Source organism: Pseudomonas sp. SZ40, from assembly GCF_052958135.1.
This window is the reverse complement of record NZ_JBQWIF010000014.1, coordinates 1-57,671: the sequence shown is the minus strand read 5'-3', so window position 1 is coordinate 57,671 and position 57,671 is coordinate 1. Positions and strand designations below refer to the sequence as shown.

General features: G+C 63.1%; 50 protein-coding genes (1 of these 50 running past the window's edge). 22 read left to right on the top strand and 28 right to left on the bottom strand.

All coding sequences use genetic code 11. The features are described 5' to 3' along the window. Positions 1–1,868, bottom strand: the 5' portion of a protein-coding gene (locus ACT9T4_RS13240) for a carbon starvation CstA family protein (protein ID WP_042556573.1). It extends 214 nt beyond the left edge of the window; the window shows 1,868 of its 2,082 coding nt (coding positions 1–1,868); the start codon lies at positions 1,866–1,868; its stop codon lies beyond the left edge, outside the window. Between the two features lie 270 nt (positions 1,869–2,138). On the opposite strand from ACT9T4_RS13240, the gene ACT9T4_RS13235 reads away from it, so the two are divergent. The 4 genes from ACT9T4_RS13235 to ACT9T4_RS13220 all read left to right on the top strand — a co-directional run bounded on the left by ACT9T4_RS13235 (position 2,139) and on the right by ACT9T4_RS13220 (position 4,924). After that, positions 2,139–3,515 (top strand): cache domain-containing protein, encoded by a 1,377-nt coding sequence (locus ACT9T4_RS13235; protein WP_499117383.1) that lies wholly within the window; start codon positions 2,139–2,141, stop codon positions 3,513–3,515. Next, complete coding sequence (locus ACT9T4_RS13230; protein WP_042556571.1) at positions 3,512–4,138, top strand: response regulator; 627 nt, start codon at positions 3,512–3,514, stop codon at positions 4,136–4,138. Before ACT9T4_RS13235 ends, ACT9T4_RS13230 begins: the two co-directional genes overlap by 4 nt. Before the next feature lie 143 nt (positions 4,139–4,281). After that, positions 4,282–4,650: a PilZ domain-containing protein gene (locus tag ACT9T4_RS13225; protein WP_042556570.1), complete on the top strand. Its 369-nt coding sequence runs from the start codon at positions 4,282–4,284 to the stop codon at positions 4,648–4,650. A gap of 127 nt (positions 4,651–4,777) precedes the next feature. After that, positions 4,778–4,924, top strand: coding sequence for a hypothetical protein (locus ACT9T4_RS13220; RefSeq protein WP_156152819.1), 147 nt, complete (start codon positions 4,778–4,780; stop codon positions 4,922–4,924). A gap of 28 nt (positions 4,925–4,952) precedes the next feature. Here ACT9T4_RS13220 and radA read toward each other — a convergent pair whose 3' ends face one another. Further along, entirely contained in the window at positions 4,953–6,317 is a 1,365-nt protein-coding gene (radA, locus tag ACT9T4_RS13215) for a DNA repair protein RadA (protein ID WP_499117380.1), read from the bottom strand. A gap of 135 nt (positions 6,318–6,452) precedes the next feature. Between radA and ACT9T4_RS13210 the strand changes: the two genes are divergently transcribed. Next, a complete protein-coding gene (locus tag ACT9T4_RS13210; RefSeq protein ID WP_499117378.1) occupies positions 6,453–6,938 on the top strand; it encodes a GNAT family N-acetyltransferase in 486 nt (161 codons plus the stop codon). Positions 6,939–7,034: 96 nt separating this feature from the next. Here the strand turns inward: ACT9T4_RS13210 and ACT9T4_RS13205 are convergent, their stop codons facing one another. Further along, complete coding sequence (locus ACT9T4_RS13205; protein WP_499117376.1) at positions 7,035–7,307, bottom strand: DUF465 domain-containing protein; 273 nt, start codon at positions 7,305–7,307, stop codon at positions 7,035–7,037. 280 nt (positions 7,308–7,587) lie between these two features. On the opposite strand from ACT9T4_RS13205, the gene mscL reads away from it, so the two are divergent. Further along, positions 7,588–8,001: a large-conductance mechanosensitive channel protein MscL gene (gene mscL / locus ACT9T4_RS13200; protein ID WP_042556566.1), complete on the top strand. Its 414-nt coding sequence runs from the start codon at positions 7,588–7,590 to the stop codon at positions 7,999–8,001. Between the two features lie 69 nt (positions 8,002–8,070). Here the strand turns inward: mscL and ACT9T4_RS13195 are convergent, their stop codons facing one another. From ACT9T4_RS13195 to araD1, 4 genes are all read right to left on the bottom strand, one after another. Beyond that, on the bottom strand, positions 8,071–9,627 hold the full coding sequence (locus ACT9T4_RS13195; RefSeq protein WP_042556565.1) for a TerC family protein: 1,557 nt from the start codon (positions 9,625–9,627) through the stop codon (positions 8,071–8,073). A gap of 282 nt (positions 9,628–9,909) precedes the next feature. After that, positions 9,910–10,683: a ferredoxin--NADP reductase gene (locus tag ACT9T4_RS13190; RefSeq protein WP_179539787.1), complete on the bottom strand. Its 774-nt coding sequence runs from the start codon at positions 10,681–10,683 to the stop codon at positions 9,910–9,912. A 329-nt stretch (positions 10,684–11,012) separates the two neighbouring features. Then, a complete protein-coding gene (locus ACT9T4_RS13185; protein ID WP_499117375.1) occupies positions 11,013–12,590 on the bottom strand; it encodes an aldehyde dehydrogenase (NADP(+)) in 1,578 nt (525 codons plus the stop codon). Between the two features lie 68 nt (positions 12,591–12,658). Continuing rightward, on the bottom strand, positions 12,659–13,654 hold the full coding sequence (gene araD1 / locus ACT9T4_RS13180; protein WP_499117373.1) for an AraD1 family protein: 996 nt from the start codon (positions 13,652–13,654) through the stop codon (positions 12,659–12,661). Positions 13,655–13,770: 116 nt separating this feature from the next. On the opposite strand from araD1, the gene ACT9T4_RS13175 reads away from it, so the two are divergent. Then, positions 13,771–14,691, top strand: a complete 921-nt coding sequence (locus ACT9T4_RS13175; protein ID WP_179539784.1) for a LysR family transcriptional regulator — start codon at positions 13,771–13,773, stop codon at positions 14,689–14,691. A 166-nt stretch (positions 14,692–14,857) separates the two neighbouring features. Here ACT9T4_RS13175 and ACT9T4_RS13170 read toward each other — a convergent pair whose 3' ends face one another. Further along, positions 14,858–15,847 carry a DctP family TRAP transporter solute-binding subunit gene (locus tag ACT9T4_RS13170; RefSeq protein ID WP_499117371.1) on the bottom strand — a complete coding sequence of 330 codons (990 nt, stop codon included), beginning with the start codon at positions 15,845–15,847 and terminating at the stop codon, positions 14,858–14,860. Between the two features lie 313 nt (positions 15,848–16,160). Between ACT9T4_RS13170 and ACT9T4_RS13165 the strand changes: the two genes are divergently transcribed. The 3 genes from ACT9T4_RS13165 (at position 16,161) to ACT9T4_RS13155 (ending at position 17,896) form a co-directional block, all read left to right on the top strand. Next, positions 16,161–17,264 carry a methyltransferase gene (locus ACT9T4_RS13165; RefSeq protein ID WP_499117369.1) on the top strand — a complete coding sequence of 368 codons (1,104 nt, stop codon included), beginning with the start codon at positions 16,161–16,163 and terminating at the stop codon, positions 17,262–17,264. Positions 17,265–17,354: 90 nt separating this feature from the next. Then, positions 17,355–17,612, top strand: coding sequence for a type II toxin-antitoxin system Phd/YefM family antitoxin (locus tag ACT9T4_RS13160; RefSeq protein WP_179539781.1), 258 nt, complete (start codon positions 17,355–17,357; stop codon positions 17,610–17,612). Continuing rightward, positions 17,600–17,896 carry a type II toxin-antitoxin system RelE/ParE family toxin gene (locus tag ACT9T4_RS13155; RefSeq protein ID WP_042556558.1) on the top strand — a complete coding sequence of 99 codons (297 nt, stop codon included), beginning with the start codon at positions 17,600–17,602 and terminating at the stop codon, positions 17,894–17,896. Before ACT9T4_RS13160 ends, ACT9T4_RS13155 begins: the two co-directional genes overlap by 13 nt. A gap of 144 nt (positions 17,897–18,040) precedes the next feature. Here ACT9T4_RS13155 and ACT9T4_RS13150 read toward each other — a convergent pair whose 3' ends face one another. Both ACT9T4_RS13150 and ACT9T4_RS13145 read right to left on the bottom strand, forming a co-directional pair. Beyond that, on the bottom strand, positions 18,041–19,360 hold the full coding sequence (locus ACT9T4_RS13150; RefSeq protein WP_042556557.1) for a TldD/PmbA family protein: 1,320 nt from the start codon (positions 19,358–19,360) through the stop codon (positions 18,041–18,043). Further along, entirely contained in the window at positions 19,360–20,802 is a 1,443-nt protein-coding gene (locus ACT9T4_RS13145; RefSeq protein ID WP_499117366.1) for a TldD/PmbA family protein, read from the bottom strand. Before ACT9T4_RS13145 ends, ACT9T4_RS13150 begins: the two co-directional genes overlap by 1 nt. Before the next feature lie 381 nt (positions 20,803–21,183). Here ACT9T4_RS13145 and ACT9T4_RS13140 point away from each other — a divergent pair, with 381 nt between their 5' ends. Further along, complete coding sequence (locus tag ACT9T4_RS13140; protein WP_499117364.1) at positions 21,184–21,756, top strand: hypothetical protein; 573 nt, start codon at positions 21,184–21,186, stop codon at positions 21,754–21,756. Positions 21,757–22,129: 373 nt separating this feature from the next. Further along, positions 22,130–22,918, top strand: coding sequence for a transporter substrate-binding domain-containing protein (locus ACT9T4_RS13135; protein WP_499117362.1), 789 nt, complete (start codon positions 22,130–22,132; stop codon positions 22,916–22,918). A 285-nt stretch (positions 22,919–23,203) separates the two neighbouring features. Here the strand turns inward: ACT9T4_RS13135 and ACT9T4_RS13130 are convergent, their stop codons facing one another. From ACT9T4_RS13130 to ACT9T4_RS13105, 6 genes are all read right to left on the bottom strand, one after another. Further along, the gene (locus ACT9T4_RS13130; RefSeq protein WP_042556554.1) at positions 23,204–23,347 is read right to left on the bottom strand and encodes a DUF2474 domain-containing protein; all 144 of its coding nucleotides are present in this window, start codon (positions 23,345–23,347) and stop codon (positions 23,204–23,206) included. After that, complete coding sequence (gene cydB / locus ACT9T4_RS13125) at positions 23,347–24,354, bottom strand: cytochrome d ubiquinol oxidase subunit II (protein ID WP_179539776.1); 1,008 nt, start codon at positions 24,352–24,354, stop codon at positions 23,347–23,349. The genes ACT9T4_RS13130 and cydB overlap by 1 nt, the downstream gene beginning before the upstream one ends. A gap of 2 nt (positions 24,355–24,356) precedes the next feature. After that, positions 24,357–25,802: a cytochrome ubiquinol oxidase subunit I gene (locus tag ACT9T4_RS13120; RefSeq protein WP_042556552.1), complete on the bottom strand. Its 1,446-nt coding sequence runs from the start codon at positions 25,800–25,802 to the stop codon at positions 24,357–24,359. A 369-nt stretch (positions 25,803–26,171) separates the two neighbouring features. After that, complete coding sequence (locus tag ACT9T4_RS13115) at positions 26,172–26,963, bottom strand: ABC transporter ATP-binding protein (protein ID WP_499117359.1); 792 nt, start codon at positions 26,961–26,963, stop codon at positions 26,172–26,174. Beyond that, positions 26,957–27,952 carry an ABC transporter permease gene (locus tag ACT9T4_RS13110; protein ID WP_499117357.1) on the bottom strand — a complete coding sequence of 332 codons (996 nt, stop codon included), beginning with the start codon at positions 27,950–27,952 and terminating at the stop codon, positions 26,957–26,959. Before ACT9T4_RS13110 ends, ACT9T4_RS13115 begins: the two co-directional genes overlap by 7 nt. Further along, positions 27,933–29,021: an ABC transporter substrate-binding protein gene (locus tag ACT9T4_RS13105; RefSeq protein WP_499117355.1), complete on the bottom strand. Its 1,089-nt coding sequence runs from the start codon at positions 29,019–29,021 to the stop codon at positions 27,933–27,935. The genes ACT9T4_RS13110 and ACT9T4_RS13105 overlap by 20 nt, the downstream gene beginning before the upstream one ends. Positions 29,022–29,346: 325 nt before the next feature. On the opposite strand from ACT9T4_RS13105, the gene ACT9T4_RS13100 reads away from it, so the two are divergent. From ACT9T4_RS13100 to ACT9T4_RS13080, 5 genes are all read left to right on the top strand, one after another. Next, a complete protein-coding gene (locus tag ACT9T4_RS13100) occupies positions 29,347–31,521 on the top strand; it encodes a TonB-dependent receptor family protein (protein ID WP_499117353.1) in 2,175 nt (724 codons plus the stop codon). A gap of 80 nt (positions 31,522–31,601) precedes the next feature. Beyond that, entirely contained in the window at positions 31,602–32,822 is a 1,221-nt protein-coding gene (locus tag ACT9T4_RS13095) for a hypothetical protein (protein WP_499117351.1), read from the top strand. 151 nt (positions 32,823–32,973) lie between these two features. Continuing rightward, a complete protein-coding gene (locus ACT9T4_RS13090; protein WP_197077070.1) occupies positions 32,974–33,528 on the top strand; it encodes an RNA polymerase sigma factor in 555 nt (184 codons plus the stop codon). Beyond that, positions 33,525–34,454: a FecR family protein gene (locus tag ACT9T4_RS13085; protein WP_499117348.1), complete on the top strand. Its 930-nt coding sequence runs from the start codon at positions 33,525–33,527 to the stop codon at positions 34,452–34,454. The genes ACT9T4_RS13090 and ACT9T4_RS13085 overlap by 4 nt, the downstream gene beginning before the upstream one ends. A 126-nt stretch (positions 34,455–34,580) precedes the next feature. Next, positions 34,581–36,983: a TonB-dependent siderophore receptor gene (locus ACT9T4_RS13080; RefSeq protein ID WP_499117346.1), complete on the top strand. Its 2,403-nt coding sequence runs from the start codon at positions 34,581–34,583 to the stop codon at positions 36,981–36,983. A 47-nt stretch (positions 36,984–37,030) separates the two neighbouring features. On the opposite strand, the gene ACT9T4_RS13075 is transcribed toward ACT9T4_RS13080, so the two are convergent. The 3 genes from ACT9T4_RS13075 to ACT9T4_RS13065 form a co-directional block, all read right to left on the bottom strand. Next, positions 37,031–39,427, bottom strand: a complete 2,397-nt coding sequence (locus ACT9T4_RS13075) for a TonB-dependent receptor (protein ID WP_499117344.1) — start codon at positions 39,425–39,427, stop codon at positions 37,031–37,033. Positions 39,428–39,595: 168 nt separating this feature from the next. After that, positions 39,596–40,540, bottom strand: a complete 945-nt coding sequence (locus tag ACT9T4_RS13070) for a FecR family protein (protein WP_499117342.1) — start codon at positions 40,538–40,540, stop codon at positions 39,596–39,598. Next, positions 40,537–41,040: an RNA polymerase sigma factor gene (locus tag ACT9T4_RS13065; protein ID WP_179539767.1), complete on the bottom strand. Its 504-nt coding sequence runs from the start codon at positions 41,038–41,040 to the stop codon at positions 40,537–40,539. Before ACT9T4_RS13065 ends, ACT9T4_RS13070 begins: the two co-directional genes overlap by 4 nt. A 156-nt stretch (positions 41,041–41,196) precedes the next feature. Here ACT9T4_RS13065 and ACT9T4_RS13060 point away from each other — a divergent pair, with 156 nt between their 5' ends. Beyond that, positions 41,197–42,543, top strand: a complete 1,347-nt coding sequence (locus ACT9T4_RS13060) for an MATE family efflux transporter (protein WP_179539766.1) — start codon at positions 41,197–41,199, stop codon at positions 42,541–42,543. 58 nt (positions 42,544–42,601) lie between these two features. Here ACT9T4_RS13060 and nadE read toward each other — a convergent pair whose 3' ends face one another. From nadE to ACT9T4_RS13045, 3 genes are read right to left on the bottom strand one after another with little or no spacing between them, the layout of a single operon-like run. Next, entirely contained in the window at positions 42,602–43,429 is an 828-nt protein-coding gene (gene nadE, locus ACT9T4_RS13055; RefSeq protein WP_179539765.1) for an NAD(+) synthase, read from the bottom strand. A gap of 16 nt (positions 43,430–43,445) precedes the next feature. After that, positions 43,446–44,651, bottom strand: coding sequence for a nicotinate phosphoribosyltransferase (pncB, locus tag ACT9T4_RS13050; protein WP_042556539.1), 1,206 nt, complete (start codon positions 44,649–44,651; stop codon positions 43,446–43,448). Beyond that, positions 44,644–45,297 carry an isochorismatase family protein gene (locus ACT9T4_RS13045; protein ID WP_179539764.1) on the bottom strand — a complete coding sequence of 218 codons (654 nt, stop codon included), beginning with the start codon at positions 45,295–45,297 and terminating at the stop codon, positions 44,644–44,646. Before ACT9T4_RS13045 ends, pncB begins: the two co-directional genes overlap by 8 nt. Before the next feature lie 99 nt (positions 45,298–45,396). On the opposite strand from ACT9T4_RS13045, the gene ACT9T4_RS13040 reads away from it, so the two are divergent. Both ACT9T4_RS13040 and ACT9T4_RS13035 read left to right on the top strand, forming a co-directional pair. Then, the gene (locus ACT9T4_RS13040; protein WP_499117338.1) at positions 45,397–45,978 is read left to right on the top strand and encodes an adenylyltransferase/cytidyltransferase family protein; all 582 of its coding nucleotides are present in this window, start codon (positions 45,397–45,399) and stop codon (positions 45,976–45,978) included. Next, entirely contained in the window at positions 45,975–46,685 is a 711-nt protein-coding gene (locus ACT9T4_RS13035; protein ID WP_042556536.1) for an NUDIX domain-containing protein, read from the top strand. Before ACT9T4_RS13040 ends, ACT9T4_RS13035 begins: the two co-directional genes overlap by 4 nt. A 1,306-nt stretch (positions 46,686–47,991) precedes the next feature. Here the strand turns inward: ACT9T4_RS13035 and ACT9T4_RS13030 are convergent. From ACT9T4_RS13030 to ACT9T4_RS13005, 6 genes are all read right to left on the bottom strand, one after another. Beyond that, positions 47,992–48,123, bottom strand: a complete 132-nt coding sequence (locus ACT9T4_RS13030) for a hypothetical protein (RefSeq protein WP_499117335.1) — start codon at positions 48,121–48,123, stop codon at positions 47,992–47,994. Positions 48,124–48,366: 243 nt separating this feature from the next. Further along, positions 48,367–48,786, bottom strand: coding sequence for a DUF4174 domain-containing protein (locus tag ACT9T4_RS13025; protein WP_042554524.1), 420 nt, complete (start codon positions 48,784–48,786; stop codon positions 48,367–48,369). A gap of 230 nt (positions 48,787–49,016) precedes the next feature. After that, positions 49,017–50,930 carry an arginine decarboxylase gene (gene speA / locus ACT9T4_RS13020; protein WP_042554523.1) on the bottom strand — a complete coding sequence of 638 codons (1,914 nt, stop codon included), beginning with the start codon at positions 50,928–50,930 and terminating at the stop codon, positions 49,017–49,019. A gap of 138 nt (positions 50,931–51,068) precedes the next feature. Then, positions 51,069–51,440 (bottom strand): translation initiation factor Sui1, encoded by a 372-nt coding sequence (locus tag ACT9T4_RS13015; RefSeq protein WP_042554522.1) that lies wholly within the window; start codon positions 51,438–51,440, stop codon positions 51,069–51,071. 139 nt (positions 51,441–51,579) lie between these two features. After that, the gene (locus ACT9T4_RS13010; protein WP_042554521.1) at positions 51,580–52,113 is read right to left on the bottom strand and encodes an NUDIX hydrolase; all 534 of its coding nucleotides are present in this window, start codon (positions 52,111–52,113) and stop codon (positions 51,580–51,582) included. Positions 52,114–52,116: 3 nt separating this feature from the next. Further along, positions 52,117–53,184: a DUF2333 family protein gene (locus ACT9T4_RS13005; RefSeq protein ID WP_499117332.1), complete on the bottom strand. Its 1,068-nt coding sequence runs from the start codon at positions 53,182–53,184 to the stop codon at positions 52,117–52,119. Positions 53,185–53,547: 363 nt separating this feature from the next. Between ACT9T4_RS13005 and ACT9T4_RS13000 the strand changes: the two genes are divergently transcribed. Beyond that, a complete protein-coding gene (locus tag ACT9T4_RS13000; RefSeq protein ID WP_042554519.1) occupies positions 53,548–55,161 on the top strand; it encodes a diguanylate cyclase in 1,614 nt (537 codons plus the stop codon). 207 nt (positions 55,162–55,368) lie between these two features. Further along, positions 55,369–57,333 (top strand): methyl-accepting chemotaxis protein, encoded by a 1,965-nt coding sequence (locus ACT9T4_RS12995; protein WP_042554518.1) that lies wholly within the window; start codon positions 55,369–55,371, stop codon positions 57,331–57,333. The last annotated feature ends 338 nt before the right edge of the window (positions 57,334–57,671 follow it).

Here is a 57,671-nt window from a genome sequence, read left to right as displayed (position 1 = left end):
GCGAGGATCTGACCGGCATCCACCGCCGCCTGATACTTCTTGGCCAGAGCCAGGAAACCGACAGCGGGGTTCGGGTCGAGGAGCTTGATCAGCCCTGCGGTGGTGGTGCAGATCAGCAGCCAGGTGGCCGGGATCAGCGTTACCCACACATAGCGCTGACGCTTCATCTTGATCAGCACCACGGTACCCAGCATCAGCGCGATGCCAGCCAGCATCTGGTTGGAGATGCCGAACAGCGGCCACAGGGTGTTGATGCCGCCCAGCGGATCGATCACGCCCTGATAGAGCAGCCAACCCCACAGTGCCACACAGCCAGCGGTGGCGATGACGTTGGCGAACCAGGACTCGGTCTTCTTCATGGACGGCACGAAGTTGCCCAGCAGATCCTGCAGCATGAAGCGCCCGGCACGGGTACCGGCGTCGACCGCGGTGAGGATGAACAGCGCCTCGAACAGGATCGCGAAGTGGTACCAGAAGGCCATGGTGTTTTCACCTGGCAGCACGCTGTGAAGAATCTGCGCGATGCCCACGGCCAGGGTCGGCGCACCACCGGCGCGGGCCAGAATGGTGTTTTCACCGATGTCTCGGGCAACCGCTTCCAGCTCTTCGGGAGTGATCACGAAACCCCAGCTGCTGACCGCCGCGGCAACCGATTGGACATCCGAGCCGACCAGCGCGGCAGGGCTGTTCATGGCGAAGTACACGCCCGGCTCGATCACCGACGCGGCGACCATGGCCATGATGGCCACGAAGGACTCCATCAGCATGCCGCCATAGCCGATGTAACGGGCATGGGACTCGTTGGCGAGCAGCTTGGGCGTGGTGCCCGAGCTGATCAGGGCGTGGAAGCCGGATACCGCGCCGCAGGCGATGGTGATGAACAGGAAGGGGAACAGCGTGCCCTTCCACACCGGCCCGGTGCCGTCGGTGAACTGAGTCAGCGCCGGCATTTTCAGCTCGGGCATGACCACCAGAATGCCGATAGCCAAGGCGATGATGGTGCCGATCTTCAGGAAGGTCGACAGGTAGTCACGTGGCGCCAGGATCAGCCATACCGGCAATACCGCGGCGACGAAGCCGTAGCCGATCAGCATCCAGGTGATCTGCACACCGGTGAAGGTGAAGGCGGGGCCCCACACGGGATCGGCCGCGATCACGCCACCCAGCCAGATGGAGCCGAGCAGCAGGATCACCCCGATCAGGGAGATCTCACCAATGCGGCCAGGCCGGATATAGCGCATGTAAATGCCCATGAACATGGCGATGGGAATGGTCGCCATGACGGTGAACATGCCCCATGGGCTTTCCGCCAGCGCCTTGACCACGATCAGCGACAGCACCGCGAGGATGATGATCATGATCATGAAGGCGCCGAACAACGCGATGGTGCCTGGCACCTGGCCCATTTCCTCGCGTACCAGCTCACCCAGGGAGCGGCCGTTACGGCGCGTGGAAATGAACAGCACCATGAAGTCCTGCACCGCACCGGCCAGGACCACACCGGCGATCAGCCACAGGGTGCCGGGCAGATAGCCCATCTGCGCGGCGAGTACCGGGCCGACCAGCGGGCCGGCGCCAGCGATGGCGGCGAAGTGGTGACCAAAGAGGATGTGTTTGTTGGTGGGGACGTAGTCCAGACCGTCGTTGTTGAGTACGGCGGGGGTAGCGCGACTGGGGTCGAGCTGCATCACCTTGGTGGCGATGAACAGGCTGTAGTACCGATAGACGACGAGATAGATCGCCACGGCAGCGACGACAATCCACAGGGCGTTGATCGACTCACCGCGGTTCAGCGCCACGGTACCTAGCGCGAAGGCGCCCAGTAAGGCGACGGCAAACCAGGCGATATGGCTAGCCATTCTGGTCATTTGACCTCTCCTGCCGCAGACGTCTGTCCGCGACGTTCATTGTTATTGTTTTGCTCCGCAACAGAGCCCCCGCAACTATCCATATAAGTCCCCTTTCGAGTAATTCGCAAAACTACCCACGGCCCCCTGCGTAGAACTACGTAGGCCAGAACCGAACCTGCCAACCGGTCACGACCCGGTTTTGTGTATGCTCTGGCGGCCCGCTGCCCCGGGGGTGATCAATGCGCCCAGCCCTACCCTGCCAGCAAACCTCCCGTCCGGAGTGAATCGATGCAACTCAAGCACAAGATCGTCGCGCTCAGTCTGCTGCCGATGCTGCTGGCCGTGGCGGTGGTCTGCCTGCTGGTGCTGATCCAGAACCAGCGCCTGGGCAACCAACAGGCGCAACTTATCGAACACAGCATCCTCAGCAGCAAGCAGGCCGAGCTCAAGCACTACGTGGAGATGGCGCTGAGCACCATCGGGCCGCTTTACGACAGCGGCCTCGACGACGATGAGACCAAGCGTCAGGTACTCGCCCTGCTGGCACGTATCAACTTCGGCAGCGACGGTTACTTCTTCGTCTACGACCGTAACGGCAAAAGCCTGATGCACCCTCGCCAAGGCACTCTGGTGGGCAAAGACCTGTGGAACATGACCGACTCCCACGGTCTGCTGGTGATCCAGGCGTTGATCCGTAGCGCGACCCAGGGCGACGGCTTTCAGCGCTACGGCTGGCAGAAGCCGTCCACCGGCCAGATGGCCGACAAGCTCGCTTACGTGACCATGCTCGAGCGCTGGGGCTGGATCCTCGGCACCGGCATCTATCTGGAGGACGTCGATAACGCCATCGCCCAGGTTCGCCACGACGTGGGTAGCGGCATTCGTACCACCATGCTGGCCATCGCCATCGTCGCGCTGATCGCGGTACTGCTGGTGTTCGCCAGCGGCCTGACCCTCAACGTCAGCGAGCACCGCCTCGCCGACCGCAAGTTGCAACAGCTGACCCAGCGCATCATCACGTCGCAGGAAGAAGAGCGCTCGAGGCTGTCTCGCGAACTGCATGACGGTATCAGCCAGTTGCTGGTGTCGATCAAATTCAAATTCGAACTGGCCGCTCACGAACTGGAGGCCGGCAAGGCCAGCGCCGCGCAGACCCTGCGCCAGGGGATCGAGCGCCTGGCAGGCGCGATTGGCGAAGTACGGCGCATTTCCCACGACCTGCACCCATCCCTGCTCGACACCCTGGGCCTCGCCTCGGCCATCGGCCAACTGGCCAGCGAATTCGAGCAGCGCAGTGGCCTCAGCGTGAGCTATCACAACGGCCTGAGCGATACCCGGCTGAGCGATGACATGAACGTGGCGCTGTTCCGCATCCTTCAGGAAGCCCTGACCAATATCGAGCGCCATGCCCACGCCAGCCGCGTGGCAATCAGCCTAACCGGTAACAGCCGCCGGGTTAACCTGCGTATCAGCGATGACGGTGGCGGCTTCAGCCCACGCAAAGCCGAACAGCACAGCGGCGGTATCGGCCTGCGCAATATCCGCGAGCGGGTCGAGCACTTCGGCGGCGACTTCAACGTCACCTCGACGTCATCCGGCACCAAGCTCGACGTAGCCCTGTTACTCTCCGCAGCCACGCCCCCCAACCAGGATCCGCTGTCATGAAGACGATCCGCATCGCTCTCGTCGACGACCACGTCCTGGTCCGCGACGGCATACGCACGCTGCTCTCGATGGTCGAGCGCTTCGACATCGTAGGTGAAGCCGGCAGCGGCAGCGAGGCACTGGAACTGGTGGCACGTGAGCAGCCGGATATCCTGCTGATGGACATCGGCCTCAAGGACATCAACGGCCTCGAACTGACCGGCATCATCAAAAAGCGCCACCCGTCCATCAAGGTGCTGATCCTGAGCATGTACGACAATCAGGAATACGTCAGCAGTTCGCTGCGCATGGGTGCCTCGGGTTACGTGCTCAAGGAAGCACCCTCGCAGGAAATCATCTCGGCCATCGACGTGCTTGCGGTCGGCGGCCGCTTCTACAGCGGCGACGTTGCGCAGAAACTGTCGCAGGAGGAAACCGAAGAAGGCGAACTCACGCCCCGCGAACGGCAGGTTCTGTTGATGATGGCGCAGGGGCTCAACAACAAGGCCATGGCCAGAGAGCTGCAGATCAGCGTACGCACCGTGGAAACCTATCGTCTGAACATCCGCCGCAAGCTGGATATCGAAAAGCCGGCGGATCTGGTCAAGCACGCCATGGAGTACGGCTGGTCACCGGAGACCTGACAATGGATCGCGAATGTTTTCCTGCCCGCGCGATCCTATCCATAGGCCACCCATCACTCACTTCAGCAGCGTGACCCCATCGACTGACGACGGCGATGCGCTGGCTTGGCTATAGTGGACAAAACAAACAGAGGACACCTCACATGAGCGACACCCACGAACGCCGACGTTTCCAGCGCATCGCCTTCGATGCCCCCGCGGAAATCGTCCAGGGCGAACGGATCTGGCAAGTGGAGCTTCACGACATCTCGTTCAAGGGCGTTCTGGTGCGCCGCCCCTGGAACTGGGATGGCGCCACCGGTGAGGATTATCTGGTGCGCGTTACCCTCGACGACAAGCTGCAGGTAGCGATGCAGGTCGAGCTGGTGCATCTCGAGGAGCGTGTACTGGGCTTTCAGTGCCATCACATCGACCTCGACTCCATGAGCCATCTGCGCCGTCTGGTCGAGCTCAATCTGGGTGATGAACACCTGCTCGAACGGGAGCTGGCTGCGCTTTGCGAGGAAGACTGAAAGCCATGCGGCGTCCTGTCGCGCAGGTGCTGCGGCGATGATTGATCTCGATCAAGGCGCTCCGATGGGCCGGATCGCAGGATAGAGACGAACCCAACAGGGGAACATTCCCCACGGAGGCATCGTCATGATCAGCGCCCCTATCGCCAAGGCAATCGACTTCCCTTCGCAACGTCAGGCACAGCGCCCGGCACGCCGCAACGCCTGGCTGGCACGCATCGGCCAGCGCCTGCAGCGTCGCCAGCAGGCCGACGCAGCCTGTCCGATCCACTGAGGCAAACCACGTCCAGGCAAGGACGCTCTTACTCGAAGAGCGCGTCCAGAGCCTGCTCGAGGCGGGTCACGGCCACCACCTGCAAGCCCGCCGGTGCCTCCTTCGGGGCATTGCCCTTTGGCACGATGGCGCGCTTGAAACCGTGCTTGGCCGCTTCCTTGAGGCGCTCCTGACCGCTCGGCACCGGGCGTATTTCCCCGGACAGGCCGACCTCGCCGAACACCAGCAGGTCATGAGGCAGCGGCCGGTTGCGCAGGCTGGATATCACCGCCGCCATCAGCGCCAGGTCAGATGCGGTCTCCAGCACCTTCACCCCGCCTACCACGTTGAGAAACACGTCCTGGTCATAGGTGGGAATACCGCCGTGGCGATGCAGCACCGCCAGCAGCATGGCCAGACGGTTCTGGTCCAGGCCCAGGGTCACCCGACGCGGGTTGGCCATGTGGCTGGTATCGACCAGCGCCTGCACTTCCACCAGCATCGGCCGAGTGCCTTCCCAGGTCGCCATGACGATGCTGCCGGGGACCTCTTCCTGGGCACGGGTGAGGAAGATCGCCGAGGGGTTGGAAACTTCCTTGAGGCCCTTGTCGGTCATGCCGAACACGCCCAGCTCGTTGATCGCACCAAAACGGTTCTTCACCGCACGCAGCAGACGCAGGCGGCCATCGGGGTCGCCCTCGAAGTACAGCACGGTGTCGACCATGTGCTCCAGCACCCGCGGCCCGGCCAGAGCGCCTTCCTTGGTGACGTGGCCGACCAGGAAGATCGCCGTGCCGCTCTGCTTGGCGAAACGCACCAGCAGCGCCGCGCTCTCGCGCACCTGGGCGACGCCGCCGGGGGCCGACTGCAATTGCTCGGTGAAGATGGTCTGGATCGAGTCGATCACCATCACCTTGGGGTTTTCCTGACGGGCGGTGGCGATGATGCTTTCGATGCACGTCTCGGTCATCACCTTGAGCTTATCCTCGGGCAGGCCGAGACGCCGGGCGCGCATCGCCACCTGCTGCTGGGATTCCTCGCCGGTGACGTAAAGCGCCGGGAAACGCTGGGCAATATTGCACAGCGTCTGCAGCAGGATGGTCGACTTACCGATACCGGGGTCACCGCCGATCAGCACCACCGAGCCGTCCACCAGGCCGCCGCCCAGCACCCGGTCGAGCTCTGCCGAAGCGGTGGTGAAGCGTGGCATCTCCTCGACGCTGACCTCGGCCAGGGTCTTGAGCTGCGCCTGCGCGCCCGCCCACCCCGTCCTACCGCTGGGCGTCGGCGCGCCGGCTTCGATCATGGTTTCGGTCAAGGTATTCCAAGCACCGCACTCACCGCACTGCCCGGCCCACTTGGGAAAGGTCGCGCCGCACTCGGTGCAGCCATACAAGCGTTTGGCCTTGGCCATGAGAGTCGTCCTGCTGAAAAGCGAAGCCCGAAACGATACCGAACAACTGGATAAATTTACAGACATTCGGCATGCCGACTATCAGCAGGCAGCGCGGGCGCCGATAATGCACCGCTTACCCGCGAGATACCTGCCATGTCGATCGAACTCGTTCCCGCCAGCGCCGAGCAACTGCCGCTGATCAGCAACCTCTACCAGTTCTACGCCTACGAGTCCTCGGACTGGGAACAGGAGGACGTCGAAATCGACGGGCGCTTCTATGTTCATCAACCGCACCTGCAGCGCTATTGGCAGGACGAGGGCTGGAGCGCGCAGCTGATTCTGGTGGATGGCTTCATCGCGGGCTTCCTGTTGCTTGAGGCTTGCGATCAGCAGGGCGAGGCAACGATGGAATTCGCCGACCTGTTCGTTCTGCGCAAGTACCGCCGCCTGGGCATCGGGCGCGCGGTTTTCCAGCAGGTGGTGAGCGACGGTCGCACCTGGCTGACCTGCTGTTATGCGCAGGACGAACTGGCGAGCGCCTTCTGCAAGCAGGTGCTGAGCGAACTGCCGCAGAATGTGAAGGAGCTGGACCCAGCCCCTGATGAACCCGGGCTGCGCCGCTTCGTGTTGTGCCCCTAACCTGCGCCTCAGCGCAGCGATACCCGCAAAGCAATCCCGGCGTTACCATCGCAGTTGGTCAAACCAGCGCCGGGTATCGCTTCGCTCAACGCCAGGCTAGGTCGATTTACGGGCTCCGCACTGCTTGCCGCAGTTGCAGCATCCATTTTCGGCCTTGCCAACCTGCCGAGCCAGATCCTCGCGCAGACCGGAGCGCCGCAGCTTGAGCGCCGAAAGCGGCATGCCATCAGGCCGCTCGATACCGTTCTCGATGCGTGCGATGCGTCGGTCCACATCGTCGTACTGCTCGGCCAGCGCCGCATAGGACGGATTGCTGAGCTGGCGTTGCAGCGATTGTGTTTCTGACTGCGCGCAATAGTCGATGTGCATGGCCATGCCTCCTGATGGACGAGTTGGACACGACTGTAATCCGCAGCAGGCGGCAGCATGTTGATCCCCGTCAACCCAGTCACGCAGCCTGACCACCGTCTGTCGAGCGCCACGCAACGCATTTGCGCGAACCTCCCAGGGGCATAAATCCTGTAATCAATTCGGACAATTTTCCAGCAGGGGGGTCACAACCGATACGCGCGGCCTGGAGGCGGTGTATGGCAGACGGGCGGTAGTGATTTACACTTCACTGCACGAATCAGACTAATGGGGGTTGTAAATGGGCATCATCAACGAATTCAAGGCATTCGCCGTCAAAGGCAATGTCGTCGACATGGCAGTCGGTATCATCATTGGTGCCGCCTTCGGCAAGATCGTCTCGTCGTTCGTCGGCGACGTGATCATGCCGCCGCTGGGCTTGCTGATCGGAGGGGTGGACTTCTCCGACCTGGCTATCACCCTGAAGGCCGCCGAAGGTGAACTACCCGCCGTGGTGCTGGCTTATGGCAAGTTCATCCAGACAGTCATCGACTTCGTCATCGTCGCCTTCGCCATTTTCATGGGCGTCAAGGCGATCAATCGCCTCAAGCGTGAAGAAGCCGTGGCGCCATCGGTGCCGCCCGCGCCGACTCCGCAGGAACTGCTGCTGGGCGAGATCCGCGACCTGCTCAAGGATCAACAGCGCAAGGATTGATCCAATTACCGCAAACGACAACGGCGCCTCAGGGGCGCCGTTGTCGTTCATGCGGGCAGCTTACATGGCCTATTCGCCAGTGGCGGGTTTCAGCAGCACCCGCGTGACCCGGCGCTCCTTGACCTCGATCACGGTCAGCTCCCAGCCCAGGTACTCGACCTTGTCGCCGATCAGCGGCAGACGGTCGAGCAGGCTCATGGCCAGACCGGCCAGGGTCTGATAGTCGTCCGTCGGGCGCGCGGTGAATTCCAGTCGATCGCGCAATACCGCCAGGTTGACCGCACCGTTGACGCGATAACCGCCCTCCACTTCCTCGACATCCGGGCCATCCACCTCGCTGGCATCCGGCAGTTCACCGGCAATGGCCTCGAGAATGTCGGTGAGGGTCAGCAGCCCTTCGAAACCACCGAACTCGTTGACCACGAAAGCCACGTGAGTAGAGCCCTGGCGCATCTGCTCCAGCGCACTGAGCACACTGGAGCTGTCCGGCAGATTGATCGGCGCACGCACCAGGCTCTCGATATCCGGCTGCTGGCCCTTGAGCAGCTCCTTGAACAGCTCCTTCTTGTGGACGTAGCCCAGGGGCTCATCACGGGAGTCGTTGCGGGTCACCACGAGGCGCGAGTGCGGCGAGTCGAGCAGTGCCTGATGGATCTTTTCGGGGGCGTCGTCCAGGTTGATGCGGTCGACTTCCATGCGGTCGGTCATGACCTTCTGGATCGACATCTCCGCCATATTCAGCACGCCGCTGATCATCACCCGCTCACGGCGGTCGAACAGTGCGGTTTCACCCTGCTCGCCCTCGAGCATGTCGGCGATGTCCTCGCCCACTTCGTCAGCCTGCACCTTGCCGCCCAGCATGCGCATCACCGCATGCGCCGTGCGGTCACGCAGACCACGCTGGCCCTGCAGGCTGCGCTTGCGGCGCGAACGAGCGACCTGGTTGAACAGCTCGATCAGAATCGAGAAACCGATGGCCGCGTACAGATAGCCCTTCGGAATGTGGAAGCCCAGGCCTTCGGCCGTCAGGCTGAAGCCAATCATCATCAGGAAGCCCAGACACAGCATGATCACCGTGGGGCGCGCGTTGACGAACGCGGTCAGCGGCTTGCTCGCCACGATCATCAAGCCCATGGAGATCACCACGGCGATCATCATCACTTGCAGGTGCTCGACCATGCCCACGGCGGTGATCACCGCGTCCAGAGAGAACACTGCGTCGAGCACGATGATCTGCGCCACCACTGGCCAGAAACGCGCATAGACCTTGCTGCCGGCATGCTGATGGGTACGCCCCTCGAGGCGTTCGTGCAGCTCCATGGTGGCCTTGAACAACAGGAACACACCACCGAACAGCATGATCAGGTCACGGCCGGAGAAGGTCTTGCCGAACACGTCGATCAGCGGCTCGGTCAAGGTGACCAGCCACGCGATGCTGGCCAGCAGGCCCAAGCGCATGATCATCGCCAGGCTCAGACCGATCAGACGGGCACGGTCACGCTGCTCGGGCGGCAGCTTGTCGGCGAGGATGGCAATGAACACCAGGTTGTCGATGCCCAGAACGATTTCCAGGACGATCAGGGTCAACAGGCCCAACCAGGCCGTGGGATCAGCGATCCATTCCATTTAGTGTGTAGCTCTCTCTAGGGAAAAACGCAGGCAGCCGAACGCGGCGCGCATGCACGGGGCAGGCACGGAAAGTCTCGGCTGATGGGAAGAATGCGCAACGTTCGGCTGCGCGGAAGGCTTGCACCGGGCGGCGCTGCCTTTGGGAAGTACCGCCCTCGTCCATAACGGCGAGGGCGATCGTCTACTGTCGCTGTCCATGAAGACCGGATAGTGGGAAACAGACCACGCAATCTACTGGAGCGCGAGTCACACTGAAAGCGCTGAGTTTGTAACGGCGCTTTACCAGTAGTTTTCCACGGCCACCTGCCCGGGGCGCCGGGTCAGGCTCAAGTTCAGGCCCCGGGCCTTCAGGCGCTGGCGGATATCGTCGATCATCTGCGGGTTGCCACAGATCATCAGCCGCGAGTGCTCAGGTGCCAGTTCCAGACCAGCGGCACGTTCCAGCTCACCGCTGTCGAGCAGTTCGGTGATGCGGGCATTCAGGCAACCCGGCGCCTGTTCGCGGGTAACCACAGGCAGGTAGGTGAGTTTGTGGGCGTATTCGGCCAGATGCTCAAGTTCGGCGAAACCCTGAATCATCTCCTGGTAAGCCAGCTCGGCGACCGAGCGCGCGCTGTACACCAGCACGATGCGTTCGAAGCGTTCCCAGATTTCGAAATCCTGCAGCATCGACAGGAACGGCGCGATACCGGTGCCGCTACCCAGCAGCCAAAGATCGCGGCCATCGATGAAGCGGTCGAGGGTCAGGTAACCCGTCGCCATCTTCTCCACCAGCAAGCTGTCGCCTGCACGCAGACGGCTCAGCTCGCTGGTGAACTCGCCACCCGGCACGACGATGGAAAAGAACTCCAGATGCTCGTCGTGGGGCGCCGAGACCAGCGAGTAGGCACGCCAGACGACGGTGCCATCGGCCTTTTCCACACCGAGGCGGACGAACTGCCCGGCGCGGAAACGAAATCCCGCGTCCCGGGTGGTACGCAGGGTGAACAGCGTGGGCGTGAGGGTCTGTACGTCGAGAAGGGTCTGGCGGGTGAATTTGTCTTCGCTACTCATCGGCGGCTCCATCGGGACTCATGCCCCTAGTGTCGCGCAAAGCCACGCGGCTAAACACCGGCAAAGATCAGGGGCAACGCTTGGGCGGGTTCGGTGGGGCAGCGGTTTTGAGGTAATTGGTGGATAAGCTTCGCGTTATCCACCCTACTGGCTGACACCACTGTGTATGTGGGAGCGGGCCATGCCCGCGATTCGCGCGCATGGCGCGCTCCCACAGGAGATCCCTGTAGCCCGGGTCAAGCTCAGCGACACCCGGGGAACGGACCCATCCACCGCCCACAAAAAAGCCGACCCGCAGGTCGGCTTTCTCTTAACAATGCAGCTAGCGCTTACAGCGCGTCGCGGCTGCTTGCGCCATCCACAAGACGGGCGATGCCCAGCGGGTTGCCGTTCTTCAGGGCGTCGGGCAGCAGCGCGTCCGGGCAGTTCTGGTAGCAGACCGGGCGCAGGAAGCGGTCGATGGCCAGGGTGCCGACCGAGGTACCACGGGCATCGGACGTCGCCGGGTACGGGCCGCCGTGAACCATGGAGTCGCAGACTTCCACGCCGGTCGGGTAGCCGTTGAACAGCACGCGGCCGACTTTCTGTTCGAGCAGTGCGAACAGCTCCTCGCTGCCAGGCAGATCGCCCGGCTCGGTGAGGAGGGTCGCGGTCAGCTGTCCGTGCAGCCCTTTGATGGCGATCAGCAACTCGGCCTTGTCGGCCACTTCGACGACGATGGTGGTCGGGCCGAAGACTTCCTCCTGCAGCCGTTCGTCGCCGTCGAGCAGCAGACCGACATCGGCCTTGAACAGTTGCGGGCGCGCTTGGCTGCCCTCCTGCCTGGCCCCGCTCAGGTGGGTGATGCCGGGGTGTGCCGCGAGCGCCGCCAGGCCTTTGCCGTAACTCTCGAGACCGCCGGCATTGAGCAGGGTCTGCGCCGGTTGATCGGCCATCTTGGCGGTCAGGCTTTCCAGAAAGGCGCTGAACGCCGGCGAGCGGATGCCGATCACCAAGCCCGGGTTGGTGCAGAACTGGCCAGCGCCCAGCACCACCGACGCGGCCAGCTCGCCGGCAATTTGCGCGCCACGCGCTTTGAGGGCCTCGGGCAGCACGATGACCGGATTGATGCTGCTCATCTCGGCGAACACCGGGATCGGCTGCGGGCGGGCTGCCGCCATGTCGCACAGAGCACGGCCACCACGCAAAGAACCGGTAAAACCGACGGCCTGAATGGCGGGATGCTTGACCAGTGCGGCACCGACGATGCCCCCGTAGATCATGTTGAACACGCCTTTCGGCATGCCGGTTTTCTCGGCAGCACGCAGCAGCGCCGCGCCAACAAGCGCCGTGGTGGCCATGTGACCGGGGTGGGCCTTGAACACCACCGGGCAGCCAGCGGCGAGCGCGGAAGCGGTGTCACCACCGGCCGTGGAGAAAGCCAGCGGGAAGTTGCTGGCGCCGAACACCGCGACCGGGCCAAGGCCGATGCGGTACTGGCGAATGTCCGGGCGTGGCAGCGGTTGACGATCCGGCAATGCGCGATCGATGCGCGCGCCAAAGAAGTCACCACGGCGCAGCACTGTGGCGAACAGGCGCATCTGCCCGCTGGTACGGCCGCGCTCGCCCTGAATGCGGCCCGCGGGCAGCGCGGTTTCCCGGCAGACGGTGGCGACGAAATCGTCCCCCAGGGCGTCCAGCTCGTCGGCGATGGCGTCGAGAAAATCCGCGCGTTTGCCCGCCGACAGGCTGCGGTAAGTCGGGTAGGCGGCGGCGGCAGCTTCGGCAGCGGCGTCGACCTCTTGCGCAGTGGCCTCGGCGAATTCGTACGGCAAGGTTTCACCGCTGGTGGCATCGACGCTCTGCAGTTTCACGGAGCCGCGGGCGCTGTAGGCACCACCGATGATGTTATGGCCGTTGACGGACATGAAATATTCCTCCTGGTTAGAACCAAGCGGGACCAAAACTGGCCCCGGCATGGATAACGATGGATGGTTTACAGGGCAGTCACGCCGCCCGGCTCGAGCGGCTCGTCGGCCGCCACCAGCCCATTGCGCAAGGGTGCGCCGAACTCGTTCATTTCGATCTCGAAGGTATCGCCCGGCTGGGCCTTGATACCGTCTGCATAGGACAGCGTAGCGGTTCCGAAATAATGCACGTGCACGTCGCCGGGACGCAGGAACTGCTGGTACTTGAAGTGGTGGAACTCCAGGTTCTCCAGGCTGTGACACATGTTCTCCTCGCCACTGAGGAACTCCTTCTCCCACAACACCTGGCCGCCACGATGAATGCGGCTGGTGCCGGACAGGTGGGCTGGCAGTTGACCTACGCGCAGCTCAGGGCCATAGGCGCAGAAACGCAGCTTGGAGTGAGCCAGGTACAGGTAGCTGCGCCGCTCCAGCACGTGGTCGGAGAACTCGTTGCCCAGCGCGTAACCGAGGCGGTAAGGCTTGCCGTCATCGCCGATGACGTACAAACCGACCAGCTCCGGCTCCTCGCCACCATCCTCGGCGAACACCGGTACCGGCAGGTCGGCACCGGGGCGCACGACGATGCCGCCATCGCCCTTGTAGAACCATTCCGGCTGCGCGCCCACCTTGCCAGCGCCAGGTTTGCCGCCTTCGAGCCCCCAGCGGAACATGCGCATGGTATCGGTGAGGGTGGCTTCGTCCTGGGCCTTCTGCTGATGCATCTTGTCGCGGGTCGAGGCGCTGCCAAGGTGGGTCAGGCCTGTGCCGGTGATCAGGCAATGCGCCGGGTCCTCGTGATCGAGCGGCGGCAGGATACGACCGCCTTGCTGCAACGCCTCATAAGCCGGGCCGGCCTCGCTGCCACGGCTGTCGACTTCGTCCTGCAGGCTGCGCCCGGCGCGGATGGCGGCCAACGCCAGCTCGCGAGTGCTGCCAACGCCGCGAACGATGCGGATGGCATCGCCTTCGACGACGCCAACCTGACGCAGGCCTTCGGTGGATTCGAACTGGATCAGTCGCATGGCTTGTCTCTCTTGTTGGATGGCTTGCCCATAGGGATACAGAGCAGACTTTACGAAGCGAGCGCCAGCCTGCCTAATGACAGCCTCTGATCAAGCAATAACTATTGGTTATCCCCATGATCGCTTCCCTACCCGCTCTGGTTTCCCGACTGCGCCTGAAACAGCTGCGCTTGCTGATCGCCCTCGACGAACAGGGTTCGCTGCACAAGGCAGCCGACGCTGTGGCGATCAGCCAGCCAGGCGCGACCAAGGCGCTCAACGAAATTGAGTCGGCGTTCGGCATGCGCCTGTTCACCCGTACCAGCCAGGGGCTGGAGGCAAATGATCTGGGCCGCTGCGCGATCCGCTACGCGCGACTTATCCACAGCGATCTGGCCCACCTGCGCGAGGAAATGCTGGGCATTCTGCAAGGCCAGGGCGGCCGCCTGGTGGTGGGCGTGATCATGGGCGCTGTGCCGCACCTGACCCGCGCGCTGTCGCGCTTGCGGGCGCGGCAACCGGAGCTGTCGGTGGAAATCGTCGAAGACACCAGCGCACGCCTGCTCAGCCTGATCGACCAGGGTCGCCTGGATCTGGCGATCTGCCGCACCAGCGTCAGCCGCAGACCGGACGACTACGACTGCCTGAGCCTGCACGAGGAACAGCTGAAGGTAGTGGCCAACCCCGCGCACCCGCTGGCGGCCACTCCGGGCCTGAGCCTGGCGCAGCTGGCCGCTTACAGCTGGGTGGTGTTCCCGGCGAACATGCCGATGCGCCTGGTGCTGGAGCGGGCGTTCAGCGATGCCGAGCTGGAATTCCCGCGCTACCCGCTGGAAACCGCCTCGACCTTCGCCACCCTGATGCTGCTGCAGGAAGACCCGAACCTCGTCGCGCTGATGCCACGGGAAACGGCTCAATACGCGGCACGCTCAGGCCAACTGGCATGCCTGGAACTTGCCCAGGCACTGCATAGCGAGCCCTATGGCGTGATCAGCCGCCATGGCTCGCCGCTGTCGTCACCTGCCCGCTTGCTGCTGGAGGAGCTGCGCGCTTCGTAGCTTGGGTCGGGCCACGTGGGTGTAACCATCACCATGGAGGAACTGTGCCCCATCCTCTGGCCCCGAATTCGTGTGGGAGCACGCCATGCGCGCGAAAGAATCGCGGGCATGGACTAGGCGTCCCCGCCCGCTCCCACAGGAATACGCATTAAGCCGGCGTAATCGATCAGCGACGATTGACCGTCTGCGCCGCGCGCAGCACGTCGGCACCGATCTCGGCTTCGAACGCCTGCCATACCGGACGCATCGCTTCACGCCAGGCGCTGCGCTGCTCGGGGGTCAGTGGCAGGATCTGACTGCGACCGCCAGCGACGATCTGCTCGCGGCTCTTGCGGTTCTGCTCTTCGGCGTCCTGGTTCACCTTGAAGCTGACCTCTTCGATGATCGCTTCGAGCTGCACACGCACCTGATACGGAATGCTGACCCAGAACTTGGAATTGCTGATCAGCATGTAGTTGAGCGAGCCATGATTGGTTTCGGTGATGAACGGCTGCGCGCTATCGAGCTTCTGGCTCGCCAGGTTCGACCAGGGGTTTTCCGCGCCTTGTACGGTGCCCTTCTGCAACGCCGCCAGGGTGTCACTGAACGCGATCTTGCTGGTGCTGGCGCCGAGCTGCGCGAACTGCGCTTCCAGTACCGGCGACGGCTGAATGCGGAAGGTCAGGCCTTTGGCATCGGCAGGCAACTTCAGCGCGCGGTTGGCGGAGAGCTGCTTCATGCCGTTGTTCCAGTAAGCCAGGCCGTAGATGTCGTAGCCCGCCATGGAGCGCAGCAGCTCGCGGCTCTTCTCGCGCTTCTGGAAGCGCTTGACGGCGTCCAGATCGTCGAACAGGAACGGCAGGTCGAACACCTGCAGTTGCTTGGTGTAGGCATCGAATTTCGACAGCGAAGGCGCCAGCAGTTGTACCTTGCCGTCGCGCAGGGCCTGCAGCTCGTCGTCGTCACCGAACAGGGTGGAGTTGGGGTAGACCTCGACCTTCACCTGGGCGCCGAGACGCTCCTCCACCAGTTGTTTGAACAGCAGGGCGCCACGGCCCTTGGGCGTATCGTCGGCAACCACGTGGGAGAACTTGATGACGATGGGTTCCGCAGCGGATACCGACGTACAGATCAGCAGCAGAGCAGACAGGGCAATGGTGACAACGGACTTGAACATGCAACACCTTGGCAATGGCAGGCAACGGCGCATGCACGAGGCAGGCACCTGAAGGAAATGGGTTATCGAGTGACCTCAACGAGGCATCGGCAAAGCGCTGTCGGCTACGCCCGGCACGTGGCTCGGGTGTGCGACTATTATTGGAGGGGCTGCACGGGAGGGGCCTTGGGCTCGACCTTATCGGCAGGGGCGCGATTCTTGTCGATCCCCCGCCGCGGAACAAGCGGCAATAACGCCAACTGCAGCACAGCTTGAAGATTCGCTGCCCGCGCCATGGCAGAATGCGCGCCGCCACACCCACCACGAGATCAGCATGTCGTCGTCCTTCGTCACCCCTTTCGCCACCCTGGAACTGCAGCGCCAGCCCGAGCAACCCGGCATGCCGCTGCAAGCCTTCGATGCCGCCGATGCCTACCTGCTCGAACAGGCACGGACGCTTGCGGGCAGCGCGCGCGTGCTGCTGCTCAACGACAGCTTCGGTGCCCTGGCCTGCGCCCTGGCCGGCCGCACCCAGGTGACCAGCAGCGGCGACTCGCATCTGGGCCACCTGGCGCGCAACGGTGTTGCCGAGGATGCCGTGAGCTTCGTGCCGGCCAGCGCGCCGGTGAGTGGCCCTTTCGATCTGGTGCTGATCCGCGTGCCGAAAACGCTGGCCCTGCTCGAGGAACAACTGATCCGCCTGCATGGCCAGTTGGCGCCTGGAGCTCAGGTAATCGCTGGCGGCATGATCAAGCATCTACCGCGCGCGGCTGGCGATCTGCTGGAGAAATACATCGGCCCGGTGCAGGCTTCGCTGGCCGTGAAAAAAGCCCGCCTGCTGCACGCAACGCCAGAAGCCAAAGCGGCGCCGACGTCGCCCTACCCGACCCGCTATCGCCTCGACAAGCCGGCGCTCGAACTGAGCAACCACGCCAACCTGTTCTGCCGAGAAGGGCTGGATATCGGTACCCGCGCCTTTCTGCCTCATCTGCCCAAACACCTGGACGACCGTCGGGTCGCCGACCTTGGCTGCGGTAATGGTGTGCTGGGCATCGCCTACGCATTGAGTAGCTCCAGCGCCGAGCTGACCCTGGTGGACGAGTCCTACATGGCCGTGCAATCGGCTCGGGAGAACTGGCGCGCAGCCTTGGGCGAGCGACCGGTGACCATTCGCGCCGGTGACGGCCTGGCCGAGCAGGAGGCCGACTCGCTGGACCTGGTGCTCTGCAACCCGCCCTTCCACCAGCAGCAGGTGGTCGGTGATTTTCTCGCCTGGCGCATGTTCCAGCAGGCCCGCAACGCACTGGTCACCGGCGGCGAACTGTGGATCGTCGGCAACCGCCACATGGGTTATCACACCAAGCTGGCGCGGCTGTTCCGGGGTGTCGAGCAGGTGGCGGCAACGCCAAAGTTCGTGGTGCTGAAGGCGACGAAGTAACACCATTGGAGTCGAGAGAATGAGCGAGCATTGCGAAGGGGGGGAAGTATCACTAAAGTGATACTTTAATTTACGCGTCGGGTCCCCACCATGAAAGTCGAACTGGTCACCAACCTGAAGCGACAGGCCACCAAGATCCTTGCCGATCTTCACGAATCCAAAGAGCCCATACTGATCACAGAGCATGGAATCCCCTCGGCTTATCTGGTGGACGTCGATGACTATCAGTTCATGCAGAAACGCCTTGCACTGCTGGATGCCCTCGCGCGAGGCGAACGAGCCGTGGTCGAAGGCAATACCATCAGCCATGAACAGGCCAAGGAACGGCTGAGCAAATGGCTGAAATAGTCTGGACGACCCCCGCGCTCGAACAACTCGAGGATCTGGCGCAGTACATAGCCCTCGACAAACCGGATGCCGCACGAGCACTCGTCAAAAAGGTGATTGAAGCGGTCGCACGATTGGCCGAATTCCCGATGTCCGGCCGCGGTCCTGCCGAGTTGCCAAACGCTCTCTATCGCGAAGTCGTCGTCCCGCCCTGCCGGATTTTTTACCGCGTTTCGGATACAACGGTTTTTATCATCCACATCATGCGAGAGGAGCGCGTATTACGCGCCCATATGCTCGAGTGAGCCTCATTGGTAACGGCAAATCATGGATGAGCATTGATCAGCACACGCGGCTGGCCTTCCCCGGGTATCGCTGCGCTCGACACCGGGCTACCAGAGTCACCCGTAGCCTGCGGTTGATCGCAGCGATACCCAGGAATATCTTCCTTACAACGTCAGGGTAAACCGCGACAGCAAGGCGCCGGGCAGCGCCATCGAGCCGGTCTGGCGGGCGCCGTAGGTGCCGTTGGGCAGCAGCAGCTCCGGTTCACGGGTCAGGGCTTCCAGGTTCGGGCCGAGGAAATCGAACAGCGAATCGTCGAAACGCATGGTGTTGACCGGTGCCTGGATGCGGCCGTCTTCGACCCAGAAAGTGGCGAAGCGGGTCATGCCGGTCAGGCGCCCGGCCGGCAGGTCGGAGAAGTTGCTGTACCACAGGTTGCCGATATACAGCCCGGTGCCGAGGCGCTGCAGAATCTCGCCCTCCTCCAGCTCGCCGCCATGCAGGTGCAGCGAGAACGGGTACTCGCCGCTGCCCGCGCCGTTGGCGATCAGCCCATGTTCGGCGGCGCTGCGTGAGCTGACCAGACGCTCGCCCGGCTTGCCCTGGCTGACCAGGCGCAGTGGCTGACGTGGCCCCTCGCGGGTGAAGGCCGGCGCCAGGCCGCCTTCGATACGCTCGTCCAGCGTCACCTTGTCGCTCAAACTGGCGCTGCCGGCGAACAGCCGCTGCAGCGGGCTGCCACCGGTGGCCAGCGCCTCGGCGGAAAAGCCCCAGGCGAACAACCCGAACAATTCCTCCAGCGCCGCTGGCGTCAGGTAGGCGCGATACGCCCCTGGCTTCAGTTCATGGGCGGGTTTGCCGAGGTATTCCAACTGCTCACGGGCGAACGCCAACTTGCGGGCGAAGGCCTGAGCATCCCATTGCTCGCCGGCATAATTGCTTTTCACCGCCTGGCCGTTTTCGTGGAACAGGCTGAACTCGAAGTTGAAGCTGCTCGCCGCGTGCCAGCCGAAGGCGCCCCAGGAGCTGGCGAAGCCCTGGTATTGCGGCCCGGCGGCGTAGAAACCGACCAGATCCAGCCCGGCAGACGCCTCATTGATCTGCGCGATGGCCGCCTCGCTGTGCTGAACCGACTCACCCGCCGCCGTCTCACTGCACCACGCCTCGCGATTCAAGCGCAGGTAGGGATCATCGACCAGCGTCGGCACGACCACGCGCAACCGCTGCAGCGCCTGGTCGAGGCGCGGAAGGTCATCGTCGATCACCCCGCTGAGGGCCAGTTCGAAGTCGCCATGCCGCTCGCCCTGATACAGGGCCAGGGTGGCGTACACCTGCTGCACCTGGCCGGCCTGGCGCACGCGGGCGTGGTTGAAGCGGATAAAGTCCGAAGCCTCGGCCTGGTACTCCAGGGTAAAGCCCTCGCCGGCCTGCAGCTCGGCGTTCAGGTGCGCGAGCAGCGCCTCGAAATGCTGACGTGCTTCCATCAGGCAGCCCCTCCAAAGACATCGATATCGGCGAACACGCACGCCGGCGTGGCGTGGCCGACGCGGATCACCTGGTTCGGCTCGCCCTTGCCGCAGTACGGCGTGCCCAGCACCTCGAAGGTACTGGCATCGCCGACGGCCTTGAGGTTGCGCCAGAACTGCGCGGAGATACCGCGGTAGTTGGGGTTCTTCACCACGCCCTTGAGTTCGCCGTTCTCGATCAGCCGGCCCCACTCGCAACCGAACTGGAATTTGTTGCGCGCATCATCGATCGACCAGGAGCGGTTGTTGCTCATCAGGATGCCGTGCTCGATGCCGCCGATCATCTGCTCCAGGCGTTGCGTGCCAGGCTCGACATTGAGGTTGGCCATGCGGTCGAGGGTCGGTCGGTTCCAGCTGCAGGCACGGCTGTTGGCGACCCCCTCCAGACCGCTGCGCCACTGCGACAGCGCACCACCGAGCGGTCGCTGCAGGATGCCCTCGCGGATCAGGTACTCACGCTGCGCCGGCGTGCCGTCATCGTCATGGCGGTAGCTGGCCAGCTCGCCCGAAACCGTCGGGTCGAAGGTCACGTTGAGCAGCGGCGAGCCGTATTGATAGCTGCCGAAATCTTCCTGGCGAATAAAGCTGGTGCCGGCGAAATTGCGCTCGTCACCGAGGATACGATCCAGCTCCAGTGGATGGCCGATGGACTCGTGGATCTGCAGGATCATCTGATCCGGCATCAGCAACAGGTCGCGGTGGCCGCTCGGCGTATTGGGCGCCAGCAGCAACTGCAGCGCCTCGTCGGCGATACGGCTGGCGGTGCCAACCAGACCCAGATGATCGATCACCTCCGCACCGCCCTGGCGTGCCAGGTGAGTGCCGCCGAAGCTGCGGCTCTGGCTGTCGGCGCCATCGCTGGCGGTCACCCCCAGTTGCGGGAATACGTAGTGCTGGGCACGCCGCAAACGGGCACCGGCGCTGTTGAGGTAGATCTGCTCGGTGGCGGTGAAACTCAGGCCGGCGTACCAGTCCACCAGGCGCTCGTCACGCGGTACCCGCGCCGACTCGGCCGCCAGCAATTCGTACCAGTGCGCCGGGCTGGCCAGGGATCGCTCGTAGCCGGGCATCACGTCATCGGCCTGCTCATGGGGCACCGGTAGCTCGTGCATATCGAGCAGATTGCTACCGGCAAGCTGCCGAGCCAGCGCCTCGGCCCTGTCGAGCGCCGCCTGCAACCCAGCCTGGCTGAGATCGCTGGTCGCCGCGTAGGCCTCCACGCCAGCGACGCGCACGCTGAGCATGGCGCCCGCATCGTCGGAAAACGACGGCGCCCGCGCCACATTGCGGCGCACCCAATAGCGCTCGGTGGTTTCCCGCACATGGCGCAGCGACCAGAAATCGGCGGTGCAATGCAGGGCGGCGAAGCGGCGTTGCAGGGTTTCGCTGAAGGCGAACATGGGGGCTCCCTTGGTAGGCGGCATAGGGAGGCAGTATGGAAAGGATTGCCGGGATTGGGCAACCAGGGCGGCGGCGAGCATCGCGTAGACGGATGGCTATTTGATGGCGTAGTGTCAGAGCCGGCTTTGTATTGACACGCGATTTATAGCCAGCAGCGTACCGATTAACAAACGTCTCCCCGTCAGTGCAATGTGATTTTTCGGTATCGCTATGGTGGATGAAAAAAGCGTCATCCACCCTACTTACTAGCGAGCACGAACAGATGAGCTTATATAGTCGTGTACAGATGGCGGTTACCTGCCTATTGCTTTTGGTTATGACTGAGTCAATATCGCAATCTCACAGAGTTACATAAAAGCTTGAATAGCCAGGGAAGACAAATGAAACAACCAGCATTTTTGCATTCATTTGCTTACGGACTGATACTCAGCATCCCCTTAACACTTACATTTATCTCTGGCTTCTCATCCTCAGAGAACTCAAATGGTGAAAATAATTCATTTTTACTAACCACCTTAGTTATTGGTTTTTTATCACTACCCGGATCGCTTATATTATTTCTCATTGGTTTCACTGCAGCATTCTCGGGAAAAACAGGAGGAATGATCACAGTGGCATGCATAGCGCTATCCATTCCCAACGCTCATATCATGGGCATGCTCTATGCGCATATGTACAAGAAAATAAAGCAAAAAACCAAGAACCAGAACAACATTCTTCTTAGAGACTGCCCAAAGTGCTCATCCCCCATCAACACTCATGCGTGCATTTGCAAACACTGCCATAGCGCCGTAGAACCTCTTTATGTAAACAACCCAACCGCGAACAGACAGGTCATAAAAATATTAAAACTTCAGTCCCTAGGATTTCATGACAATGAAATTGCCAAAAAACTGAATGACGATGGAGATTTTTTCTCGAGGATCACTCGAATTGGGACAAGAAAAAAATAAACTCACTGATCACAAAACTGAAAACCCACAAAATATGAACCAACAACAATTATTCCATCACCGCGAACAACTTGGGCTCGATCGTTCCCACATTCTGCATGGAAAGGTTTCAACAGGACGCGTCCGAGGCATTGTCAGTTCGGCTCATAAATAGTACGCGGAGCGTCAAGTCTGCATTTCCAGGCAGCAAGTCGAAGGACATCCGTAGGGTGGACAACGCGAAGCTTGTCCACCATTTTCAAAACATTGTCCCGAATGAACTCGGGTTAGCCTGGGGTCAGTGCCTTGCTCCGGGGCTTGGCTGCGGGGCGTCTCGTCCTTACTGTGTCTCGCAAGATTGCCCCCTCCTCACAACCGCGAGCATCGACTCATGATGAAAAACCTGACCCTCTGCGCCATCACCACCCTGCTTATCGGACTGTCGGGTTTTGCCCAAGCCCAGGAAACGCCATCGCACCTGGACAAGGTGCTGGAGAAGGGGCTACTGGCGGTGTGCACCACCGGCGATTACAAGCCGTATACCTTTCTGCGCCAGGACGGTGAGTACGAAGGCATCGATATCGAAATGGCCCAGTCGCTCGCGCAGAGCCTCGGTGTCAAGGTGCAGTGGGTGCCGACCACCTGGAAAACCCTGATGCCGGATATGGTGGCGGGCAAGTGCGATATCGGCATGGGCGGTATCTCGGTGACGCTGGAGCGCCAGAAGAAGGCCTTTTTCAGCAGCCCCCTAGATGTCGACGGCAAGATTCCACTGGTGCGCTGTGAAGACGTGTCGCGTTACCAGACCGTCGAGCAGATCAACAGGCCAGAGGTGCGCCTGATCGAACCGGCCGGCGGCACCAATGAAGCCTTTGCGCGGGCCTACCTGCCAAAGGCTCAGCTGAATTTCCACGACAACAAGACCATTTTCCAGGAACTGCTGGATAAGCGCGCCGACGTGATGATCACCGACGCGTCCGAGGCCCTGTACCAGCAGAAGCGCATGCCCGGCCTGTGCGCCGTCAACCCGACGGACTATATGCAGTACGGCGAGAAAGCTTACCTGCTGCCTCGCGACGACATGACCTGGAAGGGCTATGTCGATCAGTGGCTGCATTTGAGCAAGGCCACCGGTGCTTATCAGAAGACGCTTGGCCACTGGCTGGCGGTACCGGGGCAGTAACGAGACACCGATCGTTCCCACGCTCTGCGTGGGAATGCATCAGCAGGACGCTCAGCGTCCGATTCCTCGACAGCCAAACTTGCAAATGAAATGCGGCGCAGAGCGCCACGGGAGGCGTTACCACGCGGAGCGTGGGAACGATCAAAATGGTGGATGGATAAAGCGTCATCCACCCTACGCCCTACCGACAAGTAGGGTGGACAACGCGAAGCTTGTCCACCATTCGTAACCCGAACAGCCCCATTGAGATCGCTCCCAAGCGAAGCGTGGCAACGATCCTCACCCTTACGGCGTACTCAACCCCGCCGCATTCATAAATAGCCGTAGCAGGTACGACACCAGCCCCAGGCTCAGCACGCTGACCGTCCAGATGCCGGCCAGCCAGGCGATGCGTTGCCAGAGGGGTTTCTTTTCGCTGGCCTTGTTCATCAGTGGTACCCCTGATCAGGCGTCACCTTGCCGCGGAATACGTAGTAGCTCCAGGCGGTGTAAACGAGGATGAACGGAATGATGAACAGTGCGCCGACCAAGGCAAAGCCCTGGCTCTGCGGGGGCGCGGCGGCCTGCCAGATGGTCAGCGAGCCGGGCACGATGTTCGGCCACAGGCTGATGCCCAGGCCGCTGTAACCGAGGAAGATCAGTACCAGGGTCAGTACGAACGGCTTGCTGTTGTCGTGGTTGGCCACCGAGCGCAACAGGTAGAAGAAGGTCGCCAGCACCAGCAACGGCACGGGCAGGAACCAGAACAGGTTGGGCAGGCTGAACCAGCGCTCGGCGATGCTCGCCTGGGACAGTGGCGTCCACAGGCTGACGATGCCGATCACGGCCAGCAACAGAAGCGCCAGGGGCCGGGCCATCCCGTGCATCTGTTGCTGCAGGCGCCCTTCGGTTTTCATGATCAGCCAGGTGCAGCCGAGCAGTGCATAGGCGGCGATCAGGCCCAAGCCGCTGAACAGCGGGAACGGCGCCAGCCAGTCCAGCGAGCCGCCGGCGAACGCCCGACCTTCGACCGGAATGCCTTCGATAAACGCGCCCAGCGCCACGCCCTGAAAGAAGGTCGCTGCCACCGAGCCGCCGATGAAGGCCTTGTCCCAGATATGCCGTTTGTGGTCGCGGGCCTTGAAGCGAAACTCGAAGGCCACGCCGCGAAACACCAGGCCCAGCAGCATGAACATCAACGGCAGATACAAGGCACTGAGCACCACCGAGTAGGCCAGCGGGAAGGCGGCGAACAGCCCGGCACCGCCCATCACCAGCCAGGTTTCATTGCCGTCCCAGACCGGCGCCACGGTGTTCATCATCACGTCGCGTTCGCCCTTGTCCGGCACGAACGGAAAGAGGATGCCGATGCCCAGGTCGAAGCCGTCCATGATCACGTACATCATCACGCCGAAGACGATGATCACCGCCCAGATGACGGAAAGATCGATACCCATGGTCATGCCCTCCCGGTTGCAGTGCGGGTGATCGAATCGTTGTCGTCCAGGCCTTCCTTCGCGGCGGACAATGGCCGCGCCTGCGTGTGCCGGGTGCCCGGCCCGCCATCATCCTGATGATCACCTTCGCCGCTGACCGGCCCTTTGCGCACCAGGCGCATCACGTAGCTCATGCCGGCGCCGAACACGGCGAAGTAGACGACCACGAACAGCACCAGGGTGATCCCCAGTTGCGCCGCGCTGTGCATCGACACACCGTCGGCGGTACGCATCAACCCGTAGACCACCCAGGGCTGGCGGCCGATCTCGGTGGTGAACCAGCCGGCGAGGATGGCGATCAGGCCAGACGGCCCCATCCACAGGCAGAAATACAGGAACGGGCGCGACTGGTAGAGGCTGCCGCGCCAGCGCAGCCAGAGGCTCCAGAGCCCAGCCAGGATCATCAGCATGCCCATGGCGACCATCACCCGAAACGACCAGAAGACGATGGTCGAGTTGGGCCGATCCTCCTTGGCGAACTCCTTCAGCGCTGGCACCTGCTTGTCGAGGCTGTGGGTCAGGATCAGGCTGCCCAGGTACGGCACCTCGACCTTGAAGCGGGTTTCCTCGCGCTCCATGTCCGGCCAGCCGAACAGGATCAGCGGCGTCGGCTCGCCGGAGCTGTTGTCCCAGTGGCCTTCGATGGCGGCGATCTTCGCCGGTTGATGCTCGAGGGTATTGAGGCCGTGGAAGTCGCCGATCACCGCCTGTACCGGGGCGACCAGCAGCGCCATCCACAGCGCCATGGAGAACATCTTGCGCATCGCGGGGGTGTCGCGCCCACGCAGCAGGTGCCAGGCCGCCGACGCGCCAACGAAGAACGCGGTGGCGAGAAACGCGGCGGTGGCCATGTGCGCCAGGCGGTAAGGGAACGAGGGGTTGAATACCACGGCGAACCAATCCACCGGAATGACCCGGCCGTCGACGATCTCGAAGCCCTGGGGCGTTTGCATCCAGCTGTTGGAGGCGAGAATCCAGAAAGTCGAGATCAGCGTGCCGATCGCCACCATGATCGTCGAGAAGAAGTGCAGCCCCGGCCCCACGCGGCTCCAGCCAAACAGCATGACGCCGAGAAAGCCCGCCTCGAGGAAGAATGCGGTCAGCACTTCGTAAGCCAGCAGCGGCCCGGTGATAGAACCGGCGAAGTCCGAGAAGGCACTCCAGTTGGTGCCGAACTGGTAAGCCATCACCAGCCCGGAGACCACGCCCATGCCGAAGTTGACGGCGAAGATCTTCGCCCAGAAATGGTAGAGGTCGCGGTACACCGTTTCGCCGGTCTTCAGCCACAGCCCTTCGAGCACCGCCAGGTAACTGGCCAGGCCGATGGTGATGGCCGGAAAGATGATGTGGAAGGAGATGGTGAAGGCGAACTGGATGCGCGCGAGATCCAAAGCCTCTAGGCCGAACATGGGGCGTCCCTCGATCAGGTTATCGACTTTCTAGTTGTCTGCAATCCAGGCAGCGCGCAAAGCGCGTTGACCTGGATCAATCGTTCAACGAAAGACTACGCCCCGCCTCGGCGCTTGCCGCCGTGGTAGGTTGCCGCGCGACAGGCCGTCACGTGCGGCGTTATGCCTTGTTGGCGCGCTATCGGAGGCGGAGGCGTTGTATCGCAGGCTTGCCCGTAGCCACTGCACCATGGCCGTTGCGAGAGACTGGAAAGCAGAGTTGAGCGCCTGGCTGCCGGAAAAACGCCAAGTTACTCATCGATGGCGCGCCCCATCAACCGGGCAACGCCAGCCATGGACGACCTGTACGGCCACAGGTCGCCGGTGCAGTCACCAGTCGCTGCCCTGCCCCAGTAGGTCCAGCGCATGATGACGAAGCTCCAGTAGCCGCGGATCGTCGCGACGACGCGGATAGGGCCGCTCGACCTTCAGCTCCGCCAGCACCCGCGCCGGGCGTGCCGAGAACACCAGCACGCGGTCGCAGAGCAGCAGCGCCTCCTCGACGTCGTGGGTGACCAGCAGGGAGCTGTAGGCCTGTTGTTGCCAGAGGCGGATAAGCTCGCTTTGCATGGCGATACGGGTCAGAGAATCGAGCTTGCCCAGGGGTTCGTCGAGCAGCAACAGACGCGGCTCGTTGATCAGTGCGCGGGCCAGCGCCACGCGCTGCGCCATGCCGCCGGAGAGCTGACGCGGGTAGGCATCACGGAACTCCAGCAGACCGACCTTGCGCAGGGTTTCATCGACCCGGTGCTTCTGTTCCTTGAGCTGCCCACGTGCCTGCAGCCCAAGAGCCACGTTGTCCCACACGCTGCGCCAGGGGTAGAGCGTCGGATCCTGGAATACCAGCACCCGCGAATGATGCGGCCCCGGAATCGCCATGCCATCGGCCAGCAGGCTGCCGTTCTGCTGGTCCTCCAGACCTGCGACCAGACGCAGCAAGGTCGACTTGCCACAACCGGACGGGCCGAGCAGGCCGACGCTCTCGCCGGGCGCCAGTTGCAGATCGACTTTGTCGAGCACCGGCAGGCGGCTGTCGCCAAGATCGAAGGCATGGCTGAGGCCGCGAACATCCAGGGTCATGCCGGCTTCCCGATCCACGATTGCTTGCGCAACATTCACCATTTCACGCCCCCTTTCTGCCAGGACAACACCCGGTCACGAACGATGAACAGCAGGGTGATCAACCCCGAACAGAGCAGCGCCATGACCAGCAATGCCGCGTACATATTGGCATAGGCCGCCCAGCCCTGAGCCCATTGCAGGTACCAGCCGAGCCCCGCCTTGACGCCCATCATCTCGGCCACCACCAGCACCGAGAACGATGCGCCAAGGCCCATGAATAGCCCCACGAACACATGTGGCAGCGCTGCCGGGATCGCCACCCGCAAAATCAGAAAGCGCGCGTTGGCACCCAGGGTACGGGCCACTTCGTAGTAGGCCTTGTCGACGCTGGCCACACCGGACCAGGTCAATACCGTGACCGGAAACCAGGTCGCCAGGGCGATCAGAAACACGCTGGCACTCCAACTGCTGGGGAAGAAAAAGAAGCAGATCGGCAGCAGCGCCGTGGAAGGAATCGGCCCAAGAATGCGCAGCACCGGATGCACCCAATAGCCGATGCGCTGCGACCAACCAATCGCAACACCCGCAGCGAAGCAGCTGAGCCCCCCGATCACAACGCCGTTGACCAGCAGCCACAGGGAATGCAGCAGGCTCTCGCCGAGGCGCGCCCAGTCATCGACAAAAACCTCGATCAGCGCCTGGGGAGGCGCGAAGAACGGTACCGGCAGCACCACGACCTTGGCGGTGACCAGCAGCCAGACGCCCAGCAGCACGGGGAGCGCCGCCAACCAGGCACCGGTCGGGCGCAGACGCTCGACCAGCCTGCCGAACAGGCCCGGCAGGCTAGCCAGCAATGCCAGCAGCGCGCCAACGCCTGCGCCGAACAACGCCAACTCCTCAGTGAAGGGCCAGGGCTTGCCGCCGTCCGGATAGAACTGGGTGAACAACGCGAAGGCTGTCCAGCTCAGCGCTGCCAGCAGGCCTCCACGCCACAGCGGCACCGCGGTGCCTTGCGATGTGCGGCTTTGCTCAAGCGAATACGTCGGCATGGATGCTCTCCGCAAATTCCAGAGGATCGGTACGCGGGCGCAGTACTTCGACATTCTTGAGGTCGCGGGCATACACCGCGATCTCCTTGACGAAGGTGTTGCCCACCGAGTAGTAACCATGGGTGTGCTCGGTGAGGATGGCGTGCACCTCTTCCTTGGACGTGTTGATGGCGAACTTGAGAAACTCCTCCGCCACCGCGTCGGGGTTATGCGATGCCCAGGCGTGGGCCTGCAGGATCGAGTGGGTGATGGCCGCCGCCACGGGCGTGTCGTTGCGCGCCAGCTTACCGCTGACCCCGACCACGCAGCAGCTCATGTTGGCGTACTCCTCGATCATGTTGGTCGCCAGCTCGGCGAAGCCCGGCTGCTGCTTGACCCGATACATGAGCGGGTCGGAGCCGCTGGCGGCCTGGATCTCACCCTTCTGCAGGGCAACGCTGAGCAGATCGATGGGGTACACGCGCCAGGTCACGTCGCGCACTGGGTCTACCCCATGACGCTTGAGCATGAGCGAGAAGAAGTTCTTGTCGGCTGCGGCCATGTCGGTAACGCCGATAGTGGTGCCCTTCAGGGCCTCGAAGCTCTTCGGCCCATCCTCCAGGGTCAACAGGCGCAGGCAGCCGCCGTGAGTGCCGGCGGTCAGCTTGACGTCGAAGCCCTGTTCCAGCGCCTTCAGCCAGCGCAGCGCCATGCCGGTGGCGGCGTCCGCCTTGCCGGTGGCCATGGATTCGAGCAGCACCTCGGTGGAGTTGCCGAAGTTGACGAACTCCACGTCCAGGTTGTGCCGCTTGAAGATGCCCTGGCTGTCAGCCACCGCCACCGGCGCCAGGCACACCGCATTGAGGTTGGTGGCCAGCTTGATCTTGCGCGGTTCGGGCAACACCCAGCGATCACTTTCCAGATCCAGGCCGCTGCCAACTGGCTGAGCCCCGTGGCTGGCGTGCCCTGCGTGAGAACCGTGGTCAGCATGGCTGCTGCCGGCCCAGGCGAAGCGGCTGGCGAACGTAGCCGCGGTGGCAGTGCCCGCCAGGGCAAGCAGCTGTCGGCGGTTGAGCGGGGATATGGGCATGGCGCCTCCATTCGAAGAGAGTCGTGCATGCGCCGCGTGGTCGGGTAGCGTGCGGATAGAACGGCATGACGCGTTTCAAGGCCTGTGGGGCGAGCGTCGACAGAGAAGGCCTTAGACGGTATCGGCTCGACGCACCACATGGAAATTCAATTTAGGCATAACCTAATATGCCAATTTGGCAAATTGCTCGGACGCCGATGCTGGAAAGCCCGACAGCAGAAAACGATCACCTGGCGAGGGACGTGGCTTATCCTGCCGAGCCGCCGTCCTACCCGGCGCTGCCTGCTACAACCGCTGCCGGCTGTTCCCACGGAGATTTCCATCGATGCGTTCCCTGCCCCCCTTCGCTCTGCGCCCTCGCCACCTGCTGGCCGCCAGCCTGCTGACCTGCGCGGCACTTCCTGCCGTCCATGCCGAAACCAGGCCGGGCACCGTGCAACTGGAAGGCGTGCGGGTGACCGACCAGGTGCTGACCGAGCAGCAGGCGGCCGAAGAGCAGCTCAAGCAGGTACCGGGCGGCACCAACCTGGTGGACATGACGCGCGTCGAGCAGGGCCGCGTGGCCGGCAACCAGGATGTGCTGGCCTACCAGCCGGGCGTGTACGCACAGTCGCCTGGCAACGAGGGCATCAAGATCGCCATCCGCGGCTCGGGCATCAATCGCGGCACCGGCTCTCACGCCTCCGGCAACCACATCATGCTCGACGGCTTGCCTCTGACCGGCTCGGGCGGCACGCCTTATGAGCTGCTGGAGCCGCTGTGGATAAGCCGCGCCGAAGTGCTGCGCGGCGCCAATGGTTTCGACAAGGGATCACTGGCCCTGGGCGGCGCCATCGACTACATCACCCGCACCGGCCGTGATGCCGACAAGTTGCAACTGCGCTACGAAGCCGGCAGCCACGGTTACCAGAAACGCAGCATCAGCTCCGGCCAGGTGCTGGGTGATTTCGATTACTACATCAACCTCACCGACAGCCATTACGACGGTTATCAGGATCATGCCTCGGGCAAAGGCAAGGGCGTGGCCGCGAACGTTGGTTATCGCCTCAACGACAACCTGGAAACGCGCTTCTACCTGCGCTATCGGGAAACAGAGCATGACGTCCCGGGCCGCCTGAGCAAAGCGCAGATCAAGCACGACCCACGGGCTGCTGCCGCCAACAACCTGCGCATCGACGCGCACCGCGACCAACCCGGCAGCACCTGGCTGGCCAACAAGACCACCTGGCGGATCGACGATGACTCGACGCTGGTAGCCGGCCTGGCCTATCACCACTACCCGATGGATATCGTCGAGAACAGCTCGCCCAACGGCAACACCTACCGGGTGCGTGTGGATTACAGCGACGTCAGTGGCACCCTGAACTACAACCGCCGCCACACCTTGTTCGGGCTCGACAGCACCACCACCCTCGGCTTTCGCAGCACCACCAATCTGCCAAGCAGCAAGTCCAGAGAGAACGCAGCGTTACCCATAAGTTTCGGCCCTAGCGGCGGCCCGACAACCACTTATCCGGCCGGCACCCTGATGCGCGCCTATGAACACCTGGGCTCGGACAACGTGCTGCACGCCAGCAACGAAACCGAGCTGGTGCCCGATCTGTGGCTGACCACCGGTTTGGCGCTGATCTATACCCGCCGTCAGGTCGAGGTGACCTGGCCGGCCACCGACGACACGCTCAGCGAACACACTTGGGATTACGCCCCGCGCATCGGCCTGCGCTATCAGCTCAACCCCGAGGTGCAGCTGTACGGCAATATCAGCCGCTCGGTCGAACCGCCCCACGCCTGGTCGATGCTCTGGAGTTCGCCGCTGCGTTTCCCGGCCAGCAACCAGCCGTACAGCGCTCGCCAGCGCGCGCCGATCTCGATGGATAACCAGACCGCCACCACCTTCGAGATTGGCGGCCGTGGTGACTCGGCACTAGGCCAGTGGGACGCGGCCTATTACTACTCGGTCGTGCGCCACGAGCTGCTGACCGTACAGGTCGAGCAGAACGTGTTCTCCGAATCCAACGCCAGCCCCACCATCCACCAGGGCATCGAGCTCGGCCTCGACAGCCCGCTGTGGCAAGGCGGCGCAGCCGGTGATCTGGCCCTGCGCCAGGCGTATACCTTCAGCGATTTCCACTACCGCGACGACGACACCTACGGCGACAACCGCCTGCCCGGCCTGCCGCGTCATTACTACCAGGCCGAGCTGCGCTACAGCCACCCGAGCGGTTTCTACGCCGGGCTCAACACCCAGTACGCCTCGAAGGTTGCCGTGGATTACGCCAACTCCTACTACGCCGATGCCTACGCAATCTTCGGCGCGACCCTGGGTTACGCCTCGCCGAAAGACGACTGGCAGACCTGGCTGGACCTGCGCAACCTCACCGACAAGCGCTACGCCGCCACCGTCACGCCTGGCTACAACGACAACGGCGCAGACGTTGCCCGCTCCACCCCGGGCGATGGCTTCGGGGCCTTCGTGGGAGTCTCGTACAGTTTCAACTGACCCTCCCGCCGCATGCGAACCACCATTTTTTGAACGCCCTCACAATAGTTTTGATGAGCTATAGGGCCTGTCGAGCTTATGTGGACAATGGTGCGTTGACCTTTTGCACAGCCCGAAAGGCATGTGCCACTACCCCACAAAGCAGATGGACACGAAAGATGAACGTGAAGGGCACCGTTGGATCGCAACTCCCGAGGGGTTCGTCGACCCGCTTGGGCATGCTGCTCGGCATCACCCTGTCCAGCCTGGCATTGGCTGCATGCGTTCCGCTCGCCGCACCCAACCAGGGCTACTATGCCGGGCAGGCGCAGCCTGCATCACCGCAAGCCATGATGTTGGAAATGCGTAGAGCTCATGACGAAATGTTCGCCCAGATAAAAACCTCGGGCAAAGCCATTCTAATCGTGCCAACTGCCAGCCTGGACGGTACCACCGACTTCCAGAACAACGACTCGATCGCCGAGTTTCTGCGACTTCGCTCGGGGGTTACGGAGTGGACCAATACCTCTCGCCCGTCGTCCAAGTTCTTCGTCGGTTACGACTCCAGCAACGAGCCGGATGAGAACGATCCAAGCCGCTCCTATTTCCAGTTGGTTTTCGGGCGCACGCTCTACAAGATCTTCGTGATCGAGCCGGGTCGCTATACGATCACCGGCGTCAGTTATGTGCTGCCGCGAACTGCCGCCTTCGAGGCACCGGGCGGGCGTAACATCAAGCCATCGTCATTGGGTCATCTGATGCTCAAGGCGCAGAAGATCGATGAGTTCGAGCGCGGCCAGAAATGGGAAGACGCCAGCTACCGCACCGAGACGGTGGAAGAGGACTACTGCACCTCCGTGCGCGTGGTCAACAACGAGTGCATGAGCCGGGCGAAAACCTCCTACGACGTGAAACGACAAACGTCGGAGGCAGGCTGGGTGCCCAGCATCCAGCAACGAACCTTCGAAGCCCGAAATGTCACGGCAACCATCGACAAGGAATTCGCGAGTTTCGATATCGCCGCTGGTGAGGTGGTTGTTACCGATGGCCTGTTTGCCGAACCGCCTGCCGCTGTGCTCAGGAACAAGAGCTGCAAACAGGCGGATCAGGAGCGGATGCGCTGCGAGCTCGAGCAGGTCACCCTGGTTCAGTTGCTGGGTGAGGTCGAGGAAGTCAGAAACAGCCAGAACCCGGCGGACTATGGGCTGCCCAAACTGGCGAACATACTCAGCGAGCTGACCTACCGGCAGTTCGACATCAAAGCCCGCGAAACCCCTGGTAAATCGGTGTGGGGGCCGTCTTACACCTTGAAGGCGAAGTAACGTCACCTCCCCCCTGATCTGCCCCGCATGGGGCAGACCCTCTTGGCTCTACGTGCGATACGCCAGCACACTCAAATAGCAATAAATACGATTTACGAATTATTGCCAATTGCCTATCCTCTGGCCGCTTCCTACACCCAGAGGGCTTCTCGTGCCGATTGCCATGCTGCAGGCCAGCACTCCCGTGCTTCGCGATTCCGCCAAGGTCGACTGGCAAGGCATCGACCTTGGCTGGGCCTACAGCGATCTGCTGCTCAGCCTGAGCCGGCGCACCCGCTGCGTACAACGCGCTTACGATGTGCTGCACGATGCCCTGCTGCGCTTTGCCCTGGCGCAACATCAGCGCCGGATCGAGCAGCCCAATGCCTACCTGCGCCGTGTCGCCCATTCGGTACTGATCGATTTCTACCGCAGCGAGTGGCGGCTGGAATCGCTGGAATCGCATAACCCGGAAGACCTGGCCCCCGACCAGGTGGCACCGTCCTGCGAGCACCTGCTCGATATCCAGCAGCGGCTCAAGGCGTTGCAGCGCATCCTCGACTGCCTGCCCGAGCGTTGCGCGGAGGTGTTCTGGATGGCCCGCATCGAGGGTTACACCCAGCCGGATATCGCCACGCGCCTGGGCATCAGCCTGAACATGGTCGAACGGCACATGATGCGCGCCCTGCTCGACCTGCGCCGCGCCCGCCACCTGCTGCAATCATGAGCGACCCGACCGAACAGGCGGCCGCCTGGTTCCTGCGCCTGCGCGGCGATGCGCGACTGGCGGAGCAGGCGGAATTCCGCAGCTGGCTGGCAGCCGACCCGGCGAACGCCGAGGAATATCGCGCCTTCGAAGCGCTCTGGAACGACTTCGGCAGTACCCGCCAGACCGAGGCGCTGGCCATGGCCATGGAGCGCCAGCAGCGCGGGCAGCCACGTTACCTGGGCCGGGGCGCCGTCGCTCTGGTACTGATGCTCGCTTCGGCTGCGGGCTGGCTCGGTTATCGGCAGAGCCCTCAGCAGCTCGCGTTGCACACGCCGATTGGCGAGCGCCAGCAGATCACCCTGCGCGATGGCAGCGAACTGCAATTGAACGCCGCCACTCGGATCGACGTCCGTTATGGCTGGCGCCAGCGCAGCATCGACCTGCGGCAGGGCGAGGCGCTGTTCGATGTCGCACGCAACCCTCTGCGCCCCTTCGTGATCGATAGCGGCCTGGCGCAAATCACCGTGCGCGGCACCCGCTTCGTGGTCAACCGCCTGCCGGATCGGCTGCGGATCAGCGTCGATCATGGCCGGGTCGAAGTGGCCAGCAATCGCCACCCGAACGAAACCTGGCAGGTGGAAGCTGGCCAGGTCGTGGAAGTCGATGGTAATGGCCACCTGCGCAAGGTCGACCTGCCGGCCGACAATGCCCTGGCCTTCACCCGCGGCAACCTGGTTTTCGAAGACGCGGACCTCGGCGAAATCGCCGCCAGCCTGTCGCGCTACCGCGAACGGCCGCTGCAAGCCCACACTGGCTACCCGAGCCCGCGCATCAGTGCCGTGCTGCAATTGAGTGACGTGGAGGACTTCATCCGCGCCCTGCCGACCATCGCCCCGGTGCGCGTGACCGAAGGCAGGCAAAGCACCGAACTGAGCGCGCGTTAGAGATTCGCCCCGCTTCGCCACCGCCACGCAGATAACGGCACAGCGGCGACCATTCGTCGCCGCTGCATCAGGGAAAACGCCGGGCGTTCCGTCCTTCAGGCAAATTCCCATGAGAAGGATGTCTCGATGCGTCATTCGTTCGCGCTACGCAACCTGCTGGCCGTTGCCAGTTTCGCTCTGGTTGCGCCCGTGCTGGCTGTCCCTGTCGATTTGAACCTGCCCGCCCAGCCCCTGAGCCTGTCGCTGCGACAACTGGGCGAAGCCGCCGGTTTGAGCATCGCCGCCGACAGCAGCCTGACCGGACATCTGCACGCCCCTGCCGTGAGCGGCACGCTGGAACCCACGGTGGCGCTGCAGCAGTTGCTCGATGGCAGCGGCCTGACTTACCAACGTGCGGGCAACACCCTGATCATCACCCGCCAGAGCGACACCGGTGCCTCGCTCGAACTGGGTGCCACCAGCATCACCGGTGCAGGCCTGGGTGACACCACCGACGGCACGGGCTCGTACACCACCGGCTCGACCAGCACCGCGACCAAGATGCCGCTGACCATCCGCGAAACGCCGCAGTCGATCAGCGTCATGAGCCGCCAGCGCATGGATGACCAGAACCTGACGCAGTTGACCGATGCGGTGCGCCAGACCCCAGGCCTGAGCGTGAACCAGAGCGGCAACATGGGCTCGGACAGCAGCGCCATCTACTCGCGCGGCTTCCAGGTACAGAACTATCAGATCGACGGTGAACCGCTGCTCAACAGCAATTACAACTCGGTGTTCCAGACCAACGACCTGGCGCTCTACGACCGCGTCGAAGTGATCCGCGGCGCTACGGGACTGACCAATGGCATCGGCACTCCAGGCGCCACCATCAACCTGGTGCGCAAGCGCCCGACCAGCGAATGGAAGAGCAGCATTGGCCTGCAAGCAGGCTCCTGGGATAACAACGCCATCGAACTGGACAGCGGCGGGCCACTCAATGAAAGCGGTAGCGTGCGGGGCCGCATGGTCGCCGTTTATCGCGATGCCGGCTCGTATATCGACCGCCTGCAGGAACGTCACAAGGTACTGTACGGCATTGTGGAGGCCGACCTGACGCCAGACACCTTGCTCACCATCGGTGCAGATGCACAGCAGCACGACGCCAACAACCACGCCCGCGGCGGGCTGCCGCTGTACTTCAGCGATGGTTCGCGTACCGACTGGTCGCGCTCGGCCTCGGCAGCCAGCACCTGGGCCTACTCCGAACGCCATTTCGCCTCGGGCTTTGCCGCCCTCGACCAGCAATTGAACGATGACTGGAAAGCCAAGCTGACGCTCAGCAGGGGCCGTTATGCCTTCGACGAAGTGCTCGGCTATGCCGGTGCGCGTGTCTACCCGAATCGTGAAACCGGAAGTGGTGGCATGCTCTATGGCGGCCGCTGGGGGGCAAAGCCCGTGCAGGACAGCCTCGACATGCACCTGCGCGGCAGCTTCGAGCTGCTCGGTCAGCAGCATGATCTGGTGATCGGCCACTCTCGCCAACAGACCCGCTACAAAGCCGACAACTATGACCTCTGGCGTTTCGCCGGCTGGAGCAGCGACATTCCCAGTTATTACGGCTGGGATGGCAAGACTCCGGCAGAGCCCAACATCCCGGTGAACGGGCGCATGAATTACAACGAGAAGCAGCAGGCGACCTACGCCAGCACGCGCCTACGCGCGACCGACAAACTGTCGGTATTCCTAGGCGGCCGCGTGACCGACTGGGAAAACGTGCAGAAGACCGACAACTACGGCGGCGTCGACGATGAAACCACCCGGCGTACCGAAACCGGTGTGTTCACGCCCTTCGCAGGAATCGTCTACGAGCTCGACGATACCTGGTCGGCCTATGCCAGCTACACCAGCATCTTCAAGCCACAGAGCAATCGCCTGCTCGACGGCAGCTTTATCGACCCGCTGGAAGGTGTCGGCTACGAGCTGGGGATCAAAGCAGGCTTCTTCGAAGATCGCCTGAACTTCTCCACCGCGATCTACCAGATCGAACAGGACAACCTCGCCGTCTCCATACCGGGTGAATTCGCCCCTAATGGTGATCAGGCCTACCGCGCCGAATCCGGCACCAAGACCCGTGGCTTCGAGGTGGAGTTGAGCGGCGAGCTGATGCCGGACTGGCAGCTGACGGCCAGCTATTCGCGCAACATCGTCCAGGACAGCAACGGCAGAGCGCTGAATACCGAGATCCCGCAGAACACCGCCAAACTATTCACCAGTTATCTGCTCGACAACCTGGGCAATGGTCTGACCGTGGGCGGCGGCGTGAACTGGCAGAACGCAATCTACAGCGATGCCATGGGGCCCAACAGCGTGCGCTTCACCCAAGGCAGCTACGCCATCGTCGACCTGATGGCCCGCTACCCCATTACCGAGCAGCTCAGCGCGACGCTCAACCTCAACAACCTGCTCGACAAGGCGTACTACACCAGCACGTCGTCGGCCTACTACGGCACGCCGCGCAATGCGACGCTGGGCTTGCGCCTGACGTTCTGAGCGAAACCAGCCCGGTGTGCGAATGCGCCGGGCTGGTTAGCGTGGCCTCAGAAGTCCAGGGTGGCCGAGACCTTCAGGGTGCGTGGCTCGCCCTGGGTCAGGTAGCCGCCGTTGGTGGACGCCCAGTAGGCCTTGTCAGCGACGTTCTCCAGGCCGGCGCGCAGGGTCAGCTGCCGCTCCTCGTCGAGCTTCATCGCATAACGGCCACCAAGGTCTACTCGCGTCCAGGCGGGGATGCTCAGGGTGTTGGCGGAGTCGTAGTACTGGCCGCCGGTGCGCAGCAACAGCCCGTTGAAGCTCAGGCCGGAAACACCAGGCACGTCCCAGTCGGCGCCGACGTTGTACTGAAACTCCGGGACACCGACAGCACGGTTGCCATCATTGGCGCCCCCGGCAGTGCCGCGCAATTCGGTATCCATCAGGGTCGCGCCAGCAAGCAGACGCAAGCCGGGCAGCGGTTCACCGAACAGATTCAGTTCCACACCGCGGTTACGCTGCTCGGCGTCGACCCGATAGACATTGTCGGTTCCCGTGACGCCTTGGGGCTGTTCGATCCGATAAACCCCGAGGCTGCCGCCAAAGGTACCCCAGTCCAGCTTCACACCTGCCTCGATCTGCTTGGTGCGATAAGGCGCGAACATGGTCCCACGATTGACGGCAGCAGCAGGAGCAGACGGCCCCTGCTGAAGGGACTCGATGCTATTGGCATACAACGAAACCACGTCGCTCGCCTTGAACACCAGGCCATAGGCCGGCGTGGTGATGCTGTCTTCGTAATTGGCGGTACGCGCACCACTGGCGGCGCTCCAGGCATCGGCGCCGATGGACTGGCGGCGCAGCCCAAGGGTCAGCAGCAGTCGGTCATCGAAGAAACCCAGGGTGTCGGAAACGGCAACGCTGCGGGTGATCACCTTGGCGGTCTTGCGCGGGTCGTGCAGGTCGCCGCTGACGCTCGCGACCGGCTCACTCAAGGGTTGCGGGTCGTAGAGATTGCCGGGCCGGCGATTGGCTACAGTCGTCGACTCGAAGGCATTGCGCCGCTCCTGCCAAAGACCATTGGTAGAAACATTCAGCTGGTGGCTGACCGGACCAGTCTGCAGACTGCCACGCAAGCCGGCCAAGCTGCTGAAGGTCTCCTGATCGAGGGGCGAGTAAAGCCGCCCTACCTGACCGCGACCATCCGGAGACGTAACATACACCGAGGAATACACACCATTCTCCCGGGTGTACTTGCCGCCACCAGCGAGGTAGGCCGTCCAGTTTTCGCTCAGATCGTACTCGGCGTTGAACATGCCGTAGGTATCTTCCAACTGCGACCAACTCCAGGGCTGGGAGTAGTTGGCATCCGAATCCGGCACCTTCGGTACCTTGCCGCCCAGCCCTGCGGGGGTCAGATAAACCACAGAGCGGCCTTCGTTGATGCGCTGCTTCTGGTAGCCGAAATCGGTCGACAAACGTAGCCGCTCACCGCGGTAATCGAGACCAACGGCGGCCAGGCTGAAGTGCGAATGCTCACCGTCGACCGCCGTTTCACCGTCACGCTTTGCCACATTGACCCGCGCGCCGAAGCGATTGTCTTCACCAAAGCGCCGCCCAAGATCCACATGACCACCCGCACGCGCGCTACTGGCGTAATCGAGAGAGATACTGCGATTGGGCGTGTCTTCGGCACGCTTGGAGACCACGTTGATCGCGCCGCCAACCCCACTTCCGCCCGGTGCAACACCATTGAGAAACGCGTTGGCGCCTTTGAACACCTCGACACGCTCGACGGCTTCGGTGGAAATGATCTGCCGAGGCAGAATCCCGTACAGGCCGTTGAACGCAATATCGTCGGTGTACAGCTGAAAACCGCGCACCACGAACACCTGGGAGAAGTTGCCAAAGCCGTTGGACTGGCGTATCGCCGGATCGCTGGCCAGCACTTCGCCGAGGCTGCGCGCCTGACGGTTCTCGATCAGTTCGCCGGTGTAACTGGCCGCACTGAACGGCACATCCTGCATATCCTGATTGCCCAGCATACCGATGCGCGCACCTCGCGCGACCTGGCCACCGGCGTATTCCACGGGCAGGTCGAGACGACCTTCGCCCTGGCCGCTGACGGTGGTGGCGCCGAGCTGCAGCGAATCGTCGACCTGATCGAGGGGCACCAGGGTCACGGTGCCCTGCTGGTCGATCTGGTAGCTGAGGCCGCTGCCCTGCAGCAGCAACTGCAAGCCTTCGGCAACCGAGTAATCGCCCTTCAAGGCCGGTGCCTGACGATCGCTCGGGGTCAGGCTGGCGTCGTAGAGCAGACGCACATTGGCCTGCTCTGCGAAATCGGTCAGCGCAGCATCGAGGCGCTGTGCAGGGAGATCGAACTCCAGCGCCGACGCGGTCGTGGCAGCGAGCAGCAGATGGGCGGCAGCCAGTGCCTGGAAAAGAGGAGAACGCGTCGTGCGCATGCGGGGGTTTCCTGTGTTCTGCAGAGGTCATGCGAAAAAGTCGCATTTGCAGAAACGGAAGACGAAACGCCGATGCTTTTCTGAACCGGGAACCTAAATATTTTTACGCCAGCCGCCAACTATCCATTCTGGCACCTGCAAGAACAGCCCTGCAGCACTGCACGAACCTCAGTTGCGGCTTACCAGCAGCAGCCCCGGCAGCCTTACCAGGCGCACGGGCAGGTTGCTTTCGATGGCACGTAGCACCGCTTGTGGGTCGTCGTGGGCGAAAACGCCGGTCACCTTGAGGTCACGCACGCTCTGGTCGAGAAAGATCACCCGCTGGCTCTGGCTGCGCTCCAGCTCGGCGAACACCTCGCTCAGCGGCTGTGCACGAAACACCAGCTTGCCGCGCTGCCAGGCCAGTTGCTGACGAGCATCGAGGGGCTGCACCGGCTCCATCTGATCGCCGCTCCAGCGCACCTGCTGGTTCGCACCTACCGGCAGCGGTTGCTCGCGGGCGTCGCTGGCCTGCACCTGCCCTTCGGTCACCGCCAGTACCACCTGACGACCGCTGTAGTCGACATCGAAGCGAGTACCGGTAACGCGAATACGCGCTGGCCCCGCCTCGACGAAGAACGGTCGGCTGGCATCCTTGGCCACCTGGAAGTCCGCTTCGCCCCGATACAGGCGAATGCTCCGGCGCCCTTCGCTGATGCTCCAGTCCAGCGCGGTGGCGCCATTGAGCGTCAGCACGGTGCCATCTTCCAGTTCGACGATACGTACTTCGCCCGGGGCGGTCGCCAGGTCGGCATACCAGCCCACCCAGGCTCCCTGGGGCAGCCAAAGAGCCAGGAGCAGCATGGCGGCGCTGGCCAGGGGTACTGCCCAACGCAGGCGACGGCCACGGCGCAGTGGCAGAACCACCGCAGGCGAGTCCGCGACGGCGGGCTGCTCGCCAAGCTGCCCCAGCAGCGCCCACAACCGATCCACCTCGCTGGCGGCCTGCTCGTGGGCTGGCGAAGCGCAGCGCCATGCCTCGGCAGCGATACGATCGGCTGCGCTGGCGCGGCCGGAATGCAGCAGCACCTGCCACTCTCGAGCCTGGGCGAGAAGCGAAGAATCGGTGGTCACGACATCAAATCCATTTTCTGCTGACACTGTTCCAGGGCCTTGAGGATATAGCGCCCGGCCATGCTCTCGGAAACACCGAGGCGCTGACCGATCTGCTTCTGGGTCAGACCGTCGAGGCGGTTCCACAACAGGGCCTTACGCAAATGAGGGGGCAGATCCTGAAGAATATCCTGCAAGCGGGCAAGCTGTTGTCCATCACCGACAATCTGCTCGGGCCCAGGCTGATCCGACTCCAGCTCCACCGACACGCTTTCCTGTACGGGCCGCGCCTGCTGCTGGCGCCGGTGGTCGATGATCAGGTTGCGGGCGATGCGATAAAGAAAGGCACGCAGATTCTCCACCTCGCCCGTGCCACGGCGCTGAAAGCGCAGCCAGGTTTCCTGACGCAGGTCGGCCGCCAGCTCGTCGCACTTCACCTGGCGGGTGAAGAAACGCAGCAACTCGCCCGCATGGCGCTGGAACTGGCCGTCCTGGGCATCGGAGTCATGGGGCGGGCGCACTCGGAAATACCGCGCAGGAAAGGGGTTGCGAACATATATCCGCTGATAATTATTTTCAATAAAAGGCGACCAGCGTTCTGCCTTGCCATCTCGGCACTCGCCGTAACGGCAAGGCAGAGCAGTCACCTATACTGCGTTGCCCTGATGGAGCGCTGCATGTTTCGCGATGCCTGGCGCCACGCGCCGACCCACCGCAAGGTCTGGGCGCTGGCTGCGCCGATGATCCTTTCCAACCTGTCCGTGCCACTGGTGGCGCTGGTCGACACGGCCGTGGTCGGCCACCTGCCCCATGCCCATCAGTTGGGCGCCGTGGCGGTGGGTAGCAGCCTGTATATCCTGATCGTCGGGCTGCTCGGTTTTCTGCGCATGGGCACCACGGGCTTCGCCGCCCAGGCTTGCGGCCGTGGAGATGGCGGCGCATTGCGTCAGGTGCTGGTGCAGGGCCTCGTGCTTGCCGCCTTGCTGGCGCTGACGCTCGGCGCGCTGGCCGTGCCCTTCAGTGGCCTGGCCCTGGGGCTGATGAATCCGTCGGCCGAGCTGGATGCCCTGACCCGCGACTTTCTGCACACCCGCCTGCTCGGCCTGCCGGCCGCACTGGCCAACTTCGCGTTGATCGGCTGGCTGCTCGGCGCCCAGAACGCCCGCGCGCCCCTGGTGATGCTGCTGGTCACCAACCTGCTGAACATCGTGCTGTCGCTGTGGTTCGTGCTGGGCCTCGACTGGGAAGTCGTCGGCGCTGCCCGCGCTGCGGTGCTGGCCGAATGGGGTGGGCTGCTGGTCGGCCTGGCACTGACCCGTGGCGCCCTGCGCCGTCATCCTGGCAGCACGCAATGGACGGCGATGGGCAAGTGGCAGAGCTGGAGCGCGCTGCTGGGCGTCAACCGCGATATCTTCCTGCGCTCTCTGGCACTGCAGGCGGTGTTTCTGCTGATCACCATTCAGGGAGCACGCCTGGGCGACGCCACCGTGGCAGCCAACGCGCTGCTGCTCAATGGTCTGCTGGTCACGGCCTATGCCCTGGATGGGCTGGCCCACGCGGTCGAAGCGCTGTGCGGCCATGCCATCGGCGCGCGCGACCGACTGGCACTCAGGCGCAGCCTGATCGTCGCCGGTTTCTGGTCGCTGCTGGCCAGCCTGCTTTTCGCGCTGCTGTTCGGCACGGGCGGCCACCTGTTCGTCAACCTGCAGACGGACATCCCGGTGGTCCGCGAAACGGCCGGGCACTACCTGCCCTATCTCGCCCTGTTGCCGTTGTTCGCGGTGTGGAGCTACCTGCTCGACGGTCTGTTCATCGGCGCCACCCGCGCCCGGGAGATGCGCAACGCCATGCTCGTGGCCCTGGCCTTGGGCCTGCCAATCGCTCTCGCACTACAGGGCTTCGGCAACCATGGTCTGTGGGTGGCGTTCCTGGCCTTCATGGCCCTGCGCGGCCTGACCCTGGGCGTACTAGCCTGGCGCCTTGCTCGTCGCGACCTGTGGATAACGGCGCGCAGCAGCGGCTGATTCGTGCAGGCATAAAAAAGCCCGCTGACAGGCAGCGGGCGTTTCCACGGCAGGATGCTCAAGGCACCAGCGGCAGCTCGCGCTTGTGCTGGGTCTTGTCGTAGGTCTGCACGATAGCCTGGTAGGCCGACTCGTTGACGGGTTTGCCCTGCAGGAAGGCATCGATGTCTTCGTAGCTGACGCCGTGCACCTGCTCATCCGGAATGCCGGGGCGCTCGTCTTCCAGGTCCGCGGTCGGCACCTTCGAGAATACTGCGGCCGGAGCGCCGAGGCGCTCGGCGATCTGCCGCACCTGGCCCTTGACCAGGCCACTCAATGGCGCCAGGTCGCAGGCGCCATCACCGAACTTGGTGAAGAAGCCCATTACCGCTTCCGCCGCGTGGTCAGTGCCGATCACCAGGCCGTTGCGCGCGTTGGCCACGGTGTACTGGGCCAGCATGCGCATGCGCGCCTTGGTATTGCCGAGCACGAAGTCACGGCGCGACGAAGTCAGCCCGCCCAGTTCGGGGATCTGCCCGGCCAACCCGCTGACTGCTGGGGCAATGTCGATGGTCAACACTTCGTCCGCCGCGATGAAGCCCAGTGCGGCCTGGGCATCGGCCTCGTCGTGCTGAACGTTGTGCGGCAGGCGAATGGCGACGAAGCGGTAGCCCTCATCCTGTTTTTCGCTGCGCAACTGCTCGACGGTGAGCTGCGCCAGACGTCCGGCGGTGGAAGAGTCCACACCGCCGCTGATGCCCAGCACCAGCACCTTGGTGTGCGAAGCGGCCAGAGTGGCCTTGATGAACGCGATGCGTTTGGCGATCTCGGCGTCCACGTCGGCGTCCGAGGTAAAGGGGGCGATGACGCCCAGGGCGGTGGCGATTTCGGCTTGTCGGTTGCTCATGGTGTCTCTCCCTTGGTCAGTTCGCGTCGAGGCGGAAAACATGCTTGAGATAGGTCACGAAGTTCGGATCGCGGCACTGGGTCTTGCCGGGCGTATCGGAAATCTTCGCCACGGGCTGGCCGTTGCAGTCGATCATCTTGATGACGATGTTCATCGGCTCGACACCCTGGATGTCACAGGTCAGGTTGGTGCCGATACCGAAGCTGACATTAATGCGGTCATGCAGCGCGCGGTACAGGTCAAGCGCCTTGGGCAGGGTCAGCCCGTCGGAGAAGACCAGTGTTTTGCCCTGCGGGTCGATGCCCAGTTTCTCGTAGTGGGCGATGGCCTTCTCGGCCCATACCAACGGGTCGCCGGAGTCATGACGCAGACCGTCGAACAGCTTGGCGAAGTACAGATCGAAGTCCTGCAGGAAGCTGTCCATGCCAACCGTATCGGTCAGGGCGATGCCCAGCAGGCCACGGTATTCCTTGACCCAGCACTCCAGCGCCGCCTTCTGGCTGTCGATCAACCGAGGGCCTAGCTGCTGGTGGGCCATGAACCATTCGTGGGCCATGGTGCCCAGAGGCCGCAGTTCCAGCTCACGGGCCAGGTGCACGTTACTGGTGCCGACGAAACGGCCCGGGAAATCGTGCTTGAGGATGTTCACCACCTCTTCCTGCACGCGGTAGGAAAAACGCCGGCGGGTGCCGAAGTCGGCTACCTGGAAGCCCGCCAGCTCGTCGGCGGTGGCCTCGCCCTTGAGCCAGTCGAGCTTGCGGTACAGCTGCTCGCGCACCTGCTCGATGACCACTTCGCGGTAACGGTAGCGGTTGCGGACTTCCGAGACGATGGCCAGCAGCGGAATCTCGTAAAGGATCACGTGCAGCCAGGGGCCGCGCACCCGGATCGCCAACTGACCGGCCGCGTCGGTACCGACGTGCACGTAACGCATGTTGAAGCGGAACAGGCTGAGGAAGCGGATGAAGTCAGCCTTGATGAAGGGAATCTTCTCCAGGTAGGCCAGTTGATCCGGGGTGATCGAGGTGTTGACCAGTTGCTCGATCTGGTAGCGGATCTCCGCCAGGTAAGGCGTCAGATCCTCGTTGCTGCGGCAACGGAACTCCCATTCCACTTCGGCGTTGGGGTAGTTGTGCAGCACCGCCTGCATCATGGTCAGCTTGTAGAAGTCGGTATCCAGCAGATTCTGGATGATGCTGGGGGCGAATACGCTCTCACTCATGGTCATTCTCCTCGAGGCGGGCCAACTCGTTGTCGAGCGCTCCGCTGTCGGCGCAGATGATGATGCCCTGCGCGCGCATCTGGTCGATGGCTTGCGTTGCGCCGGCTTCGGAAATGGCCCGGCAAGCCGGAAGATACAGCAACACCTGGAAGCCGGCGCCGCGCAATTGCAATGCGGTGTTCTGTACGCAGAAATCCAGGGCCAGGCCGCCGACCACCACCGCCTTCACGCCGGCGACCTTCAGGTATTCGATGACGCCCGTACTGCGCTTGCCCGCCAGGTCGTGGAAGCAGGCGCCGTAGGGGTGCAGATCGGGCTCGACGCCCTTCCAGACGAAGAAGTCGTAGTCGATCGGTGCAGGCAGTTCGTCCAGCAGCTCGAAGCCAGGCGTACCCGGTACACAGTGGCTGACCCAGGTCAGGTCGGCGTTGGCATGGCTCAGGGGCTGGAGCATCTGCTCATGACGCTCCACCACCCAGATGGCATTGCGGGCATGGGCGTCCTTGCTGCCCAGACGCAGGGTGCCACGACGCGCCATGTCGTTGAGCGGCGCGGCGATCTCATGGCCGCCTGCCACAGGCAATTCATCGGGGCACAGGCTGGTGAAGCCCTTTTGTGCATCGACATCGAACGTGGCGATCTTCATCTGACACCTCCTGCTGGTGGAGCCGCATCGCTGCGGGGTGGACACATATTCCACCAGGTGTATTATATCTGTCAACACCTGCTCACGAGGAGATTCGCGATGCTGTCGTCATCACTCCAGACCTTCGCCGCGGCCAGCGCCCAGCCAACGCCGCAACACTTCGCCATGGCCATATACGGTGGCGCCTTCGATCCGCCCCACGCCGGCCATGCCAGCGTCATCCAGCGCGCGCTGGACGTCGCGGATCGGGTGGTGGTGGTGCCCAGCTACCGGCACGCCGATGCCAAGCGAATGGCGGACTTCGCGCTGCGTTGTACCTGGGTCGAACGGCTGGCGCAGCGCTTCGGCGATCGCGTGGTGTGCTCTGCCGTGGAGCGCCAACTGGGTGCTGACGGCAACGTGATCTACAGCTACGACCTGATGAACCACATCGCCCAACAGCATCAGTTGCCAGCGCATTGCCTGGCACTGGTGATCGGCGAGGACAACCTCACCCGCCTGACCACCTTTTACCGGGCAGCGGAACTACGCGAGCGATTCGGGCTGCTCGTGGCGAATGAGGAGATGACCGTGCACAGCAGCGCGATTCGCGCGATGATCGCTGCCGGGCAAAGCATTCCGGATGCATGGCAACTGCCGGAAATCCAGCCCGACATGACGATTTACAGGAGGGCCATGTGAGTTCTGTAGAAGTACTGGCGAGTGTCGACCTGATCGCCCTGCGCATGGATGCCGAGAGCCGGCAGCTACACCTTTTGCTGCACCGTCGCGAGCGCCAGCCCTTCATCGGGCAATGGGCGCTGCCTGGGGTGATCGTCAATGGCAGCACCCGCGACGCGAACCTGGAGGCGGCGGCCCATCGCGTGCTGCGCGACAAGGCCCAGGTCGTGCCACGACACCTGGAGCAGGTTGGCACCGAAGGCAGCGCCAACCGTGATCCACGAGGCTGGTCAATGAGCACCTACTACTTGGCGCTGCTGCCCCCGGACACTGAAACGGCCGATGAAGGCCTGCGTTTCGTGCCGCTGCAGGAGGTGCTGGCCGGGAACATCGCCCTGCCCTTCGACCACGGGGACCTGGTGCGCCTCAGCCTGGAAAGACTGGCGGGCAAATCGGTGTATACCAGCCTGCCCCTGTACCTGACCGCGCCACGCTTCACCGTGCTCGATGCCCTGAACGCAGCCCAGGCCTGCCTGGGCACCACAATCAACAACACCTCGTTGCGCAAACGCCTGGAGCGGATGAAGGAAGCCGGCTGGATTCGCGACACCGGGGAAAAGAACTTCCCGAAAATGGGCCGCCCTCAGCAGCTGTGGGAGCTGACCGAACAGGCCGAAGGTGTGTTCGTATTTGACCGGAGTTTGTTGGCGGATCGCACAGGTATTTGATTTCGCTGCTCGGAGCGACTGCGATGCTGCTGATTATGAAGGGCCGCAGAAAGGCGAAAGCCGCCGTTCACCGATCCACCGTGGGAGCGCGCCATGCGCGCGAAAATCGCGGGCATGGCCCGCTCCCACGAATACGGAGCCGATGACCGCTTTTGCCTTTTCTGATCGTTCCTCACGCTCCGCGTGGGAATGCCTGCAGGGACGCTTTGCGTCCGATCTCGAGGTCCGGCGGGCGCAGAGCGCCCTGGATGGGCTCCCACGCTGGAGCTGTGGGAGCCATCAATAGTCGCCGTTCACCGATCCACTGTGAGAGCGCGCCATGCGCGGGAAAATCGCGGGCATGGCCCGCTCCCACGAATACGGCGCCGATGACCGCTTTTGCCTTTTCTGATCGCTCCTCACGCTCCGCGTGGGAATGCCTGCAGGGACGCTCTGCGTCCGATCTCGAGGCCCGGCGGGCGCAGAGCGCCCTGGATTGGACTCCCACACTGGGGCGTGGGAGCCATCAATAGCCGCCGCTCACCGGTCCACTGTGGGAGCGCGCCATGCGCGCGAAAAATCGCGGGCATGGCCCACTCCCACGGATACGGCGCCGATGACCGCTTTTACCTTTTCTGATCGTTCCTCACGCTCCGCGTGGGAATGCCTGCAGGGACGCTCTGCGTCCGATCTCGAGGCCCGGCGGGCGCAGAGCGCCCTGGATTGGACTCCCACACTGGGGCGTGGGAGCCATCAATAGCCGCCGTTCACCGATCCACTGTGGGAGCGCGCCATGCGCGCGAAAATCGCGGGCATGGCCCGCTCCCACGGATACGGCGCCGATGACCGCTTTTACCTTTTCTGATCGTTCCTCACGCTCCACGTGGGAATGCCTGCAGGGACGCTCTGCGTCCGATGTCGAGGCCTGGCGGCCGCAGAGCGTCCTGGATTGGACTCCCACGCTGGAGCGTGGGAGCCATCAATAGCCGCCGTTCACCGATCCACTGTGGGAGCGGGCCATGCGCGCGAAAAATCGCGGGCATGGCCCGCTCCCACGGATACGGCGCCGATGACCGCTTTTACCTTTTCTGATCGTTCCTCACACTCCGCGTGGGAATGCCTGCCGGGACGCTCTGCGTCCGATGTCGAGGCCCGGCGGACGCAGAGCGCCCTGGATTGGACTCCCACGCTGGAGCGTGGGAGCCATCAATAGCCGCCGTTCACCGATCCACTGTGGGAGCGCGCCATGCGCGCGAAAAATCGCGGGCATGGCCCACTCCCACGGATACGGCGCCGATGACCGCTCTTGCCTTTTCCTAATCGTTCCTCACGCTCCGCGTGGGAATGCGAAGGTCAGATCGCTGATCTGCGCAGCGTCGAAATGCGCCTTGAGCGGCTCGAAGCACTCATCCGGCGCGTGAGTGCGCGCGATTTCGGTCAGCGATTCGGCCCAGGCCAACGCCGCTCGCTCGGCATCACTGAAGTGCGCACTGATGCGTCAACCGCCCCGCCCTTTTCGGCACATGCGCATAAGCAGCATCTTCAGAAACAGGCACACGGTTGCAGGACAGCGGCAATCAACCTGCATCGCATGCAGAATGTCGAGGCTGGAAATGGCGGTGCCCTCAACGGCAACGGACGCTACTTTGAAGAGCTGCAGGCAACACCGCTAGAGCCAGGATCACCGAAAATCACTGATCCATCATTCGCCTTGGCGCATCGGCATGCGATCGATGGTGGCGAAGATCTTCTGCAAGTCTGCATCGGCGCCTTGCTGGATCTTCTTGCCGCCATCCTTGCCGACCAGAATGATCTGCGGTCGCTGGTTACCGGCATCCAGCGCCAGCAGCAGGCGTTTGCTGGCGATGGCATCCAGGGACTGATCGTTACGCTGGGCCTGCTTGCCCACCACGGTGTACAGCACCATGTCGCGTTCGACGAAGGCTTCACGGTTGGCAGGTTGTGCCAGGGCTTCACGCACCCGAACGAGCAGTGGATCGTTGGCATCGTCGGCGAGAAGGATCAACGGCCGGGTTTTCCACAGTTCGGCCTGGAGAGGATCGTCGGCAGCCGGAGCGTTCAAGGCAAATGCCGACAGCAGTAGAGCCAGAATGGCTTTCATCGCGATGCCTCCTTCACAGGTGATCGGAATACAGGCGCCAGACGGCTGGACTGGTGACCACGAGGCCACCTCCGCAAAACGACTGCCCTCAAATCGCTCGCAAGCGAGCTCCTACAATTTCGCAATCTATCCGATCCCGTAGGAGCCGGCTTGCCGGCGATTTAGTCGCCATCAAGCCGGCTTGCAGAACAGTCACCACTCGCAAGCGAGTCCCGACACATCATCGGTTCTCAGTACGACAGGTACGACGAACGCGTCAGCCCCAGACGCAGCGCGTCGAGGAACTGGGTACGCTCACGGGCATTGATCTTGGCGCTGGCCACCTTGTCGCGGTAGTGGGTCATCAGCTCCTCGGGTGACAGGTGCACGTAGCGCAGCATGTCCTCGATGGTGTCGTGGGTTTCGATGCCCGCGTGATAGATGCTGCCGTCGGCGTTCTGGTAGATGTTCACCGAATCGGTATCACCGAACAGGTTGTGCATGTCACCGAGGATCTCCTGATAGGCACCGACCAGGAAGATGCCCAGCACGTAATCCTCGCCGTCGCGCAGTTCATGGACCGGCAGGCTGGTTTCGATGGACTGCTCGTCCACGTACTGGTTGATCTTGCCATCCGAGTCGCAGGTCAGGTCCTGCAGCACGGCGCGGCGCAGTGGCTCTTCGTCCAGGCGATTGAGCGGCAGGATCGGCAGGATCTGGCCGATCGCCCAGGTGTCCGGCAGGCTCTGGAATACCGAGAAGTTGCAGATGTACTTGTCGGCCAGCTTGTCGTTGAGCTCGTCGAGCACTTGACGGTGCGAACGCTGGCGCGCCTTCAACTGGTTGTACAGGCGTCGGCAGATGGAGAAATAGCACTGCTCGGCGAGGGCCTTTTGCGGCAGGTCGAGCTTGCCGGCGGAGTATTGCCCGGCAGCCTCGCTGACGTAGTGCGTAGCACGCCAGTAGGTTTCGGCGACCATTTCCGGATCGCTGTCGTCGAGCAGATCGATCAGCACCTGCAGCACTTCCGGCTGCTCGATGCTGCGGTCGATTTCCGGCACGTCGTCGTTGTGTCGCTCGACGTCGGTCACCTGCACCAGCAACACGGCATGGTGCGCGGTCATCGCCCGGCCGCTTTCCGAGAAGATGTGCGGATGGGGGATTTCCTGGCGGTCGCAGAACTCCTTGAGCATGTCGACTACCGCATCGGCGTAGTCTTCCATGTCGTAGTTGATGGAGCTGGCGTTGCGCGAGTGAGTACCGTCGTAGTCCACGCCCAGGCCGCCGCCGACATCGATGTGATCGACCGGCAGGCCGAGCGCGCGCAGCTCACCGTAATAACGGATAGCCTCACGGAAGCCCTTGCGGTAGTCGGCGATGTTGGCGATCTGCGAGCCCATATGGAAGTGCAGCAGGCGGATGCCCTGATCCAGGCCGGCCTTGCGGAAGCGCTCGACCACCGACAGCAGCTGCGCCGCGGAGAGGCCGAACTTGGACTTCTCGCCGCCGGTGTCGGCCCATTTGGAGGACGCCAGGGAAGACAGGCGAACGCGCAGACCGATCTGCGGCGCGACCTTGAGCTCGGCCGCCTCCTCGATCACCAGAGAAACTTCCGATTCCTTCTCGATGACGATGAACACGTTGTGACCGAGCTTCTGGCCGATCAGCGCCAAGCGGATGAACTCGCGATCCTTGTAACCGTTGCAGACGATGGTGCCGCCCTTCGGGGCCAACGCCAACACGGCCAGCAATTCGGGCTTGGAACCGGCTTCCAGACCGATGGAAACGTTCTCGGTGGCGATGATGTTCTCCACCACCGCTTCCTGCTGGTTGACCTTGATCGGGTACAACGCGGTGTAGCGGTTACCGTATTCGAGGCGCGCGATGCTGGCGTCGAAAGCGCCGGTCAGCTTGCGTACGCGGTCCTGCAGAATGTCCGGGAAGCGCACCAGCAAAGGCAGCGACAAGCCACTCTGACGCAGCTCGTCGACTTGCTCGTAGAGGTCGATGGGCGAGCTGCCAGGCCCATTGGGACGGACCTCCACACGGCCTGCGTCGTTGATCGAGAAATAACCAGCGCCCCAATGGCGGATGCCATAGACACTGCGGCTATCGGCCACCGTCCATTGGCTTCCATCGTCCTTACGTGTGCGTCGTGCGGCCATCGAGGTCTCCCTTGTAGCGGATGGGCTGATGCTGTCGAATTACAGTCGACCGAGCATAGAGCCTGGAAATGACGATTGCTCGGCAGTGGACTGGCCGAGCCATCGGTAAGTTTAGAAAGTTGCCTGTTGCAGCGGCCATCAGCCGCCGGACTTCTTGGCCTTGAAACCACGTTTGAGCAGCTCGGCGAGCAGCAGCTCCACATGGTCGCCCTGGATTTCGATCACCCCCTCCTTCAGCGAACCGCCGCACCCACAGCGCTTCTTCAGCACCGAGGCCAGCTCCTTGAGCGGCTCTTCGGCCAGCGGCACGCCGCTGATGGTGGTCACCGTCTTGCCGCCGCGGCCTTTGGTCTCGCGGCGTACCCGAGCAATGCCATCGCCCTCGGGGATCGCCGTGCTCGAGCAGTTGCAGGCATCCACCGGCTGCCCACAATCCGGGCAATGCCGGCCGGCGTCGGTGGAATACACCAGGCCACCGAGCCCGGCGAATGAAGAGGCTTTCTTGGCCACCGCGTTTTTCCTCAGTGGATTGGCGAAGCGGCGCAGTGTAACGACAAAGGCCGGCCATGCTAAGAACCGAAATGCGCCACAGGCTGATGGATTGGCGACTCACGCCCGAGCGATGGTGCGCATCGCTCGGAGGTCTGCGTTATCGCTTGGCCAGATAATGCTGCAGAGCCTGCAGCGAATCGGGACAGTAGGGCGTGTTGTGGGTATCGAGCAGCGCCGCCTGCACCGTCACGAAACGGGCCTCGAGCACTTCCTCGGGCTGCAGCACCAGCGGCGCGTCGGACACCGCCGAGAACACCGCACACCACAGGCGATTGTCCGGCTGTTCGAAGAAGAAACGCCCCTCGTCACGCAGCAGCGCATCATCGATACCCAGCTCCTCCGCCAGCTCGCGCTCGGCCGAGGCCAGGTAGCCTTCGCCCGCCGCGACCATGCCGCCAGCCGCCACGTCCCAGTAACCGGGATACACCGCCTTGCTCAGGGTACGTCGGTGCACGCAGAGCTCACCGGCCGAATTGAACAGCAGGATGAAGGTACCGCGACCGATCAGCCCACGGCTGCGCAGCTCGGCGCGCGGCAGCGCGCCGAGTACCCGATCCTGCTCGTCGACCCAGGCGATCAGCTCGGCATCCGAGGCGGCGCGGTGCGCTACCTCGGCTTCGGCGATAGCCATCGATCAGCCCTGGGAGAGCAGTTGGCGCAGATCGATCACCGCGGCGTTGGCACGCGAGATGTAGTTGGCCATTACCAGCGAGTGGTTGGCGAGGATGCCGTAACCACTGCCATTGAGCACCATCGGGCTCCACAGCGTGGCCTGGGCTGCCTCCAGCTCGCGGATGATCTGCCGCACGCTGACGGTGGCGTTCTTCTTGGCCAGCACGTCGGCGAAGTCCACTTCGATGGCGCGCAGCAGGTGCGACAGTGCCCAGGCCTGACCGCGCGCCTCGTAGAACACGTTGTCGATTTGCAGCCACGGCGTCTCATAGGTGCGCTCAGTGACTTCCGGCACCTGACCTTCGGCCAGCTGCGTGGTCTCGGTCACTTCGCTATTGAGGCGTACCTGACCGACGCTGGCCGACAGGCGCTGCGACAGCGAGCCGAGACGGGTGGCGACATCACCGAACCAGTTGTTCAGGTTATCGGCACGGGTGTAGAAACGCGCGCCCCCCTGGCCCGGCTCGGACAGACGAGCCAGGTAGCGGTCCAGGGAACCGATGCCGTCACGGTATTCCGACTCGGCGGCAGGCAGCGCCCAGCTGCGGTGATCGAAGTTGAAGCGCGGCTCGGCACGAGCCAGGTCGCCGTCTTCGGTCGATTGCGACTGGGAACGCGCGAAGTCCTTGCGCAGCGCACGGGAGAAATCGCGCACCTGCACGAGCACGCCATATTCCCAGCTCGGCATGTTGTCAAGCCACAGGCCCGGAGGAGCCAGATCGTTGGAAAGAAAACCGCCCGGCTTGTCGAGCAGGGTCTCGGCGACCTGCTTGAGCGTTTCCACCGAGGTATAACCGTTGACCACCTGACGCTGACTGCTTTCGGCTGCGGCCTGGACGCGCTGCTGCACGGGGAACATGTCAGGTTCCTGACTCCAGTACCAGCCGACGACCAACGCGATCAGCAGGTAAGCACTCAGCAAGCCGACGACCAGCCCACCAAGCCGGCCACCGGTGCGACGGCGTGTTCCAGCGGTAGCGCCATCGTCGGCACTGTGCGTGCCGGAGGTGCGGTTCTTCCAATCGAGCATGGCGATTATCCTTTGATCTGCGACGTACAGGGCTTCGACCACAGGGCACTAGCAGGGTTGCGCTAATACTTGCGCGCACATGCCCGGCAGTGAGCCTACGCTGCTCACTATAAGGGAAGCCCGCCTCACTGCGCAGCGCAACAACCTGTTCGCGACGTGAAAGCGTCATGAATGGAGGAGACGGGGCAGGTCCGGAACCATCCCGGCCGATCAAGGGTCGGTTTGGGGCTATCCGTGTTGCATGGCCCATCGTGCGGGGCGATTCACAGCATTGACGCCAAAGGAATGGCAAAATATCCATCCAGTGATAGCATGAAGCCACCACTCGGTAGCGATTCGCCGCCACTAGCAGATTAAAGGCCAATGACCGAGCAAGAAGACCCCAGCCGCGACCGGCTCAAGCAGCATTTCGCCCAGCGTGTCATTCACCAGGCCCGGCAGGTTCTGGAGGTATGGCAGCGCCTGCAGCGTGCCGAGTGGAACGATGCCGGCATGCAGGAGCTGCTCGAGGCAGCGCAATTGCTGCAGCGCTATGCCGAACGCTTCGAGCAGGTCGAGCACCGTGGCCTGGCCCAGCGTATCGTCGCCTGCCTGAGTGCGGTGAATGCCAACCGTGGTCGCCTCAACAGCGACGTGATCAGCGAGCTCAACCAGTTGATGCAACGTTTGTCGCGTACCGGGCTACGCCATGGCGATCGCTTCGAGCAGACCACCCTGCCGCCGCTGCGCAAACCGGTCTACCTGGCGCTTCAGCACCTGGAGCGTGCCGAACGCCTTGCCCAGCAACTGGAATTCTTCGGCATGAACGCCAAGCCGCTGGACACGGCCAACGCCTTCCGCGCCGCGATGCTCGAGCGCCACCCGGCCGCCATCCTGATGGAAATAGATTTCGCCGGGCCAGGCAACGGCCTGGTTCTGGCCCAGGGCGTGCAGGAAGGGCTGCAGGACAAGATTCCGCTGCTGTTCTACAGCCATGAAGACACCGACACCCCAACTCGCCTGGCCGCGGTGCGTGCCGGCGGCCGCGAGTTCTTCACCGGCACCCTGGACGCTTCCAGCCTACTGGAACGTATCGAGGTCCTGACGCACGTCGCCCAGTACGAACCCTATCGCGTACTGATCGTCGATGACTCCCGGGCTCAGGCCACCCACACCGAGCGCGTGCTGAACAGCGCCGGCATCGTCACCCGCACCCTTACCGAGCCGATCCAGGCCATGGCCGAACTGGCCGAGTTCCAGCCGGACCTGATCATCCTCGACATGTACATGCCTGCCTGCAGCGGCACCGAGCTGGCCAAGGTGATCCGCCACAACGACCGCTACGTCAGCGTGCCGATCATCTACCTGTCCGCCGAAGACGATCTCGACAAGCAACTCGACGCCATGAGCGAGGGCGGCGATGATTTCCTGACCAAACCGATCAAGCCGCGTCATCTGATCGCCACGGTACGCAACCGTGCCGATCGTGCACGCAACCTCAAGGCTCGCATGGTGCGTGACAGCCTCACCGGCCTGTTCAACCACACCCACACCCTGCAATTGCTCGAAGATGCCCGTTTCCGCGCCCAGCGCGATGGCCAGCCACTGAGCTTCGCCATGCTCGATATCGACTACTTCAAGAAGGTCAACGACAACTACGGCCACCCCATGGGCGACCGGGTGATCAAGAGCCTGGCGCTGTTCCTCAAGCAGCGACTGCGCAAGAGCGACTGCATCGGTCGTTACGGTGGCGAGGAATTCGCCGTGGTGATGCCCAATACGGACGCCCGCACGGCTGCCAGGGTGCTCGACGAAGTGCGCAAGCGTTTCGCGGAAATCAACTACCCTGCCCAGCCTCAGGATCTCAGTTGCACCTTCAGCGGCGGCATCGCCGAGCTGCGCGACGATCTCGATAGCAAACACCTGTCGCAACGCGCCGACGAGGCGCTTTACCGTGCCAAGAATGGCGGCCGCAATCGCGTCGAGATCTACGACTGAACACGTCCCTCGTACCCTGCGCAGCGGGGTAGCCCTGCGGCGCGACTGCAGCATGAAGACGCCACAAGACTTCGCGTCGCTCGAACGGCGCCATAATTGTGACAGGGCGCACGGCGTCACACCCCTGTCATGAAGGCGCAATAACTTACCGACACAGCCGCACTGCATGGCGCAGTGCCAGCACCGTTCCGTCGTCGGTCGAGCCCCATGCGCCTTAAATCACTTACCAATCTCAACACCCTGCTGCTAGTCGGCGTCGGTATCGCCCTGGCCTGCACGCTATGGTGGTCACAGCGGGCACTGGAGCGCCCCTACGTACTGATGGAGCAGTATCTGGGTCTGTCCCAGCAATTTCAGCGCGAAGCCGCAGGCAATATCTTCGGCTACCTGGAAAGCGGCGATGCCCTGCGCCACAGTGCCGCACTGCAAAGCCTCGACGCCCTTCAGGAGAAGGTCGCCCAGTTGCCAGCCAACCTCGCTGGCGATCTGGGCAACAGCCTCAGTGACCTGAAAACCTTTGCCGCCGACCAACTGCTCGCGGCCGGCAAGCTGTCCGGGGATCCCCAGGGTCTGCTGATCCAGGCAGAGCGGGAAATGGCCGGTGCCCTGTCGCAAATCGCCAGGTATGCCGATGAAGGCCAGGGCGACGCGGCGCAAGCCTATGGCCGCCCCCTGTTCGAAGCTTCCCAGCACCTCGCCCGCCTGGCGCTGGCCCGCGACAAGCTGGTCAGCAGCGGGCGCAGCGAACTGGCAGCGGACGTGGAGCGTGAGGTGCAGTCGCTGCAGGAAATGGCGAAGACCATCGAAGGCCTGGCACTGCTTGGCGTCACCGATGAAGCAGCATCGGGCGGTAACGCTTTCGCGTCGCTGATGGGGCTGGACAGCGACAGCCTGGAGAGTGAGGCGCAAGACCGCGGCATCGCCCTGAAACGGGAGCTCAACAGCCTGCTCGGTCGCTACCCGGGCGAGCTGAACCGCACCCGCGCCCTGATCGAGCAACGTGCCCAGCTGGCCGCCGCCACCCGGGCCCGACTGGATGCGGTGCAACAGTCATTCACGACCCTGGAACCCCAGGTGCGAGCCGAACATGGCCGCATTCAGGGCGAAGTGCGCCTGATCCTCGGCGCCATGGTCGCTCTGATCCTGCTCATCGCCTTGATCATCGACACCCTGCAGCGTCGCCTCAGCCGCCTGCTCGAACGCCTGGTGCCTGCACTCTCGGCCTGGGCAGCAGGGGATTTCAGCAGCGACGTGCATCTGGCCACCAATACCCGAGAGCTGCGTGATATCGAAGAGTCGCTGAATCGCCTGCGCGCCTACCTGGTCGATCTGGTGGGCACCATTCACCAGCATGCCGGCCAGGTCTCGGCCTCCAGCCGCACCCTGGCCGACCTCAGCGGTGGCCTGCACGACGGCGCCGAACGCCAGGCCAGCGACACCGCGCAGATCCGTGACGCCCTCGGCGAGCTGGAAGCGACCATCCTTCAGGTCGCCGAGGACGCCAGCCAGACCGCGACCGCCGGGCGCGATGCCGACCGTGCCCTGGCTCAGGGTCAACTGGTCATCGGCAACAGCCTGACCGGCCTGCATGCGCTGGTCGAAGAGGTCCAGGGCAACGCCCAGGCCATCGAGCGCCTGGCAGAGGAGACAGGCACCATTGGCAGCGTACTGACGGTTATCCGCAGCATTGCCGAACAGACCAACCTGCTGGCCCTCAATGCCGCCATCGAAGCGGCTCGTGCGGGCGAGGCAGGCCGAGGTTTCGCCGTGGTGGCAGACGAAGTACGTACGCTGTCGCTACGCACCAGCGCTGCCACCGCACAGATTCAGGATGTCATCGGCCGCCTGCAGCAAGCCGCCAACGGCTCACTGCTGGCGATGCGCAGCCAGGTCGAACATGCCGAAGCCACAGCCAACCAGGCTCGCACGGCAGACGGTGCCCTGGATGAAATCGTCAACGCCATACGCACCATCGCCAGCATGGCCGGACGTATAGCCGATGCCACCGCTTACCAGGGCAGCGCAGTCAGCGAAATCCGCGATCACAGCGAACGCATCCACCAACTGGGCGGTGACAACCTGCTTCGCATCAGCCAGGGCCGCGAACAGAGCAGTGAGCTGCAGGAGTTGAGCGGCCAGTTGAATCAGGCCGTACAGGCCTTTCGCGTGTAAGCGAAGAAAAAGGCGATAGCCGCCGTTCGTTGTCGGGCGCCAATTGGTGGGCTGAAGCCCACCCTACAGCCGCGCATCTAACTGCGGGGGGGGGCGGGCGGCGATCCGCTTTAGCTGTGGGGTGGGCTTTAGCCCACCGGATCGAATGTCCGCTGTCGTCTTGGACCTTGCACATGCACGGCCTTATGCCGCACAACTCCCCAGGGGCAGGCGTCCTCAAGCCAGCGAGCTGTAGGGTGGGCTTTAGCCCACCGGATCGAGTGTCCGCTGTCGTCTTGGACCTTGCACATACGCGGCCTTATGCCGCACAACTCCCCAGGGGCAGGCGTCCTCAAGCC

Excerpts from the sequence above, each read along its gene's own strand:
- ACT9T4_RS13105 (WP_499117355.1), bottom strand. The coding sequence starts at position 29,021 with ATGCCCATATCCCCGCTCAACCGCCGACAGCTGCTTGCCCTGGCGGGC.
- ACT9T4_RS13145 (WP_499117366.1), bottom strand. The coding sequence starts at position 20,802 with ATGTTCGCCTTCAGCGAAACCCTGCAACGCCGCTTCGCCGCCCTGCAT.
- ACT9T4_RS13110 (WP_499117357.1), bottom strand. The coding sequence starts at position 27,952 with ATGCCGACGTATTCGCTTGAGCAAAGCCGCACATCGCAAGGCACCGCG.
- pncB (WP_042556539.1), bottom strand. The coding sequence starts at position 44,651 with ATGAGTGAGAGCGTATTCGCCCCCAGCATCATCCAGAATCTGCTGGAT.
- ACT9T4_RS13170 (WP_499117371.1), bottom strand. The coding sequence starts at position 15,847 with ATGTTCAAGTCCGTTGTCACCATTGCCCTGTCTGCTCTGCTGCTGATC.
- ACT9T4_RS13085 (WP_499117348.1), top strand. The coding sequence starts at position 33,525 with ATGAGCGACCCGACCGAACAGGCGGCCGCCTGGTTCCTGCGCCTGCGC.
- ACT9T4_RS13195 (WP_042556565.1), bottom strand. The coding sequence starts at position 9,627 with ATGGAATGGATCGCTGATCCCACGGCCTGGTTGGGCCTGTTGACCCTG.
- ACT9T4_RS13025 (WP_042554524.1), bottom strand. The coding sequence starts at position 48,786 with ATGAAAGCCATTCTGGCTCTACTGCTGTCGGCATTTGCCTTGAACGCT.
- ACT9T4_RS13135 (WP_499117362.1), top strand. The coding sequence starts at position 22,130 with ATGAAAAACCTGACCCTCTGCGCCATCACCACCCTGCTTATCGGACTG.
- ACT9T4_RS13010 (WP_042554521.1), bottom strand. The coding sequence starts at position 52,113 with ATGGCTATCGCCGAAGCCGAGGTAGCGCACCGCGCCGCCTCGGATGCC.
- ACT9T4_RS13120 (WP_042556552.1), bottom strand. The coding sequence starts at position 25,802 with ATGTTCGGCCTAGAGGCTTTGGATCTCGCGCGCATCCAGTTCGCCTTC.
- ACT9T4_RS13075 (WP_499117344.1), bottom strand. The coding sequence starts at position 39,427 with ATGCGCACGACGCGTTCTCCTCTTTTCCAGGCACTGGCTGCCGCCCAT.
- ACT9T4_RS13155 (WP_042556558.1), top strand. The coding sequence starts at position 17,600 with ATGGCTGAAATAGTCTGGACGACCCCCGCGCTCGAACAACTCGAGGAT.
- ACT9T4_RS13115 (WP_499117359.1), bottom strand. The coding sequence starts at position 26,963 with ATGGTGAATGTTGCGCAAGCAATCGTGGATCGGGAAGCCGGCATGACC.
- ACT9T4_RS13235 (WP_499117383.1), top strand. The coding sequence starts at position 2,139 with ATGCAACTCAAGCACAAGATCGTCGCGCTCAGTCTGCTGCCGATGCTG.
- ACT9T4_RS13185 (WP_499117375.1), bottom strand. The coding sequence starts at position 12,590 with ATGTCCGTCAACGGCCATAACATCATCGGTGGTGCCTACAGCGCCCGC.
- speA (WP_042554523.1), bottom strand. The coding sequence starts at position 50,930 with ATGGCCGCACGACGCACACGTAAGGACGATGGAAGCCAATGGACGGTG.
- ACT9T4_RS13040 (WP_499117338.1), top strand. The coding sequence starts at position 45,397 with ATGCTGTCGTCATCACTCCAGACCTTCGCCGCGGCCAGCGCCCAGCCA.
- ACT9T4_RS13165 (WP_499117369.1), top strand. The coding sequence starts at position 16,161 with ATGTCGTCGTCCTTCGTCACCCCTTTCGCCACCCTGGAACTGCAGCGC.
- ACT9T4_RS13220 (WP_156152819.1), top strand. The coding sequence starts at position 4,778 with ATGATCAGCGCCCCTATCGCCAAGGCAATCGACTTCCCTTCGCAACGT.
- ACT9T4_RS13205 (WP_499117376.1), bottom strand. The coding sequence starts at position 7,307 with ATGCACATCGACTATTGCGCGCAGTCAGAAACACAATCGCTGCAACGC.
- ACT9T4_RS13190 (WP_179539787.1), bottom strand. The coding sequence starts at position 10,683 with ATGAGTAGCGAAGACAAATTCACCCGCCAGACCCTTCTCGACGTACAG.
- ACT9T4_RS13140 (WP_499117364.1), top strand. The coding sequence starts at position 21,184 with ATGAAACAACCAGCATTTTTGCATTCATTTGCTTACGGACTGATACTC.
- ACT9T4_RS13045 (WP_179539764.1), bottom strand. The coding sequence starts at position 45,297 with ATGAAGATCGCCACGTTCGATGTCGATGCACAAAAGGGCTTCACCAGC.
- ACT9T4_RS13060 (WP_179539766.1), top strand. The coding sequence starts at position 41,197 with ATGTTTCGCGATGCCTGGCGCCACGCGCCGACCCACCGCAAGGTCTGG.
- ACT9T4_RS13230 (WP_042556571.1), top strand. The coding sequence starts at position 3,512 with ATGAAGACGATCCGCATCGCTCTCGTCGACGACCACGTCCTGGTCCGC.
- araD1 (WP_499117373.1), bottom strand. The coding sequence starts at position 13,654 with ATGCGACTGATCCAGTTCGAATCCACCGAAGGCCTGCGTCAGGTTGGC.
- nadE (WP_179539765.1), bottom strand. The coding sequence starts at position 43,429 with ATGAGCAACCGACAAGCCGAAATCGCCACCGCCCTGGGCGTCATCGCC.
- ACT9T4_RS13210 (WP_499117378.1), top strand. The coding sequence starts at position 6,453 with ATGTCGATCGAACTCGTTCCCGCCAGCGCCGAGCAACTGCCGCTGATC.
- ACT9T4_RS13000 (WP_042554519.1), top strand. The coding sequence starts at position 53,548 with ATGACCGAGCAAGAAGACCCCAGCCGCGACCGGCTCAAGCAGCATTTC.
- ACT9T4_RS13080 (WP_499117346.1), top strand. The coding sequence starts at position 34,581 with ATGCGTCATTCGTTCGCGCTACGCAACCTGCTGGCCGTTGCCAGTTTC.
- ACT9T4_RS13130 (WP_042556554.1), bottom strand. The coding sequence starts at position 23,347 with ATGAACAAGGCCAGCGAAAAGAAACCCCTCTGGCAACGCATCGCCTGG.
- ACT9T4_RS13175 (WP_179539784.1), top strand. The coding sequence starts at position 13,771 with ATGATCGCTTCCCTACCCGCTCTGGTTTCCCGACTGCGCCTGAAACAG.
- cydB (WP_179539776.1), bottom strand. The coding sequence starts at position 24,354 with ATGGGTATCGATCTTTCCGTCATCTGGGCGGTGATCATCGTCTTCGGC.
- ACT9T4_RS13225 (WP_042556570.1), top strand. The coding sequence starts at position 4,282 with ATGAGCGACACCCACGAACGCCGACGTTTCCAGCGCATCGCCTTCGAT.
- radA (WP_499117380.1), bottom strand. The coding sequence starts at position 6,317 with ATGGCCAAGGCCAAACGCTTGTATGGCTGCACCGAGTGCGGCGCGACC.
- ACT9T4_RS12995 (WP_042554518.1), top strand. The coding sequence starts at position 55,369 with ATGCGCCTTAAATCACTTACCAATCTCAACACCCTGCTGCTAGTCGGC.
- ACT9T4_RS13160 (WP_179539781.1), top strand. The coding sequence starts at position 17,355 with ATGAAAGTCGAACTGGTCACCAACCTGAAGCGACAGGCCACCAAGATC.
- ACT9T4_RS13005 (WP_499117332.1), bottom strand. The coding sequence starts at position 53,184 with ATGCTCGATTGGAAGAACCGCACCTCCGGCACGCACAGTGCCGACGAT.
- mscL (WP_042556566.1), top strand. The coding sequence starts at position 7,588 with ATGGGCATCATCAACGAATTCAAGGCATTCGCCGTCAAAGGCAATGTC.
- ACT9T4_RS13150 (WP_042556557.1), bottom strand. The coding sequence starts at position 19,360 with ATGGAAGCACGTCAGCATTTCGAGGCGCTGCTCGCGCACCTGAACGCC.
- ACT9T4_RS13100 (WP_499117353.1), top strand. The coding sequence starts at position 29,347 with ATGCGTTCCCTGCCCCCCTTCGCTCTGCGCCCTCGCCACCTGCTGGCC.